The organism is Candidatus Binataceae bacterium (genome assembly GCA_035294265.1).
GTDB lineage: Bacteria > Desulfobacterota > Binatia > Binatales > Binataceae > DATGLK01.
Genome location: DATGLK010000102.1, coordinates 1 through 57,671, shown reverse-complemented (window position 1 = coordinate 57,671; position 57,671 = coordinate 1). Strand labels below are relative to the sequence as shown.

General features: G+C 61.3%; 45 protein-coding genes and 2 tRNA genes (2 of these 47 only partly in view). 30 read left to right on the top strand and 17 right to left on the bottom strand.

The window, feature by feature from the left end:
- Nucleotides 1-51: the final stretch of a VOC family protein gene (locus tag VKV28_15910; GenBank protein ID HLH78289.1), read on the top strand. Its footprint begins 375 nt before the window's first position; 51 of the gene's 426 nt are visible here — the last part of the coding sequence; its start codon lies off the left edge, out of view; it ends in the stop codon at nt 49-51.
- A protein-coding gene (locus tag VKV28_15905) for an FAD-dependent monooxygenase (GenBank protein ID HLH78288.1) crosses the window boundary here: on the top strand, nt 1-1,333 show its 3' portion. 17 nt of this gene lie to the left of the window's left edge; 1,333 of the gene's 1,350 nt are visible here — the last part of the coding sequence; its start codon lies beyond the left edge, outside the window; its stop codon occupies nt 1,331-1,333. Before VKV28_15910 ends, VKV28_15905 begins: the two co-directional genes overlap by 68 nt.
- A 43-nt stretch (nt 1,334-1,376) precedes the next feature.
- Nucleotides 1,377-2,747, top strand: a complete 1,371-nt coding sequence (locus tag VKV28_15900) for an LLM class flavin-dependent oxidoreductase (protein HLH78287.1) — start codon at nt 1,377-1,379, stop codon at nt 2,745-2,747.
- A gap of 184 nt (nt 2,748-2,931) precedes the next feature.
- Nucleotides 2,932-3,795: an MBL fold metallo-hydrolase gene (locus VKV28_15895; protein ID HLH78286.1), complete on the top strand. Its 864-nt coding sequence runs from the start codon at nt 2,932-2,934 to the stop codon at nt 3,793-3,795.
- Nucleotides 3,796-3,849: 54 nt separating this feature from the next.
- Nucleotides 3,850-5,565, top strand: coding sequence for a CocE/NonD family hydrolase (locus tag VKV28_15890; protein HLH78285.1), 1,716 nt, complete (start codon nt 3,850-3,852; stop codon nt 5,563-5,565).
- 58 nt (nt 5,566-5,623) lie between these two features.
- Here VKV28_15890 and VKV28_15885 read toward each other — a convergent pair whose 3' ends face one another.
- The gene (locus VKV28_15885; protein ID HLH78284.1) at nt 5,624-6,853 is read right to left on the bottom strand and encodes an acyl-CoA dehydrogenase family protein; all 1,230 of its coding nucleotides are present in this window, start codon (nt 6,851-6,853) and stop codon (nt 5,624-5,626) included.
- 210 nt (nt 6,854-7,063) lie between these two features.
- Between VKV28_15885 and VKV28_15880 the strand changes: the two genes are divergently transcribed.
- Nucleotides 7,064-8,065: an amidohydrolase family protein gene (locus VKV28_15880; GenBank protein HLH78283.1), complete on the top strand. Its 1,002-nt coding sequence runs from the start codon at nt 7,064-7,066 to the stop codon at nt 8,063-8,065.
- Nucleotides 8,066-8,130: 65 nt separating this feature from the next.
- On the opposite strand, the gene VKV28_15875 is transcribed toward VKV28_15880, so the two are convergent.
- Nucleotides 8,131-9,393 carry an MFS transporter gene (locus VKV28_15875; protein HLH78282.1) on the bottom strand — a complete coding sequence of 421 codons (1,263 nt, stop codon included), beginning with the start codon at nt 9,391-9,393 and terminating at the stop codon, nt 8,131-8,133.
- Between the two features lie 91 nt (nt 9,394-9,484).
- On the opposite strand from VKV28_15875, the gene VKV28_15870 reads away from it, so the two are divergent.
- The 13 genes from VKV28_15870 to VKV28_15810 all read left to right on the top strand — a co-directional run bounded on the left by VKV28_15870 (nt 9,485) and on the right by VKV28_15810 (nt 22,643).
- Nucleotides 9,485-9,613 (top strand): hypothetical protein, encoded by a 129-nt coding sequence (locus VKV28_15870; protein ID HLH78281.1) that lies wholly within the window; start codon nt 9,485-9,487, stop codon nt 9,611-9,613.
- A 199-nt stretch (nt 9,614-9,812) separates the two neighbouring features.
- The gene (locus VKV28_15865) at nt 9,813-10,274 is read left to right on the top strand and encodes a VOC family protein (GenBank protein ID HLH78280.1); all 462 of its coding nucleotides are present in this window, start codon (nt 9,813-9,815) and stop codon (nt 10,272-10,274) included.
- Between the two features lie 38 nt (nt 10,275-10,312).
- Nucleotides 10,313-10,798, top strand: coding sequence for a pentapeptide repeat-containing protein (locus tag VKV28_15860; GenBank protein HLH78279.1), 486 nt, complete (start codon nt 10,313-10,315; stop codon nt 10,796-10,798).
- A 107-nt stretch (nt 10,799-10,905) separates the two neighbouring features.
- Nucleotides 10,906-12,153, top strand: a complete 1,248-nt coding sequence (locus VKV28_15855) for an MFS transporter (protein HLH78278.1) — start codon at nt 10,906-10,908, stop codon at nt 12,151-12,153.
- 619 nt (nt 12,154-12,772) lie between these two features.
- Complete coding sequence (locus VKV28_15850) at nt 12,773-14,092, top strand: DUF1329 domain-containing protein (GenBank protein HLH78277.1); 1,320 nt, start codon at nt 12,773-12,775, stop codon at nt 14,090-14,092.
- A 133-nt stretch (nt 14,093-14,225) separates the two neighbouring features.
- The gene (locus VKV28_15845; protein HLH78276.1) at nt 14,226-15,467 is read left to right on the top strand and encodes an acyl-CoA dehydrogenase family protein; all 1,242 of its coding nucleotides are present in this window, start codon (nt 14,226-14,228) and stop codon (nt 15,465-15,467) included.
- A 45-nt stretch (nt 15,468-15,512) separates the two neighbouring features.
- Nucleotides 15,513-15,803: a hypothetical protein gene (locus VKV28_15840; protein ID HLH78275.1), complete on the top strand. Its 291-nt coding sequence runs from the start codon at nt 15,513-15,515 to the stop codon at nt 15,801-15,803.
- 47 nt (nt 15,804-15,850) lie between these two features.
- Nucleotides 15,851-17,485: a CocE/NonD family hydrolase gene (locus tag VKV28_15835; GenBank protein HLH78274.1), complete on the top strand. Its 1,635-nt coding sequence runs from the start codon at nt 15,851-15,853 to the stop codon at nt 17,483-17,485.
- Nucleotides 17,486-18,292 carry an alpha/beta fold hydrolase gene (locus tag VKV28_15830; protein ID HLH78273.1) on the top strand — a complete coding sequence of 269 codons (807 nt, stop codon included), beginning with the start codon at nt 17,486-17,488 and terminating at the stop codon, nt 18,290-18,292.
- A 54-nt stretch (nt 18,293-18,346) separates the two neighbouring features.
- Entirely contained in the window at nt 18,347-19,429 is a 1,083-nt protein-coding gene (locus VKV28_15825; protein HLH78272.1) for an LLM class flavin-dependent oxidoreductase, read from the top strand.
- Nucleotides 19,430-19,461: 32 nt separating this feature from the next.
- Nucleotides 19,462-20,214: a 3-oxoacyl-ACP reductase family protein gene (locus VKV28_15820; GenBank protein ID HLH78271.1), complete on the top strand. Its 753-nt coding sequence runs from the start codon at nt 19,462-19,464 to the stop codon at nt 20,212-20,214.
- 132 nt (nt 20,215-20,346) lie between these two features.
- Nucleotides 20,347-21,276, top strand: coding sequence for a VOC family protein (locus VKV28_15815; GenBank protein HLH78270.1), 930 nt, complete (start codon nt 20,347-20,349; stop codon nt 21,274-21,276).
- Nucleotides 21,277-21,398: 122 nt separating this feature from the next.
- On the top strand, nt 21,399-22,643 hold the full coding sequence (locus VKV28_15810; GenBank protein HLH78269.1) for an MFS transporter: 1,245 nt from the start codon (nt 21,399-21,401) through the stop codon (nt 22,641-22,643).
- A gap of 12 nt (nt 22,644-22,655) precedes the next feature.
- Here the strand turns inward: VKV28_15810 and VKV28_15805 are convergent, their stop codons facing one another.
- The 10 genes from VKV28_15805 to VKV28_15760 form a co-directional block, all read right to left on the bottom strand.
- The gene (locus VKV28_15805; protein HLH78268.1) at nt 22,656-24,266 is read right to left on the bottom strand and encodes a CocE/NonD family hydrolase; all 1,611 of its coding nucleotides are present in this window, start codon (nt 24,264-24,266) and stop codon (nt 22,656-22,658) included.
- 17 nt (nt 24,267-24,283) lie between these two features.
- A complete protein-coding gene (locus tag VKV28_15800) occupies nt 24,284-25,234 on the bottom strand; it encodes an amidohydrolase family protein (GenBank protein ID HLH78267.1) in 951 nt (316 codons plus the stop codon).
- A 249-nt stretch (nt 25,235-25,483) separates the two neighbouring features.
- Nucleotides 25,484-29,656 carry a G8 domain-containing protein gene (locus VKV28_15795; protein HLH78266.1) on the bottom strand — a complete coding sequence of 1,391 codons (4,173 nt, stop codon included), beginning with the start codon at nt 29,654-29,656 and terminating at the stop codon, nt 25,484-25,486.
- An 85-nt stretch (nt 29,657-29,741) separates the two neighbouring features.
- Nucleotides 29,742-30,098 (bottom strand): hypothetical protein, encoded by a 357-nt coding sequence (locus VKV28_15790; GenBank protein HLH78265.1) that lies wholly within the window; start codon nt 30,096-30,098, stop codon nt 29,742-29,744.
- Nucleotides 30,099-30,247: 149 nt separating this feature from the next.
- Complete coding sequence (locus VKV28_15785) at nt 30,248-31,780, bottom strand: sigma 54-interacting transcriptional regulator (protein HLH78264.1); 1,533 nt, start codon at nt 31,778-31,780, stop codon at nt 30,248-30,250.
- A 594-nt stretch (nt 31,781-32,374) separates the two neighbouring features.
- A complete protein-coding gene (locus VKV28_15780) occupies nt 32,375-33,175 on the bottom strand; it encodes a universal stress protein (GenBank protein HLH78263.1) in 801 nt (266 codons plus the stop codon).
- A gap of 188 nt (nt 33,176-33,363) precedes the next feature.
- Nucleotides 33,364-34,947 (bottom strand): sigma-54 dependent transcriptional regulator, encoded by a 1,584-nt coding sequence (locus VKV28_15775; GenBank protein HLH78262.1) that lies wholly within the window; start codon nt 34,945-34,947, stop codon nt 33,364-33,366.
- Nucleotides 34,948-35,039: 92 nt separating this feature from the next.
- A complete protein-coding gene (locus VKV28_15770) occupies nt 35,040-36,020 on the bottom strand; it encodes a phosphotransferase (protein HLH78261.1) in 981 nt (326 codons plus the stop codon).
- A 527-nt stretch (nt 36,021-36,547) separates the two neighbouring features.
- Nucleotides 36,548-36,631 (bottom strand) — tRNA-Leu (locus VKV28_15765).
- Nucleotides 36,632-37,220: 589 nt separating this feature from the next.
- Nucleotides 37,221-37,454 (bottom strand): hypothetical protein, encoded by a 234-nt coding sequence (locus tag VKV28_15760; GenBank protein HLH78260.1) that lies wholly within the window; start codon nt 37,452-37,454, stop codon nt 37,221-37,223.
- Nucleotides 37,455-37,480: 26 nt separating this feature from the next.
- On the opposite strand from VKV28_15760, the gene VKV28_15755 reads away from it, so the two are divergent.
- The 3 genes from VKV28_15755 to tcmP are packed head-to-tail and all read left to right on the top strand — an operon-like array spanning nt 37,481 to nt 40,115.
- A complete protein-coding gene (locus tag VKV28_15755) occupies nt 37,481-38,683 on the top strand; it encodes an ATP-binding protein (protein ID HLH78259.1) in 1,203 nt (400 codons plus the stop codon).
- Between the two features lie 56 nt (nt 38,684-38,739).
- Nucleotides 38,740-39,423 carry a transcriptional repressor LexA gene (gene lexA / locus VKV28_15750; GenBank protein HLH78258.1) on the top strand — a complete coding sequence of 228 codons (684 nt, stop codon included), beginning with the start codon at nt 38,740-38,742 and terminating at the stop codon, nt 39,421-39,423.
- Entirely contained in the window at nt 39,420-40,115 is a 696-nt protein-coding gene (tcmP, locus tag VKV28_15745) for a three-Cys-motif partner protein TcmP (protein ID HLH78257.1), read from the top strand. The genes lexA and tcmP overlap by 4 nt, the downstream gene beginning before the upstream one ends.
- Before the next feature lie 699 nt (nt 40,116-40,814).
- Here the strand turns inward: tcmP and VKV28_15740 are convergent.
- Nucleotides 40,815-40,898: transfer RNA gene (locus VKV28_15740), tRNA-Leu, on the bottom strand.
- A gap of 421 nt (nt 40,899-41,319) precedes the next feature.
- On the opposite strand from VKV28_15740, the gene VKV28_15735 reads away from it, so the two are divergent.
- The gene (locus tag VKV28_15735) at nt 41,320-41,631 is read left to right on the top strand and encodes a zinc ribbon domain-containing protein (GenBank protein HLH78256.1); all 312 of its coding nucleotides are present in this window, start codon (nt 41,320-41,322) and stop codon (nt 41,629-41,631) included.
- Between the two features lie 62 nt (nt 41,632-41,693).
- Here the strand turns inward: VKV28_15735 and VKV28_15730 are convergent, their stop codons facing one another.
- A complete protein-coding gene (locus tag VKV28_15730) occupies nt 41,694-42,599 on the bottom strand; it encodes a GNA1162 family protein (protein ID HLH78255.1) in 906 nt (301 codons plus the stop codon).
- 177 nt (nt 42,600-42,776) lie between these two features.
- Between VKV28_15730 and VKV28_15725 the strand changes: the two genes are divergently transcribed.
- The 3 genes from VKV28_15725 to VKV28_15715 are packed head-to-tail and all read left to right on the top strand — an operon-like array spanning nt 42,777 to nt 47,309.
- Nucleotides 42,777-43,748: an alcohol dehydrogenase catalytic domain-containing protein gene (locus tag VKV28_15725; GenBank protein HLH78254.1), complete on the top strand. Its 972-nt coding sequence runs from the start codon at nt 42,777-42,779 to the stop codon at nt 43,746-43,748.
- Between the two features lies 1 nt (nt 43,749).
- Nucleotides 43,750-45,738 (top strand): hydantoinase/oxoprolinase family protein, encoded by a 1,989-nt coding sequence (locus VKV28_15720; protein ID HLH78253.1) that lies wholly within the window; start codon nt 43,750-43,752, stop codon nt 45,736-45,738.
- Nucleotides 45,735-47,309 carry a hydantoinase B/oxoprolinase family protein gene (locus VKV28_15715; protein ID HLH78252.1) on the top strand — a complete coding sequence of 525 codons (1,575 nt, stop codon included), beginning with the start codon at nt 45,735-45,737 and terminating at the stop codon, nt 47,307-47,309. The genes VKV28_15720 and VKV28_15715 overlap by 4 nt, the downstream gene beginning before the upstream one ends.
- A 255-nt stretch (nt 47,310-47,564) precedes the next feature.
- Here the strand turns inward: VKV28_15715 and VKV28_15710 are convergent, their stop codons facing one another.
- Genes VKV28_15710 through VKV28_15700 form a run of 3 tightly spaced genes read right to left on the bottom strand, consistent with a single transcriptional unit; the run spans nt 47,565 to nt 52,509 of the window.
- A complete protein-coding gene (locus VKV28_15710) occupies nt 47,565-49,190 on the bottom strand; it encodes an adenylate/guanylate cyclase domain-containing protein (protein HLH78251.1) in 1,626 nt (541 codons plus the stop codon).
- A gap of 10 nt (nt 49,191-49,200) precedes the next feature.
- On the bottom strand, nt 49,201-49,569 hold the full coding sequence (locus tag VKV28_15705; GenBank protein HLH78250.1) for a response regulator: 369 nt from the start codon (nt 49,567-49,569) through the stop codon (nt 49,201-49,203).
- Nucleotides 49,570-49,587: 18 nt separating this feature from the next.
- A complete protein-coding gene (locus tag VKV28_15700) occupies nt 49,588-52,509 on the bottom strand; it encodes a response regulator (GenBank protein ID HLH78249.1) in 2,922 nt (973 codons plus the stop codon).
- 348 nt (nt 52,510-52,857) lie between these two features.
- Here VKV28_15700 and VKV28_15695 point away from each other — a divergent pair, with 348 nt between their 5' ends.
- The 4 genes from VKV28_15695 to VKV28_15680 form a co-directional block, all read left to right on the top strand.
- Nucleotides 52,858-54,225 (top strand): Rieske 2Fe-2S domain-containing protein, encoded by a 1,368-nt coding sequence (locus tag VKV28_15695; protein ID HLH78248.1) that lies wholly within the window; start codon nt 52,858-52,860, stop codon nt 54,223-54,225.
- 117 nt (nt 54,226-54,342) lie between these two features.
- Nucleotides 54,343-56,373, top strand: coding sequence for an NAD-dependent DNA ligase LigA (gene ligA / locus VKV28_15690; protein ID HLH78247.1), 2,031 nt, complete (start codon nt 54,343-54,345; stop codon nt 56,371-56,373).
- On the top strand, nt 56,370-56,657 hold the full coding sequence (locus VKV28_15685; GenBank protein ID HLH78246.1) for an acylphosphatase: 288 nt from the start codon (nt 56,370-56,372) through the stop codon (nt 56,655-56,657). The genes ligA and VKV28_15685 overlap by 4 nt, the downstream gene beginning before the upstream one ends.
- A 186-nt stretch (nt 56,658-56,843) precedes the next feature.
- The coding region (locus VKV28_15680; protein ID HLH78245.1) for a 2-oxoacid:acceptor oxidoreductase family protein at nt 56,844-57,671 on the top strand (828 nt) is incomplete at its 3' end.

Genomic DNA, 57,671 nt, shown 5'->3' with positions numbered 1-57,671 from the left:
GTCCAGGACCCCGAGGGGCACACCTGGGAGTTCCAAGGGGCGGGGAAATAGCGCCATTTCGACCTCACGCGGCAAACGCGCCATCGTAATCGGCGGCTCGCTCGGCGGCCTATTCGCCGGCTGCTTCCTGCACCGGGCCGGATGGCAGGTGAGCATTTTTGAGCGCTCGCGCGAGAACTTGGCCTCGCGCGGCGCTGGCTTGGGCATTACCAAGGAACTGGCCGAAGCCCTGGGCCGCGCCCAGGCGCGCTTGGAACCATCGCTCGCGGTAGCGATTAACAGCTCGGTCTGGCTAGATGGCGAGGGGCGTGTCGTCTGGGAGCATCGCCGGAGCAGCACCGCCAGCGCTTGGTCGCGAATTTATCTACCGCTGCGCGCCGCGGTTTCCCCCGACATCTACCATCCCGCTACTTCGCTTCTCCGCGTTGAGCAGACGGCTGGCGGGGTGGTCGCGGTCTTCGCCGACGGTAGCCGGGCGACAGCCGATCTGCTAATCGCCGCCGACGGCAATCAGTCGACCGTTCGCAGGCAGTACATGCCCGAAGTCCAACCCTGCTACGCGGGTTACGTGGCCTGGCGCGGCACCATGGAAGAGGGTGATATCCCGGCAATTTTGCAGCGTCAATTCTTTGACAAGCTTACCTTTTCGTTTCCCCCGGGCGAGATGGCCCTGGCAATGCCGGTGCCGGGGGCGGGCGACGACATGCGTCCCGGCCATCGGCGCTACTATTTTATCTGGTATCGGCCGACGCCTTGGGAGCGGGTCAAGGAGTTATGTACCGCGACCAACGGCGAGTATTACGGCATGTCGATTCCGCCGCCCCTGATTCGTCCCGAGTTCGTGGCCGAGGTAAAGCAAAACGCCCGAGCCCTCTTCGCCCCGGCTCTTGCCACCGTGATTGAGCGCACCGCGCAACCCTTCCTTCAGCCCATAACCGACATGGTGGCGCCGCGGCTGGTGATGGGGCGGGTGGCATTAGTGGGCGATGCGGGATCCGTGGCGCGCCCCCATGTCGCCGCCGGCGCGACCAAGGCGGCGCTGGATGCAGCCTGCCTGGTCGATGCGCTGAGCAGTCGCGACGATATCGACGCCGCGCTGGCCGATTACGAGCGCGGGCAGCACGAATTCGGAGAAAAGATGGTTGCGCACGGACGCTATCTGGGCGCCTACCTGGAAGGTCAGCTCAAGCCGCCGGCGATGCGTGGCGCGGGCCAGCGCGAGCGCGACCCGATACGCCTGATCAGCGATTACGGCGCGCCCCATCTCGTGCATAACCTGGAGATGAAACAACTGGAGCAGATGGCGCGCCAGTCGGGACTGGGGGTTGCCTAGCAGCCGTATCGTTCGCAAAAGCGCCGGCTCAAAGGAGCGCAACATGGCCAACCCGCGACCAGGCCATATGCACCTGGGGGTTTTTTTCAACCACACCGGCCATCACATAGCCTCTTGGCGCCATCCGGGGGCGCAGGCGGATGCCGCGATTAACATCGAGCATTACGTCGAAATCACTCAGCGCGCGGAACGCGCCGGCCTGGACTTCATCTTTTTTGCCGACTCTGCGGCGGTGCGCGAAGCGCGTCCGGAAAGCCTGAGCCGCTCGGCGCAATACACCGCTTACTTCGAGCCGATCACCCTGCTTTCGGCGCTGGCGATGGTCACTCAGCGTATCGGCCTGGTCGCCACGGCAACCACTAGCTACAACGAGCCCTACAATGTTGCACGCAAATTCGCCTCGCTCGACCATATCAGCCACGGTCGAGCGGGTTGGAACGTGGTTACCTCGGGCAATGTGGCCGAGGCTTATAACTTCGGCCGGGAGCAGCATTTCGAGCACGAAGAGCGCTACGCGCGGGCGCGCGAGTTCGTTGCGGTGGTCAAAGGACTATGGGATAGCTGGGATGACGATGCCTTTATCCGGGACAAAGAAAGCGGGCGTTTTTTCGATCCGGCCAAGCTTCATTTGCTTAACCATCGCGGCAAGTTTTTCACCGTGCGCGGACCGCTGAACGTACCCCGGCCACCTCAGGGCTATCCCGTAATCTTTCAGGCTGGCACATCCGAGAGCGGACGCGAGTTGTGCGCGGCCGTGGGCGAAGGCGTGTTTACCTCTGAGCTGACGCTGGCGGGTCAACTCGAACATTACCATGACGTCAAGCGGCGGATGGCGCGCTACGGCCGCCGCCCCGAGCAAATGCTGATCCTCCCTGGCCTTACTGCTGTGGTTGGAAGTAGTACGAGCGAAGCGCGCGAAAAATTTGACTATCTCCAGTCGCTTATCCATCCGGTGGTCGGACGTGACTATCTGGGAATGCTGCTGGGTGACGTGGATTTGTCGAATTATTCACCGGACGACCAGATCCCGGAAATTCCGTCTTCGACGATTGCAGGCCAAGGCACGCTGAAAAATATAATTGCGATGGCGCGCAGTGAGAAATTGACTATCCGCCAAGTCTACGAGCGGTTGGCCGGAAGCCGCGGCAAACTGACTTTGGTCGGATCTGTAACCGAAGTCGCCGATACAATGCAGGAATGGTTTACGGCTAATGCCTGCGACGGCTTTATTTTGCAGCCCTCCTATCTGCCCGGGGAGCTGAACGAGATCTGCGAACTGCTGCTTCCTGAATTGCAATCGCGCGGCCTGGTGAGGGTTGGTTATACAGGTCGGACCTTGCGCGAGCATATGGGATTGCAACGTGCGCCAAGTTGCTATGCTGATTGTGACAGGGGCGAGCACGGCTCCGAATAAGGTGCGCGTGCCTTTTGGCGCGTGTCTTTCCTGGCGGGATGTGAAAGTGGCTTGCAAAACCCGTTCACCGTTTTGTCTGACGAGCTGGTCCCCTGCGGGGACGGCGCTGCTTGACGCTGACGCACAGGCTGGCCTAAGTTGTCCAACGACCGCGCGGAAAGCGCTAGCTTTCAGGAGGGGACCAATGCGACGCGTGGGTGAAAACTCTTACACTGAAATATATTTCACCGGGTGCAATCCGAGCTTTGTCGTCACCAGCGAGGGCGTGGTGATGATCGACTCGCCGTTCCTACCGATCGACTCGCTGAAGTGGCGTGAGCGTATCGCAGAATTCGGCAAGCCGAAATATCTGATCAACACCGAGCCTCACATCGACCACATCTCGGGCAATCAGTATTTTCCCGGCGTCGAGGTTATCGGACAAGTGGGCATCAAGGAGCGCTATTACACCGACCTCAACCGTATCCCCTTGGCGGAGCAAGTCGAGCGCGCAAAAAGGGATCATCCCGACAGCGTCTTTTTACTCGGCCATCCGGATTACCCGCCCAATCCGCCGACTCGTATCTTCAGCGAGAGCTTCACGCTGCAGGTCGGCAAGCACACATTCCAATGCCATCACATCCCTGGTCATACCAAGCCACAAACGGCGATCTTCTGTCCCGAGGAAGGGGTCTTGTTTACCGGCGACAATATCTTCCAAGGCACCAAGTCCTGGATTCAAGAAGGTGATCCCTGGGAATGGCTGCAAGCGTTGGAACGAATCGCAGGCTTCGATTGCGACAATATCATTCCCGGTCACGGCGAGCCGTGCGGGCGCGAGTATCTCACCAAGCAGGCGGAGGTGCTGCACAACTGGATCGGCCTGGTCGAGGGCTTCATAGACAAGGGAATGACCGAGGAGGAAGCGTTGCGCCAGCCAATCGAGGTTAAGAAGCTCGACCCGTATCCGATCGGGCAGGGGTTGATGGAGTTCGACGAGATGGTCAACCGGCTCAACGTGAGCAACATCTACAAGCTGGCTACGGCTCGCCGGCAGGCCAAGTCATAAGGAGCCGGCTTCGGCTGATTCTCACCGCGACGAAAAATCTAGGGGGGATAGGAAATGGCCGAAACCTTGCTTGAAATGGTGGTCGAGCGTGACATCGAGATTACGATGCGCGACGGGGCGCGCCTGCGCGCTAACCGCTTTCGACCCTCAACCGAAGGACGCTACCCGACGATTTTAACCCTGGGGCCTTACGGCAAGGATGTACACCTGAGCAGCTTCATGCCCTCGGTGTGGGAGGGGTTGCAGCGCGATGCGCCGGAGATCTTCGAGAATTCCTCGGGCAAGTACATGAGTTTCGAGCGGCCCGACCCCGAGCGTTGGGTGCCACATGGCTACGTGGTCATCCATGTTGATTCGCGCGGCGCTGGTAAGAGCCCGGGCAAGCTCGACGCCAATTCGCCGGCCGAGTACGACGATCTGTACGATGCAATCGAATGGGCTGGCGTGCAAGATGTCAGCAACGGCAAGGTCGGGATGCTCGGCATCTCCTACTATGCGGCCAGCCAATGGAACGTAGCCGCCCTGCGCCCGCCGCACCTGGCCGCGATTCTGCCCTGGCAAGGGACGTGGGACTTTTACCGTGGTCGCACTCGTCAAGGTGGCATCTTCAACAACGGCTTCGTCGAGTCATGGCTGGCGCGCAGCGTATACGGCGACCAGTACGGCAATCCCGACTGCCGGCTTATCGACCTCTACACCGGGCAGCCCAACAGCGCGGTGGTCAAGCTTTCAGCCGAGGAATTACGCGCCAACCGGGTCGATTACATCGCCAATATTCTGGCCCATCCGCTGCTGGACGATTGGTATGCCCAACGCATTCCCAAGCTGGAACGGATCGAGATTCCGGCGCTAATCGTTGCCAACTGGGGTGGCCTCGGGCTGCATCTGAGCGGTACCGTGGACGGCTTCAATCGCATCAATTCGCTGGAGAAGTGGCTTAAGATTCAATCCCACTCCTACTTCATGACATTTTTTATACCTCAAAGTTTTGAGTTGCAGCGCCGTTTCTTCGACCGCTATCTAAAAGGTCTCGACAATGGCTGGGAACGCGAGCCGCGCGTCGAGGTGACGGTGCGTGGACCGGGCGATACCGTGCACCGCACCATCATCGACGAACAATGGCCCCTTTCCAACACCCGTTGGACGCGTTTTTATTTGGATGCGGCCGATCGTTCGTTGAAGATGCGCCGCCCCGGCGCGCGTGCTTCGGTCACCTATGCGGCGCTCAGCGAAGGGGTGGCCTTTACGACGGCACCCTTGGAGCACGAGCTCGAGTTCGCCGGCCCCATCAAGGCGCAGCTCCAAGTTTCTTGCGATCGCCCCGACATGGACATGTTCGCGACCCTGTGCGCGTTCGGGCCCGATGGCAAGGAAATGACCTTCGCGGCTTCCACCGAACCCCGCACCCCGGTATCCCAAGGCTGGTTGCGTGTCACGCAACGCAAAGTCGACCCGTGGCGCTCTACCGAGTATCAACCGTTCCATCCATTCGACGAATACGCGCCTCTCGAACCCGGCAAGGTGTACCAGATCGAGGTCGAGATTTGGGCCGCCAGCCTTTATCTGCCGGTCGGGTCCAGGATCACGCTGGTACTGCAGGGTAAGGACTTCGAGCGCGACGGAATTCACGGTCCGGGTTCCGGCTCGGGCACTTTTCTGCACAACCATCCGCAAGATCGTGATCCCGCGCGGTTTTCGGGTAACCACACGATTTATACCGGCGGCCCACGCGACAGCTACTTGTTGCTACCCGTGATTGCTCCGGCCTGAGGGCTCCGCTGAGGAGTGCGACCGACGCTCTGGTCTTTCGTCCTGCGCTTGCCCCGCACTACCAGCCTTCGCGAATCGTCTGGCCCATCCGATACTGCCCATCGCCGGCAGCGTTGCGCCATTGCATTCCAATATGCGCGGTTAAGGCGTGAAGGTCGCGGAAGGAGCGCTGCACCGGATTGTCTTCGTCGATCCCGTGCGCACCGCTCATGGAATTAATTAGGTCGACGGCACGCAGGCAAAGCTGGCCGGCATAAGCCAAATCGCGCCGATTGAGCGCGCGCATTGCGGGGTTGATCGGCTGCCCGCGTCGCGCGGTATCGTTGAGATCGCGGGCGTCGCGCAGCAAGAGCCAGCTCGCGCATTCGATCATCACAGCCGCTTCTGCCACCTGCAACTGGTTGAGTTCGTTATCGGCGATGCGCGGGCGACCGACCCGTTGCGGCTGATTCTTGGCGCGCTCGCAGAAAGCCTCCAGCGCGCCCTGCGCGATCCCCGGCGCGGGAGCCGCGAGGTTGTAGCCAAAACAGCCCGAAAGCGGCAAGCGAAAGATATGGCAGCGGTTGGCCGCAGTTCCCGGGCCGCTGCCCTCGTAGAAAGCGCGCGCCGGGACCAGCCGATGCGCGGGCACCCAAGCGCCTTCGACCACCACGTCATTGCTGCCGGTGGCGCGTAGGCCCGCCGCATGCCAGGTGTCAAGCACGCGAAAATCGCCTAACGGCACCAGACACCAATGCAATTCAGGCTGGCCGCCAGGGCATGCGATTGGCAATCCTCCCAGGATTACCCATTGCGCAAAGTCCACCCCGCTGGAAAATTTCCACTGTCCCCACAGTTTTACACCGCCGCCGGCTGGCTCGACGCGGACTTGCTCGGGAGCAAAAGAACTGCCCAGCAAAGTTTCCGGTCCCGCACTCCAAACGTCTTCTTGGGCGGCGAGCGGAAACATGCCCGCAATCCAACTGTGGCAGGCCGTGATCGAAAATACCCAGGAGCTGGAGCCACAGGCGCGCGCCAATTCGGTGCCGATACGTACCTGGCTGGTACCATAATCCAACTCGTAACCGCCGTAGCGAGAGGGCTGAAGCGTTTTGAAGAAATCGGCTTGAGCGAATTCCGTCATGGTCTCGGCCGGCAGCCGGCGCATCCGTTCGGCTGCTCCGGCACGCTCTCGCAATCGCGGATACATTGAGCGCGCGCGCTGGACCAGCTCCTCCAGCAAATGGTCTTTGGCGCCTTCGCTGCTCTGTGCCTGCGCCTCGGATGCGGTCGCGATTGAATCAGCCATCGTCGCTCGCACCTCCTGTGAAAGGGCCCGAACCCCGCCCTTCGCCTCCACTCCCCTTTGGCCAAGCGATAGCAAATCCGTTGCCGACAAACCAGCGAGAATAAAGGAGGGTTATCGCCGCCAATGTTTGGATTCCTCGACAATAGAGTTTTGCGGTCAATCGCGATAACATGCCGGCGGGGTCGGCAGCTCTTGCCCAAGGTGAGCTAAATGATCATCGACGTTCATGCCCATTACCATCCCGACGCCTACATCGAGTTTATCAGCGGCGGCAAGGGCCAGGGCGGCGCTTTTTTGCGCAATCTGTCCGGCAGTGGCAATCGGCCCGGCCAGCTCGAAGCCCGGCTTGCGGCCATGGATCGGGCTGGGGTTCAGATGCAAGTGCTTTCCGCGGGCGCTAGCAGTCCCTATAGCGACAAGCGCGAACAGGCATGCGCGGCGGCGCGGCTGGTCAACGATGAATACGCAGAACTCAGCCAGCGCTATCCCCAGCGCTTCAGCGCATACGCTGCCCTGCCTCTGCCCCATCTCGACGATTCGCTGCGTGAGTTGGAGCGCGCGCTGGACCAATTAGGGATGGTCGGCGCATACGTGACCGCATCGGTGCTCAACCAGTCGGTCGCCGCCCCCCACTTCGTTCCGCTGTGGGAGGAACTCAATCGGCGCGGCTTGCCGCTATTCGTCCACCCCGCGGGCAACAGTCTGTGCGCGCCGCTGATTGTCGAACATGGCCTGACCTGGGCCATTGGCGCGCCCATGGAAGACACCGTCATTACCGCGCAACTCATTGTGTATCAGATTCCGCTGCGCTACCCGCGGGTGAAGATAATCGCGTCGCATCTGGGCGGGGCGCTACCGATGGTTCTGGGCCGCATGGATCATACGCGGCCTACTTACGGCACGCGCTTCCAGCTTACCGAAGCGCCCAGTGTGACCGCTCGTCGCATGTGGTACGATACGGTTGCCCATAATTCTCTGCCCGCGCTGCGTTGCGCGCGCGAAATGTTCGGCGCTGCGCGTTTGGTTTTTGGCAGCGATTATCCGCTTCATCAGCAAGATGACCATTACCGGACATCCGTAAATCTTATTCGGGAAGCCGACCTTTCGCCGGGCGAAGCGACCCAGATTCTGGAAACCAACGCGAGGGCGCTTTTCCCAACTTTGATGAGCCATGCCAATGAGAGCATGCGGGATGTAGTCGCCAAAGCATAGAAACCACAGGCACAGGTATTGAGAGCTCGTGGAAGCGAGCCGCCGTGGCGAGCACGAGCTTGAGCTCAAACTTCGGTGGCAGCTGCCACGGCCTCGGGGCGCGGTACCACGTCGCGACCTTCGGCCGGACGCACCAGCCAAAGCATCAGAGCTGCAGCAAGACACAGCACCAGCGCAACGCCAAAAGCGGGAGCATAGCTGCCGGTACGATCATAGATATGACCTGCCATGACTGGTCCCATCGCCGTGCCAAAGGTCGCGATGAACAAGACCAGCCCGCTGAGCGTACCCAGACGGCGCAGGCCCAAAGTATCGGCAATTAGCAAGGGCAGAAAGGTACCGAAAGAACCTGCCGCCGTGCCCCACACCATTACGCATCCTGTTACTCCCCAGCCATGAATGTAAGGACTCTGAGCGAGCATCAAGCTGATGATTCCAAAGGCCAGCAAAAAGCAGGTGCCCATCAACATCCGCCGACTGGTCCACCGATCGATAAGCCAGCCCACCACGATGGTGCCGGGCGCGCCAATCAGGGTCAGCAGGCTGAACATCCAGGCCGCGGCCTGGGGTGAGTAACCCAGCTCCACCACATAAATGATCAGGTTTACGACCACTGCGAGGTTGGCGCACATGAACAAGCATTCGGCCAAGAGTACCAGCCAAAACGCCCCGGTATGAATTGCCGGCCCAAGTTCCAAGCCCGGCAGCTCGATGGGTTGCTGGGCTAACCGCGGCTCGTCTACGCTGGGCGGTCGGCTGCGTACGGTGAGCAACACCACTGGCAAGGCAATCAGCAGGATGGGAATGGCCAAGGCTAAGGTCGCGGCGCGCCATCCGGCTCGTGCGATGAGCATGGTCACCAGCGGCGGCGCCAGCATCATTCCGAAGGAAACTCCGGCGCCGGCGATTCCCGCTGCGCTGCCGGCGCGTTCCTTGAACCACTCGACCATCAGCACCATGATCGGGACGCGACCGGTGGCGGCACCGCCGGCGCCGGCTAAGCCCCACATCGCGACCATCGGCCACAAGCTGTGAGTGCGCGCAGCGCCGATATAGCCGGTGCCAAAAACCACTAATCCGATACTCATCACTCGCCGCGCACCTATCCGATCCACCAGCCAGCCGGCAACCGGCGACAACAGCCCGGTGGCCAACATGTTGGCCGCGGCAATTCGCGCGACCTGCCCATGGCTCCAGCCAAAGGCCTTGATCAGCGGCAGGAAGAACACACCTACCACAGCGATAGCGGGGCCAACCGCCAGCAAGGTAACGACGAAGCAGCCCACGATGATAAACCAGCCCGTTCGCGCAAAGCTCGGCAAGGCCATGGCCACCTCCTGAAGCGCGCGATGGTCGTAATGCTGGGCCGAAAATTCTTTTAGGCCCTTACTGTCACGAGCACAAGGCGGGACAACTGACATGCGTCCCGGCTATCGGCGCTACTATTTCACCTGGTTCGGCCGGCGCCGTGGGGTCAAGGAGTTATGCACGGCAACCAGCGGCGAGTTGTTAGTACTGCTCGGTCGCGCCGCCTGTGATTGGCTGTGAGTTTGCCGGTGTGCCGTGTTGCGCTTCCCAATGGCTAATCGAGGAGGGGAACGTGCGCGATAATCGATTAAGCAGGCGATGCTCGCTGACTTCCAAAAAGAACACAGCTGGAAGCTGATACAGTGGTGCCAATCGGATTTGACATCCGTGCTTTTGCGAGAGTAGCGTTCCACTATCCATCGGCGAGGGGGAAACGTAGATGGCTAAGATCCGTCACATCGCGATAATGACTGACGAGCCCTATGAGTTGGCCGAGTTCTACCGCGACGTCTTCGGCATGACCATTCGGGAGACCGGCTCGCGCAAGGCGGCTTGGGTCACTGACGGTTATATCGAGATGGCCTTGCTGCCGCGCGAGACCGAAACGTCGCCCAAGGGGATCAATCACTTCGGCTTTACCCTGGACAGCGGCGAAGAGCGTGAGCAAGTGGTCGAGCGGCTTAAGGAATTCGGGTGCAAAGTCTTCTCGCCTGGTCCGGGGCGCCCATACGCCGAAGAAGCCGCGCGCGATTTGCACGGCAATCGCTTTGACCTTGCGGTTGACAAGAGTAACGGCGAGGGTAGCGGTTGGGTCCAAGGCAAAGGCGGCGGCTGGCAGGCAATGGAAGCGGGTCGAGGCAAGCCAATGGAGCAGGTCCAAGATAAGCAAGCCGCTAAGTAGCGGACCTGGCGCGCGGGATTCGGAATTTTGCCGTCGTAATGGGACGCGGCGGCGAGCAGGGTTCTGTTCGTGGTTCGTGGCTGCGCACTTGCGGCTATTGCAATACCGCACGGCTCTTTCCACAGAAGGAGAAGGTCATGGCGGAAATGGCTTCTTTTGTCATCAAGGCGACTGACGGCAGCGACCTTTATCGCACGGGAGCCCATTCCTTGCTGGAAGCGGTGGAAATCGCTGTAAATCACACGAAATTGCCGCACGCCGATTTGTCAGGCTGCGATCTGGCCGGTGGCGACTTGTACGGCATCTGTCTGATCGGGGCCAGCTTAAAGAACTGCAATCTGCGACGTGCCCGACTGAGGGATGCCGACCTTTCCGAAGCCGATCTATCGGGGGCCGATCTATCGGGCGCAGATTTGACTGGCGCCAATTTGACCAACGCCAATTTTAGCGGGGCGAAACTGGAAAATACTAAATTAGCCCGCGCCAAGACCGCCGGCGCCAAAGGATTATCCCCAAGCGAATAAGCCATTTTCCGCCTCGCCGCGTGAGGCGGCTGTATGAGTAAATTCACTACCGCCGCGAGCCGGACCGTCTTAGCCTGAGCGGCGCGGAAGCGGCGGCGGCTTACTTCATGAGCAGAGAACAGCGGCAGGGATGGCTGGCGATGGCGGGTTGTTTCACGTTGCTGTTCCTGGGCAATGGCCCCTTCGTGGGCAGCAGCGGTGTATTTTTGGTCCCGCTGGTTAGGAGCTTTCATTCTAGTCACGCCCACGTCGCGCGGGTCGTTACCGCCAGCCTTTTGACCATGGGGCTCTTTTCCTTGGCCGCGGGGTGGCTGGTGGACTGGGTGGGGGCGCGTCTGGTTATGTCCCTGGGCGTGCTGGCCTACGCGCTGGGTTATTGGGGTGCCAGCAGTGCCCATAGTCTTCGATGGGTGACTTATTTTTATGCGGTTGCCGGCGTGGGCGCCGCATTCGCCGGCCGCGTGCCGATCATGGTGGTTGCGGTCAACTGGTTTAAGGAACGCAGCGGCACCGCCAGCGGTCTGGCGATGTTCGGCAACTCCTGGGGCATGACCCTCGCCCCGCTCGTGGTGGCTTGGCTCATCACCTCCTACGGCTGGCGCGTGGCGATGCGCGGTCTAGCCCTACCGTTGCTGCTCATCGGATTTCCCTTGTGTGTCAGCTTAATTCGCACCCGTCCCTCTCAAGGTCAGGTCAAAAGCGCCGCCGAGCAGCTTAGCTCGCTGGCTGGACTGGAGTTGCGCCCAGCCCTGTGTACCTTGACTTTTTGGCTATTGATGATCGCCGAACTTCTGTTCTCGGCCGCCAACGCCGGGGTCCTTTATCACATGGCAATCTACGAAGTGGGGCTGGGCTACGGGCTACAAACCGCGGCCCGTATGCTTAGCCTGATGACGATTGTTGGCGGCGTGGGCGTAGCCGCCGCCGGATGGCTGGCCGATCGGCTGGGCGTCAAGCAGCTTCAGATTGTTACGATGCTGCTGATGGCCACGGGAATCCTCTCCCTAATGAGCGCGAGCAACCGGCACATTGGGTTGTGGGGCGTGGCAGGCTGCTCGCTGCTTTACGGCACGGGCGGAGCCTCGCAAGTCACCCTGCTGCCGATTCTCGTGGCTCAGACTCTCGGCTTGCGTCGGATGGGCTCCCTCACTGGCATCATCGTGTTTCTGGCCACCTTGGCGTCCGCCTTTGGTCCAATTCTGTCTGGCTGGATCTTCGACCGGTCGGGCAGTTACCTGCCAGCTTTTGCGCTATGCAGTCTACTGGCCATTTCTGCTGCTCTCGCCATATCGCAAGTTCGTGCCGTGGAAGGGCACAATAGAACTATGGAGGCAACCTTTCCAGCAACGCTATAAGCGCTAGGTTGGCCTCGACCGCACAGCGATTTATGGCCACAAAATCAAAGCCGTCTAACGGGCGCTCCTCTAATACTTTTCAATCCGCTCCGCTTCAGTTCTTGACCTTTTTTCGCTTTTGAGCTAGGCAACTGCAGGTTCGCCCCAAGTTGAAACGCACCTAACGCCGATGAAGGCAAGCGCCTGCCAGTGGTCGCTATTCAGTCGCTCGGCAAAGCGGCCCAGCAATTCAACTTTTCAGGGCGGGAATCTCACACTTCAGAATCTTCCTTGTAAGGATTACGTCGACTCGACAAGCGGCAACCTTTCGCCCCTTTTTTTAGTTAAACAGTCAAGCTTCTGTCGTGGCGATGTAGCGTCTCGCCGTCAAGTAGTGGATTTAACTGGTGACGCCTACTTATCGAAACCGCCAAAACAGCATACACGACACACAAAAGCGGTTGTCTTCCCTGACAGCGCCCGAGCATGGTCCCTAAAGCCCTCGCGTAGCAGGCATTGCAGGGCGGGTCCGTAAATTGTGAAGACAATGCTCGCGGCGACCCAGAGTCTCGTCGCGAACGATGATCCGGCTAAAACGGCTTGGCAATGAAAATAGCAGTTTCCGCAGGGGGAAAACATAGTGAAACGCTTTTTCACCTCCGTAACAGTCTTAGTTGTCGTGGTCCTATTAGCCGGTGCCGCGCCAGCCCAACAGTCCCAACAAGTGCCCGTGGGTACGGTCATAACCAAGGCGAATTGTCAGAAGTTTCTCGCCAATATGGGAGAAGTGTTTGGTCATCTCTGCACCAGCAGCGACATTCAAACCAGTTTACCGGTCAATTATCAAATAGTTATTGCGCCTACGCAGTCCTATCCGCTGCCACCCACCTATTGGGAAGCAACTGAGAAGTATGGACACCAGGTCAAATTGGTGCCGACCGGCGATGGCGGCTACCGTATGATAGGTTACGTGGCGGGACAACCGTTTCCCTTCAGCACTTTAAGCACCAAGGATCCACTGGCTGGCTTCAAGCTAATGTATGATTCATATTTTCAATATCAACCCGCGATGCTGGTGTACCATGGTCTTCAAGCAGTGCTATTCGACCGTTACGGGAACGAGTTTACGCAACAGGCGATGGGGGTACTTTACAACCTTGGACACGTTACGGATCAGGGTTACCCGCTAGTTATTCCCAACAGCGCGGGCTCAAAGGGTGTGTTTACCAGCGGCTATACCGAATTGATATATCCGACGCAACTGCAGTATATCGGTGGGCTGGAGTTGGATTATTCAAATCCGGATCGATTTCCGTTGAACTACGCGTTTATTCCCAGCATCAGGCGGGTAGTGCAGTTGTCGCAGGCGGCGCGCTGCGCTCCGTTTGTAGCCAACGTTGATTTTAGCTACGACGACGTGTCCAAGGCACCGTTGCCGATTACTTGGTTTAAGGCACAATATCTTGGGACTAAAAATATTATTTCCTATATCGTTCCGCCTGATCGCGTGGGGGTGGTCAACGACCCCTCTATGTGGGACATTCATTACGGGGTGTGGCCTAAGGCGGCAGTAGGGGGCCATTGGGAAATGCGCCAGCAGATGCAGCTTGCGGTGCAGCGAATACCCAAGCGGGCGGCGGGGTATTGCTATGCCAATCATTATATCTGGTTGGATAAGGAACAGACGGTAACGGTAGGCTGGGATGATTTTGACCAAAACGGGAAGTTCTGGCGGGGGTTGTGGACGTATCAGCCGGCAAAGCGGGTGCCGGGCTGGCCTAATGCCTACTATTTGGAAGGAAACGCCTGGTGCCATCTGAATTACGATTTCAATAATCTTCACAGCGATAGTCTTATACCGCCTAAGGATGGGTATTGGTACAATCAGGATACGCCGGCCAAATACGTGAATTACCCGAGGTATAGCGACGTAGCGGGCTTAAACCAAATCGTGCAATAGACGGATGTGGCGTGGAGGGTAGGTGGGAGGTGGTGTGGCAAGGCGATAGGTTGTTGCAGTGTGACGTAGGTGGCTCGCGCGCGTCAGTCGAGAGCTGGTCGTGTGAAGTATTCGGTGAGGCGAGGTAGCAGAGATGCCCAACGGCCAGAGGGTCGACAAGTCGCTGAGCGAAACAACAACAGATGGCGAAGCGCGCGGCGGGCGCGCGCGCTTGAGTGAGTTGGTCGGGCGGGCGAAGGCGATGGTGCCTGAGATCGGAGCCCGCGCGGCGCAGGCCGAAGCGGCCCGGCGAATCTGCGACGAAACCATCGCGGATTTCGCCGCGGCCGGCCTGTTCCGCATTTTGCAACCGGCGCGCTACGGCGGCTACGAGTTGGATTACGGCACCGCGCAGCTTGAGTTGGCCGCGGAGATTGGGCAGGCCTGCGGTTCTAGCGCGTGGATTTTAACCGTGATCGCGTGCCACGCTTGGATTTTGGGGATGTATCCGTTGGAGGCCCAGGAGGAGATCTGGGGCGATTCCTCCGAGACGTTACTGGCGAGTGCGCTTTACCCCGAGCACTGCGAGATGGAGCGGGTAGCGGGCGGCTACAGGCTGGCTGGGCAATGGAAGTTCGCCAGTGGCGTGGTTCATGCGCAATGGGTGATTTTGGGCGCCACGATGGCGCAGCCCGATGGCAAGATGCTGCCGCTTTGGTGCATTGTGCCGCGGCGAGACTACGAGATTATCGACACCTGGTTCGTAAGCGGCCTGCGAGCCACCGGCAGCAATGACGTCCGTGTGGCTGGATCGACTGTGCCCGAGCATCGGGTCCTCCCGGCAAGCCTTCTGCTGGAAGGCAGCGCTCCGGGAGCTAAGGTAAATCCGAGTCATATCTTCCGTCTACCGCTTTCCGGCGTGTTTCCGTACAATTTGAGCGCGCCGGCAGTGGGAATCGCGCGCGGCGGGTGGCAGGCCTTCGTGCAGCGGGTGCGCGATCAACCCAAGCGACTGGCGGCTAGCCGCAGCGCCGACATGGACACCGTGCAGCTACAGGTAGCTGAAGCCGCCACGCTGATCGATTGCGCCTACCTGCTCCAAGCGCGCGATGCCGAGGAACTCAACACGCGCGCTCGCGCCGGCCTGGCGATGGGACACGAGCATCGCGCCCGTTACCTGCGCGATCTTGCTTACGCCGCGCAATTGTGCCTGCGCGCGGTGGACATGATCCATTACTTAAGCGGCGCGCACGGCCTGTTCGACGACAACCCGCTGCAGCGCGCATTCCGCGATCTCCATGCGCTTAACGCTCACACTGCGCTTCAATGGCGCAACATGGGACTGAGCTTTGGGCGTCTGTCGCTGGGACTGCCAGTCGGCGGTCCCTGGTCGTGAACCGCGGTTCGTGCCAGTCCGGGTTTTGTCTCAAGGGGCGGCCGCATGGAGGCCTTGGAAACCGCAAGCTTGTGGCGCAGTGTTCAGGTTGACTTCATGGAATGGCAACAGCGGATGCCTCACAGCCATACGCCGAGCCCGTGGCACAGCCAGGTCACAAGTACCGGCGGGGTTGAGGCGGGCGGCGCCCATGCCCTGTGCGACGACGATCCGGTACAGCGCGCCTTTCGGGACATTCATGCGCTCAACGCCCATATCGCGCTCCAATGGTACGGCAGGGCGTTGAGCTTCGGCCGTTTGTCGCTGGGACTATCGGCTGGCGGTCCGGGACCGTGAGGATGCCGGAGTAGCCTGTAGCGCGCTCCGCAAGCAACGGAGGGACGATGCCAGAGCCATCGTTTGAAATCGAGGTCCGCACCCGCCACGGCATGCTGGTTCGGGCGGACGTGTTTCTTCCGTCGCCTGGCGCGAGTGGCCGCTATCCGGTGCTGCTAGCCGCGTCGCCTTATCAAAAGGAGCTGCGCCGCTTACCCGCCTGCTGGACCTTCCCCTACGTCGAGACCGGTCCGATCGAACTCTACCTGTCGCGCGGCTACGCCTACGTCTGGATGGATGTACCGGGCAGCGGAGCGTCAGAGGGCGACTGGGACCCGGTGTCGCGCCGCGAGGGCGAAGCGATTCACGATGCGATCGAGTATGTCGCGCGCCAGCCCTGGTGCACCGGCAAAATCGGTATGATCGGGCAGTCCTATTTTTGTTGGAGCCAATGGAATGCGGCGCGTACCCGCCCTCCCCACCTAAGCACCATCGCTCCCTTTGACGGCGCCACCGACATGTATCGCGACTGGATGTATCACGGCGGTTTGCCGGCCCACGGCTTTTTGGGCGCCTGGGTGCTGGCCAGCGTGATGCTGGCGCATCAGGCCACCGGCCACGACATTTACGGCGCCAATCGCCATCGCTTCATTGCAGACATTTATGCCCATCCCTTCGATGACGAATGGCAGCGTCGGCGTTCACCCTTCTGGGAGCTGGACCAGGTGGATATTCCGGTCTTCTCGATCGGTGTGTGGGGCAAACGCGCTCTCCATCTGCGTGGCAACGTCATGGGTTTCGAACGGGTACGCGGTCCCAAGCAATTGCTCATTACCCATCCCAACTCCTGGGCCGGCGCTCAGCAGTTGTTTGCCAGCCGCGACTTTCACGAACGCGAATTGTTGCCCTGGTACGACCATCATCTCAAGGGTGTAGCCAATGGAGTGATGGAGCGGCCAGCGGTGCGTTTCTTTGTCAACGGCGAAGGCGAATATCGCGCCGCTCAGAGCTGGCCGCCACCCGACGTCACGCCCACTTCGTTCTACCTGTCGGGGCGCAACAGCGGCGCGGTGCGCTCGCTCAACGACGGTTCCCTGATCGAGACCACGCCGGCCGCCAACGGCGAGAGCACTACATGGTCGTATCCCGATCCGCGCTGGGTGCTGGGCACCACCACGTTCGATAGCACGGGCGAGATGGACCATACCGCGGCGCTTTTGACCTACACCTCCGCTCCCTTCGCGTGCGATCGTGAATTCACCGGCCACGGCGTTTTGGTGCTGCACGCTTCCTCCGACCAGCCCGACTTCGACGTGATCGTGCGGTTGTCCACGCTCAGCGCTGCACCTGGCGGCCGGCCGCACGTGCGGATCGAAAGCCAGGGATGGCTTAGGGCCTCGCGCCGGATCGAAGATCCGGCTCTCAGCACCCCGATGCGCCCCTTCTTCAGCCATCAGCGAGCCGAGCCGGTCACTCCCGGCCAAGTCTACGAACTGCGAATCGAACTTCTGCCGATGTCCTTCCTGGTGCGGGCCGGCGAACGTCTGCGCCTTGACATCAGCAATAACGATTCGCAGGTGCTCGACGCGCCATCGACCCATTGGTACGGCTTGAAGGTGGGACGCGACACTTATCATCACGACGCGACCTATCCCTCGCGCCTGATACTGCCCGAGCGGCATCGCCAAGCAAGGACTTCCTAGATGTTAGCGTCAGCGCCCCGCGATTTGCCCCGCCAACGCTCCGTCGGTACGGATGGGGCGGACGTCTTTTGTCTGGAAAAGGGTCGAGGGGAACCGGTCGTCGTCCTCCACGGCCTGGGCGGGCTGTATTGGGGCGGGTTTCACGACTTGCTCGCGCAAGGCCACCGAGTCCTTGCGATGGAGCTACCGGCGCTCACCGCGGCGTGGGGTACACGGGGTTGGTCGAGTAACCAACAAGCCCAGGCATTGGCCTCAGTTTGCGCCGAGCTCGAGCTGGCACGCTACAATTTGATCGCCATGTCATTCGCCGCGCGAGTTGCCTTGCTCCAAGCCCTGGACGCGGCGGAGCGAGTCAGGACGTTGGTTCTGGTTTCGCCCTGGTTGCTTCTGCCCGAGGGCTGGCATCTTCCGGCGCACGATTCACGATCGTTGGCGCGGTTCCTGTATGCGCATCCCGAGCGCCGCCCGGTGCCGTGGATGCGGGCTAGTGTGGAGGCCCCCGGCGCGGCGCTGGCGGAGATCGAAGAATTTCACAAGCCCGGCCGCGAGCCAGGGATCGAAGAGCGGCTCCAGCAGCTAACCGCGCCAACCCTGGTCTTGTTTGGCACCAACGACCGGATAACCATGCCCGAACTGGCACGGCGGTATCCGCCACTGGTACGCGATTGTCATACGATTTTTGTCTATGACGCCGCGCACGAAGTCGCCAGCGATCGTCCTGAAGCGGCGGCTTTGATAATCGGCGAGTTTGTCGACCGGCGCGACGCCTTTGTGGTGGAACACAGGAGCGGGCTCTTAAGCCCTTGAAGGCGTGCTTCAATAACAGTTTGGCGAAGCTCGGCGAGTGGTCGAGGCCTGGCGATGAAGCTTTCTTTGTTTCTTATCGGCACCTACATGGGACCGTTTCCTCATGGTTGGCCCGCCCCTGCGGCCGCCTATTCGCCCGAAATCGCGCAGCGTTCGATGGCTCATACGCTCGAGCTTTTTCGCCTAGCCGACGAGCTTGGTTTCGATTGGGTGTCGGTGGCGGAGCATCACTTCGCCCCGCTGTCGCTTACTCCCAATCCGATGGTGCTGGCCGGAGCCCTTACCCAAGTGGTGCGGCGCGCCCGTATCGCGATTCTCGGTCCGACCCTGCCAATTCTAAATCCGATCCGGGTTGCCGAAGAATTCGCGATGCTCGACACGATGAGCGGGGGGCGAATTATCGCCGGCTTGATGCGTGGCACGCCCAACGAATACGTGACCTACACGATCAATCCCGCCGAATCGCGCGAGCGCTTTCAGGAAGGAGTGGAGATTATTCGGCGAGCGTGGACCGAGCCCGAGCCGTTTGGCTGGGAAGGGCGCTATTACCGCTATCGTGCGGTTTCGATCTGGCCGCGCCCGGTGCAGCAGCCCCATCCGCCGCTCTACATGTCGGGTTCCAGCCCGGAGTCGGGCGAATACGCCGCCGCCAACCATCTGGGTCTGGGTCTGGCGTTCACCAACGTCCCGCTGGCGGCAAAAAACGCGCGCTACTATCGGGAGCGAGCCGCGGCTCATGGCTGGGAGCCGGGCTCCGAGCAGATCATTTACCGGGCGGCGGTACATGTCGCGTCCACTGACCAGGAGGCGGCCGAGGACTTGGGTCCCGGCGGCACGCGCGGACCGCAGACCATAGGCGGCTTGACGCTGGAGAGCGCGGTAACCGAGACCGGATACTACGGCAGGGATCTGTCCGTGGCCAAGGAGCGACTCATGCCGCATACGCTGCGAGAGCGGGTCGAGCTCGGCGAATTGCTATTGGGAAGTCCCGAGAGCGTAATCGCGCAAGCCGAAAGGATGAAGCAGGCCATCGGCGCCGGCGTCCTCGATCTCAGTCTGGCCGTGCGCGGGGCCAAGATGCGCCAAGCCTTGGAGCTTTTTGGCACCAAGGTGCTGCCCAGGCTCCAGGAGCTGTAAGGAAGAATCATTCCACCAGGGGAGCCAAATCAATGGGTAAAGGTCATGCAGGAAGGGTCGCCGTAGTCAGCGGAGCAGCTTCGGGGATCGGCCAGGCAATCGCATCGCGGCTGGCAGAGGACGGAGTCCAAGTCGCAATTGCTGATATCCAGGATGCGAGTGCGACGCTGGACACGATCAGGTCCGCCGGCGGACGGGCCGTGGCCTTTCAGTGCGATGTTTCAGAGCCGCAATCCGTGGCCAAGTTGGCGGAGCAGGTGATGCGTGACCTTGGCCGCTGCGACATCCTAGTCAACGATGCCGGCGTGCTTCCTCATCTGAGTTTTCACCAGATGACGTTTGAGCAATGGCGCCGCGTCCTGGCCGTCAATCTGGACTCGATGTTCTTGATGTCCAAGGCGTTCGTACCCGATATGCGGGCACGAGGATGGGGCAGGGTGGTCAATGTCGCGTCGAACACCTTGGGCATGGTTCTCCCCAACTTCGTCCATTACGTCACCAGCAAGGGTGGAGTGGTGGGTTTTACCCGCTCCTTGGCCAGCGAGTTGGGGCCGGACGGAATCACGGTGAATGCGATTGCGCCCAGTCTGACCCGCACCCCGGGAACTTTGACCCAGGTAGGCAATCGCGAAGGTTACTATGAGATGATCGCCCAGCGCCAAGCGATTAAGCGGGTTTCGATGCCCCAGGATCTAGTCGGCGCGGTATCGTTTCTCACCAGCGATGATGCTGCTTTCATGACCGGTCAGACGTTGTACGTCGATGGCGGTCTGGTGCGCGTGTGAAACCCACAGGAGGCTGAGCTATGCTTTACTGGTCGAGCTGGTAACCGGCTTGCCGGGTCACCCGGGGGCAAGCCTGGCCGCGAGTGAATAGTCGCGATTTCACTTTCAACCTAATAACGGCAGGGGGCTCGTATGGCAGATCGGGTTACATCGATTCGTCACGTCGCCTTGGAGGTTCCCGACTTCGACAGCGAACGGGAGTTCATCAAAAAAACTTGGTGCCTGGAAGAAGCCGAGCACGACGGCAAGCTATCATTTTTCGCCGCCGAAGGCTCGCCCGAGGCTTATATCTTTCGGCTGCGCGGCGGTTCGGAGCGGGGGATCGATTTGATTGCTCTGGCTACCGACAGCAGCGCCGCGGTCGATGGGTTGGCTGCCAAGCTGGCGAAAGCTGGAGTGCGCCTGATAAGCCAGCCGGAAGCGCTCAAGACTCCGGGCGGCGGTTACGGCTTCCGCTTTTTCGATCCTGACGGCCGCGCCGTGGAAATCTCCAGCGGCGTCAAGGAGCGCAGCGCGCGCGAGCTTAAGCGCGGGGAATCGATTCCGAAAAAGCTCTCCCACATCGTGATGCACTCCCCCAACCTGGAAAGGACCACCGACTTCTATGTGACGCAACTCGGTTTCAAGGTGTCAGACTGGTTCGTCAACGACAACGGGCAGAAGTGTTTCAGCTTTTTGCGCTGCGACAGCGATCACCATAGTATTGCCTTCGTTCCAGGCACGGGACCGGCGCTGCAGCACGTGGCCTTCGAGATGCGCGACGTCGAAGAGATGATGCGCGGGGTAGGGCGCCTGCTCAAGGAGAAGGCAATGCTGCAATGGGGACCCGGCCGCCACGTTTTGGGCAACAACACTTTCGCCTATTTCGCCGATCCCAGCGGCAACCTGCTCGAATACACTGCGGACATTCAGCAAGTGGACGACAGCTATCAGTGCAAGACACTGTTGATGTGTCCCGAAAATGCGGACCAGTGGGGCACTGGCGTTCTCGGCGGTTCGCCGATGCGCGGGCTTAATACCAACATCCCCGATCCTCATGCCTGGAAGGTACCGCCGCTCTAAATCACCCTCGAAGCGAGGGAAAACTTTCAAGGGCGCGGCTTGAAGCCGCGCCCGCCTGGGCGGTTAGCTCGATTCGCCCACGAGCGACGTGAAACGCCGCGGTCCGTGCATAGGGGGTGAGGATGGACGCTAGAGAGAAGCGCGCATGGTGGCTGGTCGCCATTATGTTCGTCGAGATGTTTTTCGTTCACGGCGCTTTCATCATTCTGCCCGTTTATATGATCCCCATCGAGCGCGCCTTCGGCTGGAACCGCCTGCGTTCATCCACACTGCAAACATTCGCGGGCTTCTCGATGGGCGCGATCGGAATGCCGCTGGTGGGCTGGCTCATTGACTTCCTCGATGCACAAATCGTGATGAGCGCCGGCGTGGTCGTGCTCAGCGCTGGATTCATTCTTGCCGCGCTGGCCCATTCCTACGCTGCGTTGGCCGTGAGCTACTTTCTCATCGGCCTGGGCGATGCGGCGGCGACTCTCAGTCCCTGCGCGGTGGTCGTTTCCAATTGGTTCGAGCCGCGACGTCGAGGCCTCGCGTTGGGCTTGGCCCTGGCGGGTATGTCGGTAGGCGGGATGGTTCTTTACATCGTGGTCAACCGGGTGATTTACAGCTGGGGTTGGCGTGCCAGTTATGCGGTCGTTCCGTTACCGATCATCGTGTTGATCCTGCCGCTGGTGATCTGGAAAGTGCGCACTCGTCCGCTGCAAAGCGCGGTCGCCGGCTCGGCCGCCAGCATTCTGCCCGGAGCGGAATTGGGCGAAGCGATGCGTGGGCGTGCCTTCTGGCTGATTGCGGTCTGTCAATTCACCTTCAACCTCACCCTCGCCGCGACTACTGCTCATACTATTCCCTATATCACCGGCGCCGGTTATGGCCGTACGGTAGCGGTGCGCGCGTTTGGAATCGCTACCGGCTTGGCCGGCGTGGGCAAGGTGATCATGGGTTGGTTGGCCGACCGGATCAGCGGCCGAACGGCGTTGGCGCTCGATCTTTTCGGTAACGCCATCGGCGTGAGCATGCTGCTGTTTGTCGGTTATGAAATTGTCCTGGTTGGCTGGACCGTGGTCTGGGGATTGACGATCATTGCGCCGCTGTCGCTAATCCCACTGGTTATCACCGAATGTTACGGACTAAAGCGGCTGGGCTCGCTGATTGGCCTGCTCTATATGTTTTCGGCGCTGGGCGGCGCGCTGGGTCCGGTCTCGATGGGCTGGCTGTACGTGCATACCCAGACTTACCGCTATGGCTTCGAGATCTTGGCCACCCTGCTGATTTTCGCTGCCATCTGTGCCTTGGGATGCAAGCCGCGCCATCCCGAGGTGCCGGTCGCCGCGCGAGCGCACACTGGCGCCGCCGTCGGCGTGGGGTGAGCCGAAGACAACTCACTCCGCGTCGAGGACTGGCAGTTCCAGGTAGGAGGGATACTTAGCATCGTGGAAAATCGTATCCGCGCCGATCTTGTCGGGCCGATACATATGCATGCTCAGCGGATCGAATACCGGTGAGTCGGTGCAAGCGATTTCCAGCCGGATGCGATTGCCTTTGCTGAAGCGATAAGCACAGGGTACGATCGCGATTTCTATCTGGTAAATCTTTCCCGGTTCCAGCGGCACTGCGCGCGCATGGGTGTAATAGGGGGCGTCCTCGCGATCAAAGCGCGGGTCGCGCTCCTGGTGGGAGGCGCGCAGCCAGCCGCGCCCCACCACTCGAAAGCGCGGCTGCATACCGGCGGCGGGCTCCTGCGCGAACTGCTCGCAGACTTTGACCAAAAAATCCATGTCGTCGCGGGTCGAAGAGGCATAGAGTACCAGCTTCGCGCCGCCGGCGAGTTCCAGGTCCTTGTCTAGCGTCGGGGTCGTGAAGGTCAGCACCTGGCGCACCGGATCGGGCGGCTGCGGTCCCACCACTACGCCCAGCCAGGTCGGCTGCGGATAAGAATAGGTGGTGCTGCCGCCGCCAGGCGATGGGGCTGGCGCCAGCAGGCCGTCGTTGAGCGAGCTTACGCTGCCGCTGGGCCCCTTGGCCAGGAACAGGCGGCGGCGCTTTACACCCGGCGGCGGCCAGGTCTCGAAACAGCGTATTACCCCGGTATTATGGACGGCGTACTCGACGTTGGGGCGGTTCTCGAAGCCGTTTTGCTGGTCCTTCAGGTAGCGGTCGTAAAAGGGCAGCAGGTACTTTTGATGAAATTCGACGCTGGCGAAGTCCAACAGCGCGGTCAACGGCGATGCAGTGGCGGTAATCAGCAACTTACGCGGCCCGCGGACCCGCTCGTAGCCGATCAGCATCCCCGGCAGATGAAAGTCGTTCTTTGCCCACACGCCAATGATAAAAGCCGGGACCTGAATCTTGTCGAGCTGCTCGACGGCGGCCCGCTCGCGCCAGAACTCGTCGTAAAACGGATGGCGCTGGATGTCGAGCATCAGATCACGGGTCACTTCGCGCGGGTGGTCGCGGTTAGCGGGATGGAGATTGGGCAGGCGTACACTGATGGTGTACCAGAAGCTGGGGAAGTACCCCTCGATGCCGCCCTGGTAAGCCAGGTAGCGATAGGGATCGGTCATCCCATCATAGGGCGCGATGCAGGCCAGATGGGGAGGGTTGACCGCTCCCATGAACCATTGCGCCATGCAGTAGTAGGATTCGCCGATTCCGCCTACCTTGCCGCTGCACCAGGGCTGGCGCGCGATCCATTCGACGACGTCGAACATGTCCTGCTGCTCAATGCGATCGAGCAGCCCGAACTCGCCGTCGGAAATCCCGGTCCCGCGCACATCGACGTGCACGAAGGCATAACCCTGCGAGACATACCATTCGATCGGCCCGGTCTCACGCCATAGGAATTGCGGCGAGGGCGGTAGTTGGTTGTTGTCGTAGCGGTAAGGACCTATCGCCAGCAAGGCCGGGCTCCGGCCGCTGTCGGGCCGGTAGATCCGCGCTCCCAGGCGGGCGCCATCGCGCATTGAAACCAAAACGTCCTTCTCGTCGATCATGGTGCGCTTCCCACTGTTCAGTTGGCGGGTTTGAGAAGAACCGCGGCGGGATTGTCCTCCAGGATGGCTCTGACGTCGGCCGCGGGTCGTCCACAACTTTCGATGTACTCCACGCAGCCCTGATACCATTGCGCGCTCTGATAAGGATAGTCACTGCCCAGCACTAACCGGTCCCATCCCAGCGTGTCGCCGGCGCAGCGCAGCGCGGGAGACGAGTTGTGCGCCACAGTGTCGTACCACATCCGCCGCGCCGTCGCGCTGGGCTTCTCGTCCAGCGGCGTTCCGAACAGCGGCATCAGATGGTCTAGCCGCGCGATCAACATGGGCAAGGCGCCGCCCAGGTGCGAAATCACTATCCTAATTTCGGGGTAGCGCTGGGGAAATTTGCGCGCGATCAGTTGCAACGCCACCACGGTGTCTTCGATCGGCGCCCCGATCGCCCAGGTCAGGCCGTACTCCTCCACATGCGGCGAGCAGGCGCCCACGCCCGCCGGATGAATAAACAACGCAGCGCGGCGGCGGTTAAGCTCCTCGAAGAATGGATCGAACGCCGGATCGGCAATCGGCTTGCCCAGCACCGAGGTGGTGACGTTGACGCCCACCGCGTGCAGCTCGTCTATCGCCCGCTCCAGCTCGCGCATCGCGGCGTCCAAATGCGGCAGGGGCGTGGAGGCGAACAGCGCGAAGCGACCGGGATGGCGCCGCACCACTTCGGCGTAAGTGTCGTTGGCGGTGCGGGCAGCGACGATCGCATCCTCGGGGCGGGCGAAATACGGTCCGTGCGCGCCTGCCGACAGCACCTGCATCTTCACCCGCGCCCGGTCCATGTCGCGCAGGCGCGCTTCCAGTTCCTCCGGCGCGTCGCCGGCGTGCAAACCGCGCAGGACGCCGACCCCGCGCAAACCGCATCGCTCCAGCTGCCCCAGGTATTGCGCCGGATAGTAATGGCTATGCAGATCGATTCGCATCGCGTCCCCCTCGCTGTGGAATTATCGGCTAATCTAACAAAACGGCAGGTTGGCGGCCCAGTCTCGCCGAAACGGCTTATCATAAAGCGTTGAAGCTGTTCGGGGGCTCACCGCCTGTATGCGCGAGTCGCTCGTTATTGTCAACGCCATGCTGCCCAACAAAACTCGCTGGCACACCCCCGTGCTCACTTTTTCGACATCAACTCTTTCTCCCTTCTTGGGCGCGCTTTCTGAACACGAGGGTTGTTGCTAGGGGCCGGTGCATTTCCAGGGTTGGGCCGCGACCCCGATCGTGGTTCCGCTGCCGCCTAGGCCGCAGCAGGTATTTCCGCTGGTGCTCCAGCCGGTCGAGGTGACGGTGACGTTCTGATTGCATTGGCAAATGCCCGAGGTGCACGGAGAAGCGGACGCTGTCACCATGTATGCTCCCGGGCTCAGCGGGTAAAGCGGATTACCCTGAACTGGAATTGGGGTGACGTTGGGGGTCAGAGTCACCGAGACGCCGGCGGGCAGCGCGATGGTGAAGTTGGTCGGAATGGCGGAGGGGGGCGCGGGCGGCCAGTCGGGCGTGGCCGGCGGGTTAGTGGGACAAAACTTCGTCGGCTCGTTGGAGGCAACCTGATGCGGAAACGCCGGGTTGGTGGCTTCAAGCTGGGGCAGCACGACCTGACCGTCCGAGTATGCGAGCTGGTTCAAGTTGGATGGATAGGGCTGGGTATAATCAGTAAAGGCCGAAGGTCCATAGGGAATGCAATCGGACGGCCCACTGGGAGTGTAGTGACTCGGGTCCACCTCGATGGTGTAGAGTTCGGCCCCACTGCCCGGAGCGGAGTAGAAATTTTCCCCGGTACAGGCCGGGTCGCTGGTGTTCTGGGTCCCGCTGCAACTGCCCAGCGGCGAACTGTATGCGCCTCCCGCATTGGGCTGTTCCTGAACCAGATCGAGGAACAACAGGCCCGAGATCGAGTCATAATAGAAGCACGTTCCGTTGGGGCACATCGTTGGATCCGAAAGCTGAGCTAACGACGCGACTTGGGTAAGACGCATCGGAGCGCCGGGAGGATTAGGCGCAGTGCCAGGCGCGGGAGTGGGAACCGCGGTCGGGGCGGGATAGAAAGGCGCCGATGGACACTTGCCGTCCAGGCACGACAATGGGTTGGCGTTAGTGCCGCAGAGCACGTTGTCCAAACCCTGGCAGGAGGTTGTCTGAGGCAGAATCAATCCGGCCAGACTGTCAAAGTTGCCAAACGGACCAACGAACAGCTTGCTGCCCTTGTATACGATAAAGGCGTTGGCGGGAACGTTCTTCTGGTAGCAAATACCAATGCGCGCCTGGAACGGGTTTTGGGGGCTGATCCCCCCGGGCAGATCGGCGTCGGTGTACATCAACGATACAAAATTGGGCATGCCAACACTGGATTGAACCGTGTAACCAAGCCCATTGACCAACTTGGGCTCGTATACGCCCTGCCCGTTGCGGCCGGTGAGCGCCACGCAAGCGTGGCCTTCGACTCCAGTCCCGCTGGCCAGGCTACCGCCGCAGTTGACCGTCGCGATCTGATTGTTGTTGGTGATCGCCTGATCGGTGAACTGGAACTGCGCGGCACCCCCGTTGCTGGGATAGTCGATCTCGTCCTTGGTGAAGACCATCACGCCGCTGTTGGCGCAGGAGCCGCCCGAACAGCCATTGAGGGCGGAGAACTCCAGAGTCGCATAACTATAGGGGCTCATCAGCGAGGTTGGACGCTGCTCGAGCACGTTGTCTTGCGCACCATCCGAGAGGCATTCGTCAACCGTGCCGGGTCCGGCCAGGAATGGCAGATTGTTCAGCGAAATCGGGTAGGCGCCGGCGATCGGCGAACCGCCGCCGTTGGGCACCACCTGCAGACCGGTCAGCGTGGTGTCGTGGTCTTGGATCACGGTGAACTTGTCGCCGTCGCGGAAATTGGCGCCGGTGGCTGGGACGGGGGAGCAAGTATTCTCTACGTCCTGGGTATAGACCTCGTGACGCAGGGCGACGTTGTAAAACGTCAAATCTTTGGTGAACTGGGTCGGCGGATAGCTGTTTTCGTTGGACTGAAACCAACCCATCGCGGCGTCGCCTTCGTACTGGAATGGCACGCTGGGCGCGCACAGCATCTTGTTGGTATTCGAGAAATATTGAAGAAACCCCGCATCGCTGGCGGTCAGCATCGGCTCGACGCTTTGGACGAAGTTGACGAATTTGACGTTTTCAAGCCGCGCTGGCCCGTCGTAGAACATGTAGCCGAACATGTTCCATTGCGGCGTGGGGTAGCCGTTACCGATCAGACCGCCGTTGGAACTCCCCCAGCATCCCTGGCTGCCGCCAAAGCCGTCCTGCCCGGGATAAGGGCAGGGGCCGAAGCGCCAGGGATTGTTGGTGCTGATCCCGACCGCGATCGAGTTCGTGAGCAGGCCCCATTCGCCCGGCGGCGAACCTTCGGTGCCGCCGCTGGAGACCAGCGATGCGCCGTCGCGATTGGTGGCCAACCGGGCCCCATCGAGCACATACCAGCCGGGCCGCACCCAGATCCCGCGGTTGCGATTGCGCGTGGCGGTCAGGTGATCGAATTCGGTTACCACGTCGCAATTGGTCCCGCTGCCGGCCAAGGGACCGCCGACGCACGACCCTTGAGGGGTGTAATTGACGGCGCCCGTCACATTCAAATCCGACGCGGTGTCGAATCCCGTATAACAGCCGTGCGCCCGATTGGATGAAAAATTACCCGCAGGTAGCGGCAGTTTCGCCACGTCGGGTTGACTCGCGGGAGGCAGAATCCAAAAGGCGCGGCCCTGGTCCTGGCATCCACTGACGTCGTTGCCGACAAACTTATTGGCTGCCGGGTTGGTGATCCAGAAACCCGATGAAGTTTCGCCCAGCGGATCGCCGATCACGGTCGCGGCGGAGGGCGCCTGATTGTCGGTGAAGGGAATATTGAAGCCGTTGTAGCCGTAGCCGTTTTGCGCCGCCAGGTAGTCTCCGCTCCAAAAGGCGGCTAGCGCGTTGGTGTTGCCCGCCGGGATGCTGAACTCGTTGCTCATCACCCCCACGCCGAGGTTGTCCACCAAAGTGTCGCCGGTTTCGGTCCCGGTTTCGAAGTAGAAGAGGTGGTCGACGATGCGAGCGCAGATATTATTACTGATGGTCAGATTGTTGGTGGCATGCAGCGTGATGCAATGGTTAAAGCCGTGGTGGATGCTGTTGCTGTTGATCAACGTGCCGGGACTGACGTCTCCCACCATGTGAAAATGGATAGGATAGCTGCCGGCCTGGTCCTTGCCGAATTTTTCGATCTCCACGCCTTGAATCTGGACCAGGTTGTACCCCGGCATGATTTTGATTTCGCCGCCCCAATGAGTATCTGTGCCGGTGATGGTCGACGTGAGCTTGACGTTGCGGCTGATCAAGCCGACCTCGGCGCGCTCGTCCACGCCGTAGTTCTGGCTGGGGCCGTCGTTGAAGGCATTCGCTCCCGTGTCGGGCGCGGGACCGCCAAAATGGTAGTTCACCAGCGGGGTTTTGCTATCGAGAATAATGGTGCAGGGGCCGGTGCTTGCGCCGGCGCATTGGACCGAGTCGATCATCACGAACTCGGAGCTGTCCGGGGAGAAATCGGTGCCCGCCACAACGATCCATTGGCTGGGCTGCCAATTGACGTAATCCGCCACGGTGATGGTGGTGGCGTTGTTGGGCGCGGTGACCGGACTGGCAACGCCCAGATTGGCGCCATATAAGCTCGGCGGTCCCGCTGGGGCACTCAGATAGGTCCAGCTCGGGGCCTGAGGATTCACGCCCGGCGTGGGGGTGCCGGAGGGAACCGGCGCGACGCCGGTTGAGCCATAAAGCTGCAGGGTGCCGCCCGAGTTGACGGTGATACCCTTGGTTACGCCGTTGACCGCTTGGGCGTCGGTGAAGTTGATAACCGCAACGCTGGTTCCCGGATTGTTGCTGCCAACCGGGCAGGTCGAATCGCCGGCCCGCAACGTCCCATTAACCACGATCCCGGACGTGTCGAGTTGATAGGGCTCGAAGCCTGGATCGTGGAGAAAAGCCAGAATTCCATCGCTGTTGATGGTGATGGATCCCAGGCCGGTGCCATTGGAGTCTACGAAGGATTTGTCGACGTACACATTGGGGCCGCAGCCCCCGGAGCCGATAACCACGTCACGGTTGGTATCCATGGTGCAGCTCGACAGCGGCACCGGGGCGGGGGTTGAAGTAGCAACGGCGTGGGCCACAACCCCATGAAGATTGCTGGGAGGCGCGAAGGCCTGCTGACAAAGACCCGAGACGCTGACCGGTGGAGAGGAGGAAGAGGAGCCGCCGCTGCACGAGAGGGAAAATAGGAGCAGCGTCAGCAACGCGCCGCGCACGATCCAGACGGGTCGATAAATAACCAAGTTAGCAGTCTCCTTCACCGGGATGGCCCAAGACCGAATCGCCAACCAACTAAGCAGTTACATAAAAATGGTGATTGTAGCAAGATTAAGAAAAAATTTGCTTCTTTTTTTTCAGATTAGGTAATTGTCGCACAAGGGCGGGGCAGGGCGGTCCAGCGAGCGGGGTTAATTTCGTTTCGGGGGTGGCTCCCGTCGACACCGAAGCCGCCTGCGCAGGTCCGGGAATCCGCTCGCACGGCGCGCGCCAGTAAACCCCCCGGTCCTTCCGCTCTTGCTCGCCGTATAGCGGGATTTGGGTGCTATCTATGTCCAGCACCACCCGCCGCAGCAAATCGATGGCTTCCGCCTTGGCGATCGATTCACGGTTGGGCGCGGCTAGACCGGCGAGTTTGCCTACTGCTGTCGGCAGCTCAGTCTCGAACGATCGCAGAGGGGCGGTCAACCGCCCCTTGAGGTGCTACCAGCGCTCATCAGCCCCTTAGCGTCGTCGAGCAGGGGAAACAACGTGTCCTACCGACACAATAAGTCGCAGCCTTGACTCTTTCGGCGTCAGCGTAGGGATCTATTCGAGCCAGGGCGCGACGTGAGGCTTCAGAACCAGCCATATTGTTTCAATTTGCTGTAAAGCTTCTTGCGCGATATTCCCAGCATCATTGCGGCCTGAACCTTGTTGCCCTTGGTCGCGGCTAAGGCCCGGCCGATAGCCTGTCGTTCAGCCTCGGCTAGATCTCCCACTTGGGCTTTTGCGGTCACCGCCTTGCTGGAGGAGGAAGCCGCGCGAACGGCATCCGGAAGGTCGGCCAATTCGATCCGCGGACCCTGCGCGAAGGTGGCCGCGGATTCGATCGCATTGGCCAGCTCGCGTACGTTCCCCGGCCAATGGTAAGCGCGCATCCGGGCAAGCGCATCGGGGGCAATTCCGGCAAGTGGCGGCGTACGGTCCAGGCGCTGGTTGTAGAGTTCCTGGAAGTGCGCGATGAGCAGCGGCAAGTCATCCATTCGCTCGCGCAGCGGGGGCACCTCGAGCACCATCGCTTGCAGGCGATAGTAGAGGTCCTCACGCAGGCGGCCGGCGGTAACCGCTTCAAGGGGCTGGCGGTTGGTCGACGCAACCAGGCGCAGGTTGATCGGCAGCTCGCGGGTATGGCCCACCGGGCGGACGGCGCGCTCTTGAAGTGCGCGCAGCAGTTTGGACTGAGTGTCAAGCGCCATTTCGGTAATTTCGTCAAGGAAAAGCGTGCCGCCTTCGGCGGCGCGAAAAAGCCCCAGATACTCCTCGCCTGCGCCACTGAAGGCACCCCGCTTGTGGCCGAACAACTCGCTCTCCACCAACTCGCGCGGTATGGCCGCGCAGTTGAACGGAATAAAAGGACCGTGGGCGCCTGGCCCAGCTTCATGGAGTGCGCGCGCCACCAGTTCTTTACCCACCCCGGTCTCGCCGACCAGCAGGACGGTCCCTTGGCGCTGGACCGCCGCTCGACAAATCCGCTCGTAGAGCCGGCGCATCGCGGGGCTTGCTCCTACCAAGCCGTGAAAATGCTCGCGTCGCTCCAGCGGAAGCATTCCAGCTTCGTTTTCGAGTTCATAAATCCGCGTGCTGAGCAGCGAGGCGCGTACACGGAAATAGGTATCGGCCAGCACGATGCTGCGAATGTGGCTGAGCTTGTCGAACGCCAGGTAGGTAGCGGGCAGGGGCGGAAATCCAGGCAGCGACTTGGCGACGCTCTCCTCGAACAGGTGCATCGAAATAATGACTTCGTAGTAGGGGACTTGGCGCTGGGCCAAATTCTCGGCTTCGCGCCGGATATGTTCGATAAAGCCGTCCAGGTCGTGACGGAGCAGAAGATCGACGGTTTCTCGCAGCTCTTTGCTGAAGATCTCGCGAAATTCCGCCTCGGAGAGCGCGCGCCCTTCACCCAGATGGGTGCGATACTGGTCGTGCCAGTGATCCAAAATGGGGGCATGGTAACGGGAGATCCCCTCCAGCACGGCACGCAGCTCATCTAAGTCGTGGTTCCACAAAAAGCCCAGATAAGCGGGCCGCCCCAGCCGCGATTGAACCGGCGCGAAGCTGGTTGATTGCGCCTGTTTTTTGTCGACCTTGTTAACTGTTGTCTTCTTCATCTATTTGCCATAGCGCGTCAGGTTAACATGGCTGCCTGAGGAGGTCGAAACCAATCGGCGGCGGGTTTTGGCACGAATCTCGCCGCATGCCCCTTTTGCCGATCGGAAAGTGGCTTTCTTTGCGCACCGTGCGTCCTAGCCTGCTGATCCTTTCGGCAGACCGAGCACTCCGCCGTCTCCTATCGATTTGGCAAGCGCCGTGTGCGGGTGGCTTGCCGCAGATCCGCACACAGCGGTCAAATAGTTGAGCCGGCGGGGTCTGAGGGTAATTGTCCTGGACGATGCGGCAATCGGCAGGGGAGAGCGCAGCTTGCTAGCACCACGACTGCAGCAATAGCTGTCTGCCCCCGGCGTGCTCTACCCTGCCCCTCGCCACAATACCGCCACCGAACGCTCGGCCGGGTACTCGGAGTCCATTTCTACACAGCGTGGTCAGCGGAGAGAATACGTATCCGCTGGGTAATTGCAGGGCTTTGTCCTTACCGCGCAGTCAGCGTCCACCACGCCGTCCTCTACCGGTTGGTGCAAGCGGTGCGAAACATTCAAACCGTGACGACATAGCTGGGTACTCCTATCAGGAGCCTCGACAAGTCCTTAGTTATGTCGATCCACCAGCTTGCCGATCACCTCGTCGGTCGACAGCATGCCCAAGAGCCGGCCGTTTTCAACTACCGGCAAAGCGCCGACCTTGAGTCTCACCAGGAGCTGAGCTGCTTCACGAACGGTCATGGCGGGAGTGGCACAAACCGGCGCCTTGGTCATGGCATGCTTGACCAGGATGTCGCGTTTGTTTGGGTGCGAGCGCAAATCGCGGTCGGTGATAATCCCGATCAGAACCTCATCCTCCATTACTGGCAGTGACCTCTGACCGGTATCTTCCATCACCTGGCGTGCCTGCTCCAAGGTGAGCGTGCTGGCGACGGTTTCCGGAGCCTTCAGCATCACGTCCGTCACCCGAGCCTCTACGGGGCCGGCTTGGGCAGGTTTGAAGCTGAGCACTGGGCAAGGAGCGTCGCGTACGACGCGCTCGGCGACGCTGCCCAGGATCGCGTGGGACAAGCCATGTCGGCCATGGGTGGGGAGCACAATCAGATCGCTATGATGAGTGCGCGCTGCGGCGAGAATCTCCTTGACGGTCTCCCCCACCCGTACTTCGATCTGATAGTTGACGCCCTTGAGATGCTCCCCCGCCAGTTTCTCCAGCGCTTTCTGCGCTTCACCCATTTGGCCGCTCACTACACTCTGCGGCTCTCCCGGGACAAGGAACAGGGGCATTGCATGCAGGACGCGAAGCTCGCCGTCGGAATCGATTGCCACGCGTTTGGCGAACTCCAGGGCCGCGCCGGCATGATCGTCGAAATCGACCGGAACCAATATCGAATGCGTATTGAGCATCGCAGTTCCTCCCCACTCGCGAAGCAAGCGAGTTTCGTGCCATTACCTCTGTGGCTTGTCAGCCATTGCATGCCGCCGATGAAGTGGCCACTAGTCCGGTTGTGCTGTATCTTTTGGATACAGTACTCGGGCCAATTTATTGTTGCGATGGTCTCCAGCGCCGCAGACATGCCACCGCCTTTACGGCGTTATGGGGCTGGCTGCAGGCCGTATTTGCTGATCTTGGCATAAAGTTTTTTGCGCGAGATGCGGAGCATCTGAGCGGCGTGGACTTTGTTCCAATCGCACGCCTTCAGCGCGCGGCTGATTAAGTTACGCTCGGCCTCGGCGAAAGTTCCCATCCCAGGAGACGTGGTATCCGGCGCTCCATTGGACAACGCCGGGGTGGCGGATGCGGCGGGACTGCGATTGCCGCTGAGGGCCGGCGGCAGATCTTCCAACTCGATCAATCTGTTCTTGCCAAAAGTCATCGCGCTTTCGATCGCGTTGGACAACTCGCGCACGTTACCCGGCCAGGAATAACGCTGCAACGCGGCAAGCGCTCGCTGGCCTATCCCCTCGACCGGTTCCCCGCGACCCAACTGGCGGTTGAACAGGGCGATAAAATGCTCGACCAAGACAGGCACGTCCTCGATCCGCTCGCGCAACGGCGGCAAGCGCAGCATCGTGGCCTGGAGCCGATAGTAGAGATCCTGGCGCAGGATTTGAGCGCGCACTGCCTCTTCGGGATCGCGATTGGTCGAGGCTACCAGCCGCACGTCGATAGGGAGTTCGCGGGTCGCTCCTAGCGGTCGTACAGCACGCTCCTGAATCGCGCGTAGCAGCTTGGTCTGAGTCTCCGGGCTCATCTCGGTGATTTCGTCCAAAAACAAGGTCCCGCCTTCGGCGGCGCGGAACAGGCCCAAGTATTCGCTATTGGCCCCGCTGAACGCGCCCTTACGATAACCGAACAGCTCGCTTTCGATCAGGTCCTTGGGGAGGGCGGCGCAGTTGAAGGCAACAAAAGGTGCGGCGCGCCGAGGCCCGACTTCGTGCAGCGCCCGCGCGACCAACTCCTTGCCGGTACCGCTCTCGCCTACCACCAGCACCGTGCCGCTGGTCTTGCCGGCGGCTTCGATACGCTCGAACAGCGCCCGCATCGGTGCCGCCACCGAGATAATCCCGTGGAAGCTGGTGCGCTGCTCGCGCGGCAGCAACGCGGCCTCGCGCTCCAACCCGAGCAAGCGGGCGTCATGCCGTGCACTCCAGATCCGAAAATATGCGTCCACCAGCAAAATTATGCGAATATGGCTGAGCTGATCGAATTTGGTATAGACGTCTATTTGCCGCGAGGCGCCGGGGGGAAAGACCTCGCTCGCCGCCTGTTCGAAAAGTTGCAGCGAGGCAATGATTTCCTGCAAGGGAACGCCTCTTTCAGCGAGGGTCTCGCCCAGGCTGCGCACGTCCTGGGCATAGCGGTCCATATTTTTTTCCAGCAGGTCGTTCTTATTGCGAAACAGCGCCGGCTCGAAGATCTGAAAGAAATCGGCCTCGGATAAAGTGCGTTGGTCGCCGAAATGCAACGTGTAGAGTTGGTACCAGCGCGCGACCACTTCCGCGCGGCGATCCCGAAGTGCCAAAAAGATGTCGCGCATTTCCTCCAGGTCGTCGTCCCACAACAGATGAAAATGGCGAGGCGGAGCAGCTTGGGGCGCTTTCAGTTCCTTGGCGTATTCGCTGTTATGGCCGCTGCTTTTGGGCACGACGTTGGACTCAGAATGAACAACTAACATCTGATAGATCAAGGATCAAATGCCAGGATTAAAAGGCGCGACCGTCAAAAGAGCTCAGGCGATGAAGGGCGCCTGGAGGCCACGCTCCATATTCAGGCGGCATATTCCAAGGCGAGGTCCAACCATTGCCTGGCTTCGCCCCGCGCCGCAATCCGTTGAATATTGGGCAGTTCGGGCCGCAGGCTGGTTAACATTTGCAAGATGCCGCGCCAGGTGGCCTGGAAGCACTTGTAAAATTTCATGAGCTCTGGAACCTGGTGGTCGCCGGTGTTCAAAACGTAAGCCTCCAACAATCCCTGCGCCAGGTCCGAGCGCTTCGGCAACTCCAAATCGATAATAAGAGAGGCTAAATCGCCGGCCACATCCAAATAGCGCCTGCTTTCACTACAGTCGGCGCAATTGATGATGACGATCTTATCTCCGGTAAGACAGACTGATTTGCACCGCAAATCACCGTGACCCTCGCGCACCCGGCCGTCTCGAACCCGGTTGTCCAGGGATTGGCGATGGGAAATGATGTAGCGGCGCAGGTGGGCCTGCAACTGTTTAAGGCGCGCGCGCATCAGGCTGTCGGCAACCAGCTTTTGCGCTTCTTCCAGACTACCTACCAAACCGTAAAGCGCTTGTGCCGAACCCCACCGCTGCGCCTTAGCGGTCGTGGCACAGGCGTGAAAAGCGGCCAAGTGGCTGGCTAACAGCTTTACGTCGGTCAGGTTGACTGCGTCTTTGCTAAGCAGTCGGTCCAGCATCCGTTCGGCGGGCAAACGGCGCATCACGATCGCGAAATCGGTCACCTCGGATGCCGCAAGCTCGGTGGTTAGGGCATATGTGTTTTGGGTCGCGACGACGCCCTGCACGCCCAGGTAAATTTCGGGGGCCAGCCGCCGGTTCAGCTCAATCTCATCGCGGCAAAGCGCAAGACGCCGCGCCGGAGTAGTAGCGTCGATAAAGAAGAAACGGACCGGCTTCTTGATCTTGTATACACGATCTCCTGCGAATAGCAGCCAGGACCTCAAGCTATGACGTAATTCGACACTTTCGCACGGATGGGGATAAAAACCCGGCATCAGCATCGCGGCGATTAGCGGGTTTGGGAGTGCGGCCTCGCCCTTACCCCTCCCACCAGTCGATCTCCGCGGGTCGCTCAATGGCCACTTCCAACTTTCACTTTCAGGTGCTCAGAAAGCCAATCGCGTGCCAATAGCCGATTGCAAGCTGGTGACCTGCTTGCTTCTTTTTGGGCCGCTCGCTGTTCCCAAAGGCGCCAGCACGAAAAGACACAGTGGATCCGCTAGATGCGGCGCGTTGGTCGCAAGACGCGGTGGGGTGTGAATCGAACGCCATATTCGTACGGCGCCATAAGGCATCGCGGCCTCAATCGCGATTGCCGCCAAGGTCGACGAATTCGCGCTTAAATCGTTCGCGCCAGTCATCGCTGCCGCCAAATCGAAAAGGCGAAATCCGCGTCGTTGGGTTGGCGGTTGCCGACCACTTGGTTAATGCCAGCTAGAAGATCTAGCCGTAATCTAGCCTCAACTTGTGGCCTAGACCGTAGCATCGAGTTTTCGAAACAAAGACCAACGGTAAGGCCCAACGGGGATGCCGGGGGCGGGACTCGAACCCGCACGAGGTTTCCCTCAGAGGATTTTAAGTCCTCTGTGTCTACCGCTTCCACCACCCCGGCCCAGCTGTTTCTTTAAAGAAAGAATCTCCAGCCTCCTCTGCACCAAGCCGAGCCTCTGACGATCCTTGCGCCAAGGTAAACCGCAAAGCCACCACCTGCGCTCCAATCCCTAGCCGCAGTCGGCCCCTAACCGTTGCGTTGGTAAGATAGCATCCAGAAGGGCGAGGACGCACGAACCCGACGGCCTGAACTCGCGACCGGCCATGTCATTCCCGTGGGTGTTCCACTGGGAGGGAAAGCCGATCAAGGATTTCTACACCGGTTGGGACAAGGCTTGTCGCCTCGCCGGGTATCCGGACCGCGTCGCGCACGATCTGCGACGGACTGCGGCCCGCAACCTTGAGCGCGCTGGAGTCGCTCGATCCGCTGCTATGCGGATGACCGGTCATAAGACGGAGTCGATCTATCGCCGCTACGCCATAGTCGACGAAACGATGCTCCGCGAGAGCGCGGAGAAGCTGGCAGTTTACCACGCGACTGTCAGGAGCGATCTGCTATAGTCTAGCTGTTGCGCACCCAATTTTCGCTAACGTTCTAATCCGTCTGCTCTCTGCGACCCTCAAGCGGACGAAATTTTAAACACGCCGCTCTAGTCGATCGTTCGATCGTAGTGGCAAATCGACTTCTGACCGCGCTCGATTCGCGACAATGGCCGCGGTTCCCGCCGGCGATGCCGGCTGAGCGCGTCGTTCAAGGACGGGAGACCATCGAGCACCATGCGCGCATAGTCGATCTTCTGCGCCTCTGAAATCAGGGTCTCGGCGAGCAGGCGCGCGAGACCTCGGCCGCGGAAAATCAGGTCGAACCCAGTTGTGTCACTCATTACATTGAGTAAAAATACTCAGCGTGATGAGCAACACGTTGGAGACATTTCGGCGGCCTCAGGGTGCCGAGCTCACCCGCCGGCTCAGGGAGCCACGCCGGTACATCCAGGTGGTGGCGGGCGCCAGGCAGGTCGGCAAGACGACACTGGTTCAGCAGGTAACCGAAGGCCTCACCGTTCCCGTGCGTTTCGCGAGTGCCGATGAGCCAACCCTCCGCGGCGCTGACTGGATCGCTCAGCAGTGGGAGGCCGCACGCCTGTCGAGCGACCGGGGCGGCGGGATCCTCGTTCTCGATGAGGTGCAGAAAGCTGTCGGATGGTCCGAATCGGTGAAACGCTTGTGGGACGAGGACACCCGCGCGAAGCGGCCGCTCAAGGTGGTCCTCCTCGGCTCCGCGCCGCTGCTCGTCCAGCAAGGTCTCACGGAGAGTCTGGCGGGCCGTTTCGAGATTCTTCGCCTGCCGCATTGGTCTCTGGCGGAGATGCGGGAGGCGTTCGACTTCACGCTCGACCAATTTCTTTACTTTGGCGGCTATCCGGGCGCTGCGCCGTTGGCGAGGGAGCCAGATCGCTGGCGGCGGTATATCCTCGATTCCCTGGTCGAAACCACGATCGCCCGCGATGTGCTGCTGCTCACGCGCGTGGACAAACCGGCGCTGCTGCGACGCATGTTCGAACTGGGCTGCCGCTATTCCGGACAGGTGCTGTCGTACACGAAGATGCTCGGCCAGCTCCACGATGCCGGCAACACCACGACGCTCGCCCACTATCTCGAACTGCTGGGCGGAGCCGGCCTGGTCACCGGACTCTCCAAATTTGCGCGAGGTCCAGCTCGCCAGAAAGGATCGAGTCCGAAGCTGCAAGTCCTGAACACTGCTCTGATGACAGCGCAATCCGGGTTGTCTTTTGCGGAGGCGAAAGAGGAGCGCCAGTTCTGGGGACGACTGGTGGAGTCGGCAATCGGCGCTCATCTTGCGAACGCGGCGGCCGTCGACGAATGCGAACTCTTCTACTGGCGCGAGCGCAATCGTGAGGTGGACTTCGTCGCGCGTGCCGGGCGAACCTTGACGGCGATCGAGGTCAAGAGCGGCCGCGGCCGGGACACTTTTTCGGGACTGGCTTCGTTCGCGGAGTCCTTCAAGCCCGCGCGACAGCTTCTCGTTGGTGCCGACGGTATTCCACTCGAAGAATTTCTGTTAAAGCCGGTCAGCCATTGGGTCAGGCGATGACGGAAGTTTTTATGCAGGACGTCAGCGCCGTTTGACCACCACTCAATTGAGTGGTAGTGAACCATGACGTGGACGGCCTGACGCGAATTCAGGCAAGTGTGTTGGATGCCTTGCGCAAGCGGGCGGACGTGGGCAAGCCGCCGCCCACCTATCGCGAACTATGCGCGGAGTTCGGTTGGCGATCGACCGGAACTGCACGCGATCACCTGCGAGCTCTTGTTCGAAAAGGTTTCATCAAGACCACCGGCACGCATCGCAACATTCGGCTCCGCGACGACCGGCCACCGATTGCATTTGTGCCATTGTTGGGCCGTGTGGTAGCGGGCATCCCTGTCATCTCAGAGGAAGACGCAGAAGGGCACGTGGCCGTTCCTGCTGCGTGGGCCGGCAGAGATGCGTTGTTCGCGCTGCGTGTATCCGGCGACAGCATGCGAGATGCCGGAATCTTGGAAGGAGATCACGTCATTGTTCGCAAAACATCTACTGGGAACGATGGCGATATCGTGGTCGCGACCTTCGAGGGTGAGACAACTCTCAAACGTCTTCGTCTGCGTAGGAACCGCGTTAGCCTCGTCGCCGAAAACCCCGTGTATCCGCCAATCGAAGTCCGTAGTGAGGACCCCGTTATTCAGGGCGTGGTCGTTGGTTTGATGCGTTCATACCGGGTGAGTGCTTCTAGAGCGCGCAGGGCCGGCCATGGACTCGCTGGTGGGGTCGTCTCAGGGAGCGAATCGGCGTGAACCCGCGAAGACACCCTGACACACCCAGGAAAGGCCATCAGTTCGGCGGGAGTTGGACGGCTGCGAAACTCGAGTTGATCGCCAAATATCTTAGCAGCTACACAGCGGCACTGAAGGACAAACCATCGAAGCAACAACCGTTCAAAAAAGGTTACATCGACGCTTTCGCGGGCACAGGATATCGTGATGCTCGGCGAGGGGACGACGAGAACCCTTCGCAGGCATTGCTGCTGCCCGATCTGGCCGAGCAAGAGCCCCAGGAATTCCTTGACGGGTCCGCGCGTCTGGCCCTGAAGACAGAGCCTCAATTTGATAGCTACGTGTTTATTGAGCGTAGCGCGTCTAGATCGGCAAAGCTTGAGGCGCTCAAATTGGAATTTCAAGACCTCGCGAGTCGCATTCAGATCCGCGGAGGAGACGCCAACATCGAAATCCAGAAATTGTGCAAGAAGGACTGGAGTTCCCACCGGGCGGTGCTCTTTCTCGATCCCTATGGCATGCAGGTCGAATGGAAGACCATCGAGGCAATCGCGGACACGAAGGCGATGCCAATGCGCCCGATGCATCACTTCGAAGACGCGAAGGATGTAATCTACCGGCACGTCCCTGTGAAAGAGGTCGCTCATCGAATTGACGAAGATGGTTTGCGGCTTTCTCCATCGCAGCGGTGCGTCCAGCATTTGCGGCTGTAGCGTCAGACTGAACCCATTGCGATAGTTTTCTTGCCCCATGGCCTGGAGCCGCTCCGCCATGCGCTCCGCGTAACAATATTTGCAACCCGGGCTCAGCTTGGTGCAGCCGGTCACGGGATTCCATGTGGACTCAGTCCACTCTATTCCGGTGCCCTGAGCCATTAGCGTAATGCCTCCTTGAGTAGGTGGTTTGCTACACGTAGCGCAATTGGAGCGCCGTTTTGGTTACCAACCGCAAAACACAATAGGTAAAGTGGGCAGTTGCCGAATTTCGTAGGACCTTCGGATGATCCGCAACTCCAGCGAAAATGGAGCAGAGACGCTGATTGAAGTACCGACCTATTGTCTCTGTCGTTGCCTTGACGAGATGGTCCGCCTCGCCGAATAGCGTGGGCTCTCTCTCGACCCGATAAAACTCCTCGTACCAACTGTCAGTTCCGAGCAGGAGGTCGAGGCGCTTCTGCCATGATTCTGGAATGTCTCCCGACTTTGTGAGTAGGCGGTTCACCCCAATGCCAAGAGGGAACAGTATCCAGGGGTCTATCGCCTTCAATCGCCGAGGCTGTCTCTGAACAATTGTCAGCTCGGGAGGTCTGCATTACAGCGAACAGCCAAAGTCAGCCTCAATTTCACCGCGCGTCGCACTTGACATCATCGGGGTCGGGGGCTAAAAGGCCAAGCATGACACGCGATTGGGAATGCCGGGGGCGGGACTCGAACCCGCACGAGGTTTCCCTCAGAGGATTTTAAGTCCTCTGTGTCTACCGCTTCCACCACCCCGGCCCAGCCGTTCCCTTAAAGAAAGAATCTCCAGCCTCCTCTCCACCAAGCCGAACCTCTGACGTTCCTTGCGCCCAGGTAAACCGCAAAGCCACCAGCTGCGCTCCAATCCCTAGCCGCAGTCGGCCCCTAGCCGTTGCGTTGGTAAGATAGCATCCGGAAGGGCAAGGACGCCAAGGCGCTCCCAAGGTCGAGGCGGAGGGCTAGGACGGCGCTGGCGCTACGATGGCGGTGGGGGCGCTGGGACGCCATCCCAAGTGGAAAGATGGCTGGGAAGAGAGCAGTTCAGCGGGTTGACAAGCGGCCGACGCTGATTAGTTTTCTGGTACCGGCGGGCTGAACTGCGGCGTGCCGATGGGTTCAAAGGGTGCAGTAGTGGATTGCCGGCTGTGGGTCGGTTAGATTAGAGGTAAGGTCTCTTCTAATGCCAATTTACGAGTACCAGTGCGAGCGATGCGGAGTGTTCGAGGTCACGCAACGAATCACTGAAGATCCACTCAAACGCTGCCCGACCTGCAAGGGCAGGGTCCATCGGCTCATCTCCAATACCTCCTTCATGCTCAAGGGGACCGGCTGGTATGCCACCGACTATGGCCGTTCCTCCAGTGGCACCGATAGCAAGAGCGGCAGCAAAGAAGCCGTCAAAGATTCATCCAACAGCGAAAGCGGTTCCAAGACCGAAGCTGTGGCCGCGGACAAGAGCGCTGCCCCGGCCAAGGCTAGCAGCGACGCTTGAGCGGCGATAATACCTAAACCTGTAGCGCAGATTTTGCGACACGCGGATAGCCTGAATATGGCCTAATGGACCTTGGCGAGATTGCTGCTCTGAGTTTCGTAGGCCTGCGCGGGGAGCGGAGTGGCGCGGGCCTCGTCCAATTCATGTTCGATAGCCTGCTCGGCGATGCGCCGGCGCAGAATTTGGGAGCGCGGGATGCGCAGCACGACTTCGCGACACGCCTCATCTTCGGCGCGCGCGATGTTGACGTCGCGCATGTCAATCAAGGTTTGGGCGGAATTCAGCGCCATGTCGATCGGATCGATGGCGGGCATCGGATTGACGTGATAGCGGCCGCCTTCGAAGCTGATCAGGGTCTGGCCGTTGCCGGTTGAGACGATGCGGCCGGAGATACTGACTTCTTCGGCCGAGATCAGAAAGAGGTAATACGACTCGTAATGGGTGACGGTGCCATAGACCACCGCGTCGGCATCAAGCCAGCGGCCCAGTTGCTGGGGCTTTAACTGCATCAGCTTGGCGCCGTTGTCGATCCCATGCTCGGCCAGCACGGCATCGACCGCCAGCGTATTGAGCACGATGAATTCGCGCTGGGCCAGGTAACCCTCCATGAAATGGCGCAGCCGCTGCGCATCGGTCCAGGCCCAGCGGTCACGCTCTTCTCGGTTGCGAAGAGTGACGGGCACCTTATCCACTACGTACTGCGCGCTGCCGTCGTCCACGAACGGCAAAACCGCGATCCGCTCGGGTGGTTGGTTCAGGTAGTTCGGCGAGACCGTTACTTTGAGCTTGCCTGGGTCCAGCTCTACCAGGCGATCCCACCAGGTCTTCCGTCCGTGGGTTTGCGCGTAATAAGGCTTTTGGAAAAAAGGGCGCGCCTCCGCATCCTGCTGAGTGACATTGGCGCATCCCGCCAACGCGGCCAAGATGAGCAAAACTACCAGCCGAGCGCGATACACATAACGCATCATCTAACTCTTAAGGTCTTTGAACCTTTCGTCCATCGCGGCTTGGTCTTTTGCTTTCCACATCTGGCTCACACCGCCAGAGTAGTCTAGCATTCCAAAGGTTTGGATCGAGCACCCTAACTGCCCGCATTGGTGGGCAATACTTCGGTGTTTTTGGGCGGATAGCGGAGTCCAGCGACGATGCGTGCGATAGTGCTGAAACCAGCGGCGGCGGGCGCGGTGGGACGGCTTAGCCTGTGCACGGATTATCCGCGTCCTCGGCCGGGTGCCGGTGAAAGCCTGGTGCGAGTGCGGATGGCGGGAATTTGCGGCACGGATCTGGAACAGATTCGCGGCTACATGGGATACAGCGGCGTGCCTGGCCACGAGTTCGTGGGCGAGGTGGTTGAAAGCGCCAACGATGTGCTGATGGGCCGGCGGGTGGTGGGCGAAATCAACGCCGGATGTGGCGTTTGTCAAGCCTGTCGAGCAGGCCTAGCTCGTCATTGCCCCACGCGTACAGTGCTGGGAATCCTGGGGCGCGACGGCGCCTTCGCCGATTATCTTTGCTTGCCCGACGTCAACCTCCGGCCTGTGCCCGACACGCTTTCGGACCAGATAGCGGTCTTTACCGAACCGCTCGCTGCGGCACTGGAGATTTTTTCCCAGACCACGATCGCACCCTCCGCTCGGGTCGCAATTCTGGGCGACGGACGGCTGGGTGCGATGGTGGGACTGGCGATGGCCGCGCACGGGCTGAATGCGGTTGTGGGCGGCCATCATAAGGACAAGTTGGAACGCCTGGCTCGGATGGGGTTGGCGGTCGAAGAGCAGCTTGACCTGCGCCCGGGTTTCGACGTGGTGGTCGATTGTACTGGCAGCGCAGCCGGTGTGGCGCGTGGCCTGGCACTGGTGCGCCCGCGCGGGAAGCTCATCCTTAAGACCACGGTGGCCTCTTACCCCGCTCTCGACTTGGCGCCGGTCGTAATCAATGAGGTCGAGCTACTAGGATCACGCTGCGGCGAGTTCGAACCGGCGCTCGAGCTACTGGCCTCGGGTCGAATCGATCCGGGGCCGCTCATCGCCGAGACCTTTGCGCTGAGCGAAGGATTGACCGCATTTGAGCTGGCCGCCGCTCCCGCGACCTTCAAGGTCCTGCTGAGCGTTACCTGAAGTGCCACGTTCCTTACGCGCCGCCACCTCCGCCCCGCTCGTGGTAGGAGTCGATACTGGAGGCACCTTCACCGACGTGGCCGCCGTGATCGACGGCCACGTCGTGGTCCACAAGCTGCTTTCCACACCCGCGGATCCGGCGCGCGCGGTCTTTGCGGGCCTCAAAGCATTACTGGGCGATCGTGCGCCGGCGCTGCTGACCTACAGCTCGACGGTAGCCACCAACGCTCTGCTGGAGGGGCGGGGCGCGCGCGTGGCCCTGATCACCAACGCTGGTTTCGAGGATCTGATCGAAATCGGGCGGCAAAACCGCACCGACATCTACGCCCTGTCGCCCACGCGTCCGGCAGCGTTGGTTCCGCGCGCATTGCGCTTTGGGATCGAGGAGCGCACTTTATTCGATGGCCAGCTCGCGCGCCCGCTGGAGCGGGAGGCAGTGCGCGCGCTGATTGGCAGGCCGGCGCTGGCGCGGGCTGAGTCCTTTGCGGTTTGCCTGCTTCACAGCTACGCCAATCCGCACAGCGAATCGCTGATTGCCAAGGAGTTGGCGCCATTGGGCCGGCCGCTATCGGTGTCCCATCGTCTGCTACCCGAGTATCGCGAGTTCGAGCGGCTTTCGACCACCGTGATCAATGCCTACGTGGCGCCGCTGATGGCGGCCCATCTTACTCGCCTGGAGCGCGAGGCCGGGGCACGTCGCTTGCGCATCATGCAATCTGATGGCAACGCAATCGGGGTTGAATTGGCGCGCGAGGAGCCGGTGCGCACGATTTTGTCCGGGCCGGCGGCGGGGGTGGTCGGCGCGGCGCGTCTCAGCCGCGCGTTTGGCGTCGAGCGCTTCATCACCTTTGACATGGGGGGGACTTCCACCGACGTGTCTCTGTACGATCGGCACGCCAGCGTACGCGCGCTGAGCTATCCGGCCGGCTACCCGGTGCGCACCCCGGTTATTGATATCCACACCGTGGGCGCGGGCGGCGGCTCGATCGCGCAGATCGACGAGGGCGGTTCGCTGAAGGTCGGCCCCCAAAGCGCGGGTGCTGATCCCGGTCCCGCCTGCTACGGGCGCGGCTTGGAGCCGACGGTAACCGACGCCGACCTGGTGGCCGGACGGCTGGTGGCAGAGCGATTCTTGGGCGGACAGATGAAGCTTGCGCCGGGCCGGGCCGAGCAGGCGCTGGGCAAACTAGCCGCCGCGATGGGGGTGGCGCCGACACGCGCCGCGCAGGGCATAATCGAAGTGGTCAATGCCAACATGGCGCGCGCGGTGCGCCTGATCAGCGTGGAGCGCGGTTTCGACCCACGCCAGTTCGCGCTACTTGCGTTCGGCGGCGCGGGGCCAATGCATGCCTGCGAGCTGGCGCGCGAGCTGGGAATTGGCCACGTGATTTTGCCAAACAATCCGGGTCTGCTCTGCGCTTTGGGTGCCTTGGGCGCGCCGTTGGGACGCGAATACGCGCTCACGGTGCGCGCCACGCAGCCGCGCTATCACGAATTGATGCGCCAGGCTCAGCCGTTGCTGGCGCGCGCCCGCGCTGAGCTAGCCGGCGAAGGCGTGCGGGTGAGGCCCGAGTTGTCGCTGTGGGCCGACATGCGCTATCGCGGCCAAGCCTATGAGATCAAAGTCGCGCTTGAGCCCGACTTTCGCGAGCAGTTCCATCGCGCCCACGAGCGCGCCTTTGGCTATGCCGCCCCCGAGGCGTCAGTGGAGGTAGTCAATTTGCGCTTGCGCGCCAGCGCGACCGAATTCACCCCGCCGATGGCGCCAATCGCACGCGCGCGCGTGGCGCCGCCGTCGATCGGGCTAGCGTCGGTCCTGATCGGCAAGGCTGCGCGCCGCGTTCCGATCTATGAGCGTGCCAGCCTGGGCGCGGGCTTGCGTTTGCGCGGGCCGATGCTGGTGGTGGAGTTGAGTGCTACGGCCTACGTGGCGCCCGAGTTCAGCCTGAGGGTTGACGGCTATGGCAACTTGCATTTGGAGGAGCGATGAAGCTGGACGCGGTCGCGTTGGAAGTGATGAGCAACCGCCTGGCCGCTATCGCCGAGGAGATGGGCGTGGTGCTGGGACAAACCGGCTACTCGCCCAACATCAAGGAGCGCCGCGATTTCTCCTGCGCGCTGTTTGACGGCGGCGGCGAGATGGTGGCGCAGGCGGCCCATCTGCCGGTCCATCTCGGATCCACCCCGCTCTCCGTGCGCGCCGCCATTCACCATCTCACGCTCAATCCGGGCGACGTCGCCGTGCTCAACGACCCCTTTGCGGGCGGCACCCATTTGCCTGACCTAACGATGGTCGCCCCGGTCTTCGCCGCGCGCACTCGTCGGCCGTTGGGTTTCGTAGCCAACCGCGCCCATCATGCGGATATCGGTGGGATGGCGCCGGGCTCGATGGCGCTAGCCACGGAAATTTATCAAGAGGGGTTCCGCCTGCCGCCAGTCAAGCTGATTGTCGGCGGCCGGCCCGCACGCGACATCTTCGAGCTATTTTTTGCCAACACGCGCGGTCGCGAAGAGCGCGAGGGCGACCTGCGGGCGCAGCTCGGCGCGTTGGCGATCGGCCGCCGCCGCTTGCTGGAGTTGGTGCGGTCGCATGGCCGTGCTCCAGTCGTTACCGCGATGGAGGAGCTGAAGGATTACGCAGCTCGGTTGATGAGTGCGGCACTGGCCAAGCTCAAGCCCGGGCGCTACCAGGCCGAGGATTTTCTCGATGACGACGGCTTCGGCAGCGGGCCGATCCGGCTGGCGGTAAGCATCAAACTTCAAAACGGTTCAGCCTGGGTCGATTTCACCGGCAGCGCGCCGCAGGTGCGCGGGCCGCTCAACGCCAATCTGGCCATTACCCGCTCGGCGGTCTTTTATGTGATGAAATGCGTGGGCGCGGCGGCGGTCCCGCCCAACGAGGGACTGATGCGCGCGGTCGAGGTGATCGCGCCAGCGGGCACGGTGGTCAACGCGCGGGCGCCGGCGGCGGTGGCTGGCGGTAACGTGGAGACCTCGCAGCGGCTGGTGGACGTGCTTTTCCGCGCGCTGGCGCCGGCGCTACCAGAAAGAATTCCTGCCGCCAGTTCGGGTTCGATGTCCAACCTCACGATCGGTGGCTACGATCGATTTCGCAACCGCTCGTTTTCCTATTATGAGACCATTGCTGGCGGTGCCGGCGCCGCCTTCGGTCATCCCGGTGCCTCGGGTCTGCATACCCATATGACCAACACCCTCAACACTCCGATCGAGGCCTTGGAGGCTTATTATCCACTGCGCGTGAGTCAATACCGCATCCGGCGCGGCTCGGGTGGTGGCGGGCGGTTCGCGGGCGGCGATGGGCTCGTGCGCGAGGTCGAGTCGCTGGTCGATGCTGACGTGAGTATGCTTAGCGAGCGGCGGAAATTGGCGCCGTGGGGTTTGGAGGGCGGTGGGCAAGGGCGCCCGGGCCGCAACTGGATTATTGATTCCAGGGGCCAATGCCGCCCGATGGCGGGGAAGTTCAGCGTCCATCTAGCAGCCGGCAGCAAAATCCGAATCGAGACCCCGGGCGGCGGGGGCTGGGGCGCACCCCAGCGGTAGAAGTGCGCCCATGTCCGCTACCCCGTGGCTTCGTCTCGGCTGCCTGTGAGTAAGGCACATTTCGCGGTCGCGGAACCGGGGCCGAGATGAAGACTCAAGATCGCCAATGTGGCTGGATCCGTTGGCGCGGGCGGCCCTGCTAACGGATAGGCTGGAGCTGGCCGCCTGCCTCGCTAAGACTATGGGCTGAGGAATCGCGATCACGCCCAGACTTGGGCGGCACGTTTGCTCGGTGCGGAATATCGAAGTTCGTCTTTACGCCGTAAGCGCGGTGCGCAAGCCGCGCAGAAAGTAGGTAGTCATTAACCCCTTGCCTTTGATCTCGATCTGGCCGCGCGGCTCCAGCTCGAATTCCTCGCCGAGCAGGGCGTAGGTCTGCGGCGAGATCTGAATCCGGCCGGGCAGGCCCTGCGATTCCATTCGGCTGGCGATGTTCACGGTGTCGCCCCAAATGTCGTAGCTGAACTTGTGGGTGCCGATGATGCCCGCCACCACCGCTCCCGAATGTAGTCCCAGGCGCAGTTCCAGTTCACCGTAGCGCTTACGATATTCCCCGCTCAGATCGAGCATCCGCAGCGCCATCCGCGCCATCACCGCGGCATGATCCGAGCGCGGCTGGGGCAGTCCCGCTACCGCCATGTAGGCATCACCGATCGTTTTGACCTTCTCCACGCCCAGTTCGAGCGAGAGCCGATCGAAGCTGGAAAAGATGTCGTTAAGCATCTCGACCAGTTCGGTGGAAGCCATGCGCGCCGAGCGGGGAGTGAAGTTTACGATGTCGGCGAACAGCACGGTTACGTTCTGGAAACGATCGGCAATAGTGGTTTCGCCCGCCTGGATGCGATCCACGATAGGGCGGGGCAGAATATTGAGTAAAAGGTTGTCGGAGCGCTGCTTTTCAACGCGTAGATCCGCCAAGTAGGCTTGTTCGCGGTCGCGCAGATGCTTCCTTTCCAATGAACTGCCGATGCGAGCCTGGAGCAGGATGGGATTGAAGGGCTTGGGCAGGTAATCCTCGGCTCCGGCTTCGATACAACCCACAATGGAATCGATTTCGTCCAGAGCCGAAATCATGATTACAGGGATATGCCGGCGTTGGGCGTTGGCCTTGACCCGCTGCAAGACTTCAAAACCGCTCAGCCCGGGCATCATCAAGTCGAGCAGAATCAGATCGAACTCCTGCGCGACGATCAGTTCCAGCGCCTGCGCGCCGTCGGCTGCGGTACTGATCCGATGGCCGTCGCGACTGAGCCGGCGCGAGAGCAGTTCACGATTGGCGGCGGTATCGTCCACTATCAGGATGCGGCTGGGTTGAGGGCGATTGGCGCGAGTCGATCCTGCCATCGATTGGATGGTGCGCCGCGCCGCTTCGGCGCGTTCCGCCAAGCGAACCTGCGGCTGGGGCAGTTCGCCGCCGCCTTCGTCGGTTTCGCGCAAAGTAAAATCGACCAGTGCGTCGATGTCGGACAGCAATTTCAGCGCGGCTTCCAAAAGCTTGTTCAAGTCGGCGGCCAGCGCGCTGGCGCCGCGCTCCTGCTCATCCTCCAGGAGCATTTCGGCGTAACCCTTGATTGCGTTGATAGGATTGCGCAGGTCATGTTGAAGTTGGCGGCGGAAGCCGGCGAAATCGCTTTGCGCAGCGCGGTGCGCGATCGCCGCGGGGTCTAGCAGCCCTTCGATTAGGGCGTGCAGATCGGCGCCGGCCTGGCGGATCCGCTCGAGGTCGTCGAGCACCTCGCGTGGACCACGACTGGCGGCGTCCTCTAACATTAGTTCGGCATAACCGTAAATTGCCGCCGCTGGCGAGCTGAACTCTTGCCGCACGTAGGCCAAAAGCGCCCGCTGCAGGCGCCAGGCAACCTCGTTGGCGGCGTCAGCCATCGCTCTCCCTTCAGGCGCGCGCCAACAGCACTTCTATCTTGCCCAACAGGCGCTCCAGGTCGATGGGCTTGGTGTCGTAGTCGTCGCAGCCGGCTTCCAGCGCGCGCTCCCGATCCCCGCTCATCGCATGAGCGGTGAGCGCGATCACCGGGGTGGCGCGAGTCTGCTCGGCGTTCTTAATGCGACGGGTGGCCTCCCAGCCATCGATTCCAGGCAGACTCATGTCCATCAGGATGAGGTCTGGAGCCTCCGAACCGGCCAGCTCGACTCCCTGCAGGCCGTCAATCGCCGAGACCACGGTGAAGCCTTTGCGCACCAAGCGGCGCGAGAGCATGTCGCGGTTCATTTCGTTGTCTTCGACCAGCAGAATTTTGGCCATTACTTCCTCGACGTAGGCTCAGGTTAAGGCCGCCGCCCGCCGTGCGCCGGCGCGCAGGACCTCGCGGATAGCAACGCGGATGTCGACCACGCCCTCGCCCTTGGCGACGATGCGATGGGTAATTCCCCGGAGCAGGTCGACATCGGCGGCGCTCAGTTGTTTGGCGGTTACCACGATGACCGGAATGGCGCGCCCCTCGGGCATCCCGCGCAAGCGGTCGAGAAACTCGAAGCCGTCCATCACGGGCATCATCAGGTCGAGCAGAATCAGGGCCGGTGGGGGATTGTGCGCGAGCCACTCTAAAGCCTGGGCGCCGTCGGCAGCTTCGGCCACCTGCAAGTTCATTCGCTCCAGGAGGCGGCGGGCGACCTCGCGCGCGGGCTCCTCGTCATCGACCACCAGGATCGGACCACGGGCGCATTCGCCGCAGTGTTGACGCAAAACCGCGGCCAGCCGCTCGCGATCCACCGGTTTGGTCAGGTAATCGGCGGCGCCCAACGACAGCCCCATCCCGCGCTCATTTAGGATGGAGATCATGACCACCGGAATGTTGCATAATTCGGCGTCGGCCTTGAGTGCGCCCAACAATGACCATCCGTCCATCTGAGGCATCATGACGTCCAAAGTAATCGCATCGGGGCGGGTCTCGCGCGCCATCGCCAGTGCGTCGCGTCCCGAGCTGGCGTGGAGCACGCGAAAGCCCTCGCGGGCCAGCATCGTACCCAGCAGATCGTGCGAGGCCCAGTCGTCGTCCACGATCAGTACCGTGCTGGCTCCGGTTTCGTCGCCGCCGGGCGCCGTGCTGCCGTCCGCTAGCGACAGCTCGGGTTGCGTGGCGACCTTGGGCACCACCGGCAACAGCAGGGTGAAGGTCGAGCCAATCCCCGGTTGGCTACTGACCAGCACGTCGCCGCCCAGCATGCGGGCGAAATGGCGGGTAATTGCCAGCCCCAGGCCGGTGCCGCCGAATTTGCGCGTGGTCGAGGAGTCAGCCTGGGTGAAGGCCTGAAACAACTTGCTCATCTGTTCGGCGGTCATGCCAATACCGTTGTCGCTGACCCGAAACTGAATGCGCTCGTCCTGGCCGCCGTTGAGCCGTGCTACCGACAGTGTGACCTTGCCGTCCTTGGTGAATTTGCAGGCGTTGCTCAAGAGATTGAGCAGGGCCTGCTTGACCTTGGTCAGATCGGTTTCCATCGAACCCAACCCGGGGGGGCAGTCAAGCTCCAACTGGTTGCCGTTTTTGGCTGCCTGCGGCGCTATCAAACTGTGCACTTCCCCTACCAGGGTGGCGATGTCCACCGTCTCTACGAACAGCTCCATCTTGCCCGCTTCGATTTTGGACAGATCCAGGATGTCGTTGATCAGGCCCAACAGATGCTTGCCGGCCGTCTCGATCTTCTGCAGATCGGGTAGATAATCCTGTTGCCCCTCGTCGCTGGCGGTCTCCTGCAGCATCTGGCTGTAGCCGATGATCGCGTTGAGCGGTGTGCGCAGCTCGTGGCTCATACTGGCCAGGAATTCCGACTTCACTCGATTGGCGCTCTCGGCGGCGTCGCGGGCCTGTTGGATCTGAACTTCGGCTTGCTTGCGCTCACTGATGTCGGAGAGGCTGGCGATCACGGCCGGGCGGCCCTGAAAGTCAAACGGCACGCGCCGAATCATGATCCAGCGCTCCTGCTCGTGGCGGGTGCGCAGGCGGAACTCCAGCCCGTCGTGGGTTTGATTGTTGCTCAAAATATCCACGAAAGCGCGGCCGTCTTCAGGCCTGGCAAAGAGTTCGGCCAGCGGCCTGCCAGCACAGTTTTCGGGGGCGATTTCCAGCAGCTCGCCGAAGCGTGGATTGATGTGGCGCACGCTGTGATCGGCCAGGTCCATGATTACCAGAGCCACCGGCGAGGCGTTATCGATTGCGCGAAAACGCTCCTCGTCCTCGCGCAACTGAGCCTCGGTCTTCTTGCGTGCGGTGATATCGGCATAGATGAAGATGAAGCCGCCGCCAGCGATCGGATAGCGGCGCACCTCGATCGTGGCGCCGTCGGCGGCGCGCGCGCGTTCGCGCACCTCGGGCTTGTCCAGCGCCGCCACCTGACCCTTGATCAACTGGTCGAGGTCCTGGTCGCCGAAACCGCCTCGCTCGCCGATGTAGCGCAGGTATTCTTCGAAGGTGATGCGGTTGTCCAGCAACTCCTGGGGAACAGGAATGGCGAGATATTCGCGAAAGCGTTGATTGTAGGTGACCAGCCGATGCTCGGCATCGAACATCGCCACACCTTCGGCCATGTTTTCCAGGGTGGCGCGCAGCTCGGTTTCGCGCTTGACCAGAGCTTGGGTGCGCTCCTCGATGATTCGCTCGAGCCGGCGCGGGGCTTGAGCTTGTTCCTCCTGATATTCGGCGATCGCCTTGGCCACGGTGCCGATTTCGTCGCCGCGGCTGGCGGGAAAATGGCCTGCCACCGTACCAGCGCGCACCGCATCGCGCATCCGCAGCAGGGGCGCCACCAGCACCAAGCCGCCGGTCAGCGTGGCCACCAGCGTGACGCCTAGCGCGATCAGCAACATCGCCGCGATGTTGTCCAGAACCATACGGTGCACTTCGCGGTCCAGTTGCGAGCTGTCGAAGCGGGCCACTACCGTCATTGCGGGGTTGTCAAAGCGCCACAGCACGTTCATCCGGCGGCCGTTCTCGCTGAAGATTGGTTGTCCGGGTGCCATGCTGCTGGAGACCTGCGGGGCGTCGGAGGCGTTGGCGACTTGCCGCCCCTTCTCGTCGAAAAAGGTCAGGCCGACCAGATGGGCGTGACCGATCGACAGCCGACCCAACTGTCCCACTTGCAGGGCGCTGACGGGCGCGGGCAGCATACTGATGATCGAGTCGAGCAGTTGACGGCCACCGTTTTCCAACCGCCGGATTGCCACCGTGCGGTCGTGCCGCATCATAGGGACAAGAAGGACGAGTTCAGGGATAAGCACGCTTGCGAAGACAGTTATTGCGAGCCGGCGACAAATCCGGCTGGACATGACTGACAGAAGTCTTCGCATTTGAGATTCCCTGAAGTTTAGCAGATTCGCTGTAAACGGCCGTTTAGTTACGGTTCCAAACCGCCGAAACAAGCGCCAAAAGGCCTCACGTTTTTCAATTGCTTAGCTTTAAAGAACCTGAACTGATTTTTCAACCATAGCATGCGGTATTCCGCTCAGACGTGGATGGCGGCGCTTCCCTCGCGCCTGCCCGATGCGCTAAGAAGGCAAACAGGCAGCTCCAGATCCTCCAAGGAGGCTTGTGCGATGGCTACCCCACGAGAAAGCGAAATTCTGACCCGGGTAGGTCCGGGCACGCCGATGGGCAATCTGATGCGCCAGTACTGGATTCCCGCGGCGATGAGTTGGGAGCTGGCTGCCGATGGGGATCCGATGCGCCTGATGCTGCTGGGCGAGCGGCTGATCGCCTTCCGCGACAGCACGGGGCGGGTGGGCGTGATGGACCATCGCTGCCCCCATCGCTGCGCCTCGTTGTTTTTCGGCCGTAACGAGCAGGGCGGCTTGCGTTGCGTCTATCACGGCTGGAAATTCGGCGCCGACGGAAGCTGCTTGGAGATGCCCAATGTGCCGCCGGAATACGATTACAAGCACAAGGTGCGGGCCCGGGCTTATCCGGTGCACGAGCAGGCCGGCCTTATCTGGGTGTACATGGGGCCGCGCCCGCAGCCGCCCGCCTTTCCCGCGATGGAGCCTTTTCTGCTGCCCGAGAGCGAGTTGGAGCTAGGCTTCACCCAGCGCGAATGCAATTACCTGCAGGCGCTGGAAGGCGATATCGACACCACCCATCTGAGCTTCCTGCACCTGGGCGGGATCAAGGCCGAGGAGCTGGCCGCCGGCGATATCAACCGTTTCACCGTCGCCAATCGCCAGGCCGAACTCCACGTGCGCCGCGCCTCATGGGGCACTATGTATGGGGCTCGCCGCGAGGTTGACGGCAAGGTCTATTGGCGCTTCGCTCAGTTTCTCTTCCCCTTCTGGACCATGATTCCCACCGGCAATCTGGCCGAGCATGTCTTCGCTCGCGGCTGGGTGCCGATGGACGATACGCATACCATGATAGTGCGGATGGTGTGGAAGGGCGGACCGCGGGTGCCGCGGCTGTTGCGCGACGGCCGCGCCGCCGCCGGTACTCGCGCCAGCATGACCTATCTACCCAACAGCACTGATTGGTTTGGTCGCTGGCGGGTGGCGGCCAACGCCGGCAACGACTATCAGATCGATCGTGAGTCGCAGCGCACCAACAGCTTCACTGGAATCGACGGTATCCCGCTGCAAGATCAAGCGGTTACCGAGAGCATGGGGCCGATCACCGATCATTCCTGGGAGCATCTGGGCCATAGCGACGTGATGATTATCCAGACCCGCCGCCGCCTGCTTGAGGCGGCGGTGGCGCTGGAGCAGCAGCAAGTGGTGCCGCCGGGAGTCGAGGACCCCGAAATTTTTCTCGCCGCACGCGGCGGCGATTTTGCCCTTGAGCAAGACCTCGACTGGCTGGAGGCCTATGCGGGACAAATGCGCCGTGCCGTTGATCCTACCGGTCGCCTGGTTGATCCCACTGGCCGCTTGCAGGTGGAGGAAACGGCGCCCCAGGCGCAGCCCATGCATGCCAAGTAGCGAGCGGCTCGCGAGGATGGATTTAGTTTCATCCCCTTCGGTCTTGGCGGCCTGTAACGCAGCCGCGGCGGCGTGCGCCGCGGGGCGGTTTGCGGCCGTTGGAGCTCTCTAGATCGGATGGCTGAGTCGGCAAGCCTGCAGGAATTGGCGACCCGCGCCGAAGCGCTGCGCGAACAGATCCGCCATCATAACTACCGCTACTACGTGCTCGACGATCCCGAGGTCAGCGACGCCGAGTACGATGCCCTGATGCGCGAATTGCAGACGCTGGAGGCGGCCCATCCCGAATTAGCCACGCCCGATTCGCCCACCCAGCGAGTGGGCGCTATGCCCAGCGAGAAATTCGCCGTCGTGGTTCATCGCAAGCCGATGCTCTCGCTGGCCAACGCGATGGACGCCGAGGAGGTGCGCGAGTTCGACCGCCGCGTCAAACGGCTGTTGCGTCGCGAGGAGGAGCTGGAATACGTCGCCGAAATCAAGCTGGACGGCCTGGCGGTCGAGCTGGTGTACGAACATGGCCGCTTGGTGAGCGGTTCCACCCGCGGCGATGGGGTCAACGGCGAGGAAGTCACCGCTAACCTGCGCACGATTCGATCGATCCCGTTGCGCCTACACGCAGGCGGCGGAACTTCGGTGCCACGCCTGCTGGAAGTGCGCGGCGAGGTGATCTTGCCGCGCGCCGCGTTTGCCCGTCTCAACGAAGCCCGGGTCGCGGCCGGCGAGCCGCCCTTTGCCAACCCGCGCAACGCCGCCGCCGGCTCCCTGCGCCAGCTCGATCCCAAGGTGACCGCCGCCCGTCCGTTGGACATCTTCTGCCATTCGCCGGGCTTGATCGAGGGGCTGCGGGTCGATTCGCAATGGGAGTTTCTGCAAGCCTGCAAGGCGCTGGGTCTGCGCGTCAATCCGCTCTCGCGCCTGTGCCACGGAATCGACGCGGTGCTGGAGTACTGGGATGAGATCACCGGGCGGCGCGAGGATTTACCCTACGACGCCGACGGGGTGGTGGCCAAGGTCAATTCCTTCGCCCTACAGGAGCAGTTGGGTGAAGTTTCGCGCTCGCCGCGCTGGGCGGTGGCCTACAAGTTCAAGGCCCAGCAGGCGCGCACGCTGCTCAACGGGATCGAGGTTTCGGTGGGGCGCAGCGGGGTGCTGACGCCAGTGGCGCAGCTCGAACCGGTGGCGCTAGGCGGGGTGACCATCTCCAGCGCCTCGCTCCACAACATGGATGAAATCGAGCGCAAAGATATTCGGGTCGGCGACACCGTGATCGTCGAGCGCGCGGGCGACGTGATCCCTTACATCGTGGGCGTGGCCCAGAGGGCGCATCCGCGCGCGCCGCTGTTCAAGATGCCGCGCCACTGCCCGGTGTGCGGCAGCACGATCGTGCACGAGCCCGAGGAAGTCGCCTACGTTTGCGTCAACGTCAATTGTCCGGCACGGATGCGCGAATCGATCCGTTACTTCGCCTCCAAGGATTGCCTGGATATCGAGGGGCTGGGGGACAAGCTGGTGGCGCAGTTGGTGGAAAAAGGGATGGTGCGCGAGCTGGCCGATATCTACCGCCTGACGGAGGGGGACCTGGCCGGTTTGGAGCGGATGGGGTCTAAGAGCGCGCGCAACCTTGTGGCCAATATCCAGCGCTCGCGCCACACCTCGCTGGAGCGGTTGATCAACGCCCTGGGCATCCGCCACGTCGGCGAGCACACCGCGCGCCAACTCGCGCGCCATTTCCGCGACCTTGACAAGCTGCGCCATGCCTCGGTGGAGGAGCTGACCGCGGTGCGCGACATCGGCCCCGAGGTTGCCCGCAGCATCACCGAGTATTTCGCCGAGCCCCGCAACCGCGCTGCCCTCGATCGGCTGCTGGCGGCAGCCAACTTCGAGCTGGCCTTACCGCCCCAAGCCCCAGCGGGCAGCGCCTTGCGCGATAAGAGCATCGTTCTGACCGGCAGTCTGAGCAAATGGACCCGAGCCCAGGCCCAGGAGAAGATTGTCGCCGCCGGCGGCCACGTTAGCAACGCGGTCAGCCGCAAGACCGATTACTTGGTCGCGGGCGAAGGTCCGGGATCGAAACTGGGCAAGGCGCGGGAGGCCGGGGTCAGAATCATTTCCGAAGACGAACTGGAGGAGCTGCTCAGCACGCGATGAGCGAGACTGGGGAGCAGTTGCGCCTGCACCTGTTGATTAGCGGCCGCGTGCAGGGGGTGTTTTTTCGCGCCGCCGCGGCGCACGAGGCCCAGGGCTTGGGGCTGCGCGGCTGGGCTCGCAATCTGGCCGACGGTCGAGTAGAGATCGAGGTGGAAGGAAGCGCTGCCCAGTTGCGGATGTTTCGGGCCTGGGCCAATCAAGGACCGCCGACGGCGCGGGTGGACGCAGTGGAGGAGCGATGGTTGGAGGCGGCGGGAATGGCGGCGGGATTTGTGGTGCGGTGAGGGCCGGGGGCGTGGCGGCGAGCAACGTCTTTTAACAAAATCTGCCGTTGGTTATAATCAGCATGACAGACAAAGCAGGCCACGCTTGCTCGCCATGCGTGGGGCTTGGCCCAGCCCTAAAGGACGTATTCCAGCAATCAGCAAAAACCCCGCCAACGGGGGATCTAAAGGGAGAGTAGAGCGATTATGGCTGTACCACCGGAGACGGCCCAACAGGCGCCCGCGGGCGGCCTGCACAAGCCGGTCGAGACGCGACCTCAAATCGTCATCCGTTTCGTCGGCGACTCGGGCGATGGGATGCAACTGGCTGGGATGCAGTTCACTACCGAGTCGGCGCTGGCAGGTAACGATATCGCGACCTTGCCCGACTTCCCCGCCGAGATTCGCGCCCCCGCCGGAACTTTGGCCGGGGTCAGTGGCTTTCAGCTCAATTTCTCCAGTTCCGAGGTCTTCACCCCCGGCGACGAGCCCACGGTGCTGGTGGCGATGAATCCGGCGGCGCTCAAGATGAATGTCGGCGACCTGCGCCCCAACGGGGTGCTGATCGTCGATAAGGAAGGCTTCACCGAAGCTAACCTCAAGAAGGCTGGCTACAAGAGCAATCCGCTCACCGACCATTCGCTGGACAAGTTCCAGCTCTTCGAGGTCGAGGTTAGCCGCCTGACCACGCTAGCGCTGCGTGATCTGAAGCTCAACACCCGTGCCGTTCATCGCTCGCGCAACTACTTCGTCCTGGGGTTGGTGAGCTGGCTATTTCAGCGCCCGACCCAGTCGGTTATCGATTATATCGAGCGGCGCTTTCGCAAGACGCCCGAGCTGGTCGAGGCCAACCTGCGCGCCTTCAAGGCCGGCTTCAATTACGGCGAGAATACCGAGGCCTTCGCGAGCGCCTACGAAGTCAAAGCGGCGCACATTGCGCCGGGTTTTTACCGCAACATCACCGGCAACATGGCCACCGCCCTGGGCTTCGTCGCTGCGGCCAACCAAGCCGGGCGGCCGCTGTACCTGGGCTCC

What these genes read in the sequence shown, in the direction of transcription:
- VKV28_15900 (HLH78287.1), top strand. Translation starts at nt 1,377, where the DNA reads ATGGCCAACCCGCGACCAGGCCATATGCACCTGGGGGTTTTTTTCAAC.
- VKV28_15895 (HLH78286.1), top strand. Translation starts at nt 2,932, where the DNA reads ATGCGACGCGTGGGTGAAAACTCTTACACTGAAATATATTTCACCGGG.
- VKV28_15890 (HLH78285.1), top strand. Translation starts at nt 3,850, where the DNA reads ATGGCCGAAACCTTGCTTGAAATGGTGGTCGAGCGTGACATCGAGATT.
- VKV28_15885 (HLH78284.1), bottom strand. Translation starts at nt 6,853, where the DNA reads ATGGCTGATTCAATCGCGACCGCATCCGAGGCGCAGGCACAGAGCAGC.
- VKV28_15880 (HLH78283.1), top strand. Translation starts at nt 7,064, where the DNA reads ATGATCATCGACGTTCATGCCCATTACCATCCCGACGCCTACATCGAG.
- VKV28_15875 (HLH78282.1), bottom strand. Translation starts at nt 9,393, where the DNA reads ATGGCCTTGCCGAGCTTTGCGCGAACGGGCTGGTTTATCATCGTGGGC.
- VKV28_15870 (HLH78281.1), top strand. Translation starts at nt 9,485, where the DNA reads ATGCGTCCCGGCTATCGGCGCTACTATTTCACCTGGTTCGGCCGGCGC.
- VKV28_15865 (HLH78280.1), top strand. Translation starts at nt 9,813, where the DNA reads ATGGCTAAGATCCGTCACATCGCGATAATGACTGACGAGCCCTATGAG.
- VKV28_15860 (HLH78279.1), top strand. Translation starts at nt 10,313, where the DNA reads ATGGGACGCGGCGGCGAGCAGGGTTCTGTTCGTGGTTCGTGGCTGCGC.
- VKV28_15855 (HLH78278.1), top strand. Translation starts at nt 10,906, where the DNA reads ATGAGCAGAGAACAGCGGCAGGGATGGCTGGCGATGGCGGGTTGTTTC.
- VKV28_15845 (HLH78276.1), top strand. Translation starts at nt 14,226, where the DNA reads ATGCCCAACGGCCAGAGGGTCGACAAGTCGCTGAGCGAAACAACAACA.
- VKV28_15840 (HLH78275.1), top strand. Translation starts at nt 15,513, where the DNA reads ATGGAGGCCTTGGAAACCGCAAGCTTGTGGCGCAGTGTTCAGGTTGAC.
- VKV28_15835 (HLH78274.1), top strand. Translation starts at nt 15,851, where the DNA reads ATGCCAGAGCCATCGTTTGAAATCGAGGTCCGCACCCGCCACGGCATG.
- VKV28_15830 (HLH78273.1), top strand. Translation starts at nt 17,486, where the DNA reads ATGTTAGCGTCAGCGCCCCGCGATTTGCCCCGCCAACGCTCCGTCGGT.
- VKV28_15825 (HLH78272.1), top strand. Translation starts at nt 18,347, where the DNA reads ATGAAGCTTTCTTTGTTTCTTATCGGCACCTACATGGGACCGTTTCCT.
- VKV28_15820 (HLH78271.1), top strand. Translation starts at nt 19,462, where the DNA reads ATGGGTAAAGGTCATGCAGGAAGGGTCGCCGTAGTCAGCGGAGCAGCT.
- VKV28_15815 (HLH78270.1), top strand. Translation starts at nt 20,347, where the DNA reads ATGGCAGATCGGGTTACATCGATTCGTCACGTCGCCTTGGAGGTTCCC.
- VKV28_15810 (HLH78269.1), top strand. Translation starts at nt 21,399, where the DNA reads ATGGACGCTAGAGAGAAGCGCGCATGGTGGCTGGTCGCCATTATGTTC.
- VKV28_15805 (HLH78268.1), bottom strand. Translation starts at nt 24,266, where the DNA reads ATGATCGACGAGAAGGACGTTTTGGTTTCAATGCGCGATGGCGCCCGC.
- VKV28_15800 (HLH78267.1), bottom strand. Translation starts at nt 25,234, where the DNA reads ATGCGAATCGATCTGCATAGCCATTACTATCCGGCGCAATACCTGGGG.
- VKV28_15785 (HLH78264.1), bottom strand. Translation starts at nt 31,780, where the DNA reads ATGAAGAAGACAACAGTTAACAAGGTCGACAAAAAACAGGCGCAATCA.
- VKV28_15780 (HLH78263.1), bottom strand. Translation starts at nt 33,175, where the DNA reads ATGCTCAATACGCATTCGATATTGGTTCCGGTCGATTTCGACGATCAT.
- VKV28_15775 (HLH78262.1), bottom strand. Translation starts at nt 34,947, where the DNA reads ATGTTAGTTGTTCATTCTGAGTCCAACGTCGTGCCCAAAAGCAGCGGC.
- VKV28_15770 (HLH78261.1), bottom strand. Translation starts at nt 36,020, where the DNA reads ATGCTGATGCCGGGTTTTTATCCCCATCCGTGCGAAAGTGTCGAATTA.
- VKV28_15760 (HLH78260.1), bottom strand. Translation starts at nt 37,454, where the DNA reads ATGAGTGACACAACTGGGTTCGACCTGATTTTCCGCGGCCGAGGTCTC.
- VKV28_15755 (HLH78259.1), top strand. Translation starts at nt 37,481, where the DNA reads ATGAGCAACACGTTGGAGACATTTCGGCGGCCTCAGGGTGCCGAGCTC.
- VKV28_15735 (HLH78256.1), top strand. Translation starts at nt 41,320, where the DNA reads ATGCCAATTTACGAGTACCAGTGCGAGCGATGCGGAGTGTTCGAGGTC.
- VKV28_15730 (HLH78255.1), bottom strand. Translation starts at nt 42,599, where the DNA reads ATGATGCGTTATGTGTATCGCGCTCGGCTGGTAGTTTTGCTCATCTTG.
- VKV28_15725 (HLH78254.1), top strand. Translation starts at nt 42,777, where the DNA reads ATGCGTGCGATAGTGCTGAAACCAGCGGCGGCGGGCGCGGTGGGACGG.
- VKV28_15715 (HLH78252.1), top strand. Translation starts at nt 45,735, where the DNA reads ATGAAGCTGGACGCGGTCGCGTTGGAAGTGATGAGCAACCGCCTGGCC.
- VKV28_15710 (HLH78251.1), bottom strand. Translation starts at nt 49,190, where the DNA reads ATGGCTGACGCCGCCAACGAGGTTGCCTGGCGCCTGCAGCGGGCGCTT.
- VKV28_15705 (HLH78250.1), bottom strand. Translation starts at nt 49,569, where the DNA reads ATGGCCAAAATTCTGCTGGTCGAAGACAACGAAATGAACCGCGACATG.
- VKV28_15700 (HLH78249.1), bottom strand. Translation starts at nt 52,509, where the DNA reads ATGATGCGGCACGACCGCACGGTGGCAATCCGGCGGTTGGAAAACGGT.
- VKV28_15695 (HLH78248.1), top strand. Translation starts at nt 52,858, where the DNA reads ATGGCTACCCCACGAGAAAGCGAAATTCTGACCCGGGTAGGTCCGGGC.
- ligA (HLH78247.1), top strand. Translation starts at nt 54,343, where the DNA reads ATGGCTGAGTCGGCAAGCCTGCAGGAATTGGCGACCCGCGCCGAAGCG.
- VKV28_15685 (HLH78246.1), top strand. Translation starts at nt 56,370, where the DNA reads ATGAGCGAGACTGGGGAGCAGTTGCGCCTGCACCTGTTGATTAGCGGC.